Raw genomic sequence first — 57,671 nt, 5'->3', positions numbered from 1 at the left:
CGGCCTTCGGCCTGCGCCTTGTCCAGCTCCCGTATCTCGACCTGCGCGGCGAGCAGTGCGGCGGTGCGCTGCTCGAGCGCACTCTCGACGCGACCCAGTTCGTCCCGGGCCGCGACGACAGCCTGTCGCGCCTCCGCCCGCTGCGCTTCGATTTCAGTGCGCAGCGCGTCGAGTGCGGCCTGCGCCGCGGTGCTGGAGCGGGTCCACAGCGTCGCAACCAGTTCGCCTGCTGCCGCCTGCAGATCAGCCGGCAGGTCCGGATGATCGATCCGGACCCGGCTCTTCTCGCGCAGGTCCGTCCAGAACTCGCCGAGTACGGCGGTCGGGGTGCCCATGCTGCCGCGCCTGACGAGCTGATAGAGCCGGTTCGCGGTCGGCGTGATGCCGAAGCGGAAGAACAGCAGCGCGCAGACCTCGCGATACAGCTCACGCGTCTTCGGGAATGCCACTTTCAGGCGCTCGATCTCGGCGGCCAGCGCCGCGTCGGGGGACAGGAGGTCACTCATCAGATTCTCGCCGTTGAATTTCCTTGTATATTACTACGTAAACCATTTCATCTCTAACGCCCTTTTTCACAAATCTTGACATTAATCCTATAATGTTGAAATTTTATGTCGCTTGTGCGACGATCGCTGCGTGACACTCCGCACACCGTCCCCAGTCCGTCCATCGCCCATGAAAACCGCCCTGATTGCGCCACGTCCCCTCGACGTGCTCGAACTGCCCCTCGACCTTGATGGCCGCGACGGCACCAACCGGGCACATGGACACTCGCAGATCGCCGCCCGCGACGACCTCAATGCAGTGCGCGCGTGGCTTGCGCGCGTCGCGGACAAAAAGACGACGTTCGAAAACTACCGTAAGGAAGCTGAACGACTGCTGCTATGGGCGATCGTCCAGCTCGGCAAGCCGCTGTCCTCGCTCACACACGAAGACCTGCTGCTATTCCGGCAATTCCTCAAGGATCCACAGCCGCACGCGCGCTGGGTCGCCGACGATGGCCGCAAATTCCCGCGCCACGACACGCGCTGGCGTCCGTTCTACGGCGCGCTTGCTATCAGCAGCCAGCGTCAGGCGATGGTGATCATCAATGCGCTGTTCGCATGGCTGGTCGAAGCCGGCTATCTGGCCGGCAATCCGCTGTCGCTATCCCGCCAGCGCACCCGCCAGTCAAAACCGCGCATCACGCGCTATCTCGAGCGTGAATTGTGGCAGGAAGTGAAGCTCCATATCGACAGTTTGCCGAAGGACACGCCGCGCGAGCGGGAGCGCTACCTGCGCGCACGGTGGCTGTTCACCCTGTTCTATCTCGGCGGTCTGCGTATCTCGGAGGTCAGCAGCAACACGATGGGACGCTTCTTCTGCCGGCGCGACGCCGACGGCCACGAGCGCTGGTGGCTCGAGGTGCTGGGCAAGGGCGACAAGGAGGGGCTCGTGCCAGCCTCCACAGAAATGATGGTGGAGCTCGGGCGCTACCGGCGCGAGCGCGGCCTGTCCGCCCTCCCCGCCCGGCACGAGGACACGCCGCTCGTGCTGCCGCTGGGCAAATCGATGAAGCCGCTCACGCGTGCGGCGCTGCACACGATTGTCAAGGGCATCTTTGCCGGTGCGGCCGGGCGGCTCCGGCAGCGCGGCGACGGGTGCGCGGGGCAGGCCGATCTGCTGGAACAGGCCTCCGCGCACTGGCTGCGTCACACCGCGGGTTCACACATGGCCGATGGCGGCGCCGACCTGCGTACCGTGCGCGACAACCTGCGTCACGCCTCGCTGACGAGCACCAATCCGTACCTGCACACGCCCGACGAACAGCGTCACCGCGAAACCGAGGAAAAGCATCGCATCGACTGGTAGTCCTCCCTTCTAGCGTCAGTTACGGTAACCGCGGGTGGAAACATCGAATCGCGCATGAACCAGGGTCCTCCGACACTCGCTCGAGCGGAGCTCGGCAAATGTCGTTCCACCGGTTCGTTCACCACGCAACGCGAACTTTTGGGAAGCGCTTGCTGGAGTCTGACCACGGCACCCGGATGGGCGGATCATCCACCGCCGCGGGCACGAGGACCGCCTCCAGTCTGCCACTCCGCAAATCGTCGACCACGAACCGAGTACCCAGATAGGCGATCCCTGTGTGGCAGCGCCGCCGCTTCACGAAGTACATCACCATGATCGTGTGCGCCACTTTGATCCCGATACTCATCGGTCTGCTATCGGCACAAGCTTCGCGCGATAGCTCGATGATACGGCCGATACCCGCACCGGTGCGTTAACATCCCCAGCGGAGCATTGACATTGTGGATTGCTCAGGTGGAGAACGCAGACATCCAAGCTGGGTAAGCCGTTTCTCGTGAGAGCAACGGTCGAGCGGCGTTGAAGTGTTCGGGATGCGGCGGTTCGCCCTTGCGTTCAGCGCACAGTCATCGTGGTGTCCCCCACAGTGCATCAGGCGTGCCCGCCTTTGCTGACAGAAAGTCATTTATGAACCGACCAGTAACCCCCTTAATCCAGTCGCGTTTCCGGCCTAATATTGTTGCTCGACGGGGCCTTCGAGTGTGGAAGAAGGCCATTCCCTGCATCCGGCAACGGTCTGCGATGCCTAGCCCTAAGAGGACACGTCATGACCGCTTTTCGCTGTTTGCGGTGTGATCTTCGGTGATAAATGGCGGGTTTCTCCAGCGCTATTTGTCGGGCAAGCAGGCGCTACTTCGGCGAGAGGGTCGGGCCACTGCTGCGATCGCCCCTCAATTGGGAAAGAAGGAACAGCGACCACGAGCCTCCGTACCCCCTGCTTGCCGGTTGCGCCTGTACCCAGCAATAGTAGGATTCCCCTGTTATCCAGTGCGACGTTTTCGAGCCTGACGCCGTCCGCCAAACCGGCGACCAGCCCGAACGGTCTGCCTATTGGAGTAATGCCTTGACTACTGACAACCGTCTCACCGTAGTCTGCCAATCGCCAGCCTACTGGCGCATTGTCATCAACAATCCTCCGTTGAACCTCTTTGACCCGAAGATGTTCGCGGAATTGAATGTCCTCATGGATGACATTGAGAAAGCCGAAAATCTCAAGGTCGTCGTGTTCGAGAGCGGGAACGAAGAATTCTTCATGAACCACCACGATGTCGAGAACCGCACTACGGTTCCGGATCAGCTGGGTGCGGCGCCGTTTTTTGGTAACTGGCCGAAGTTCGTGACCCGCCTTGCACAGTCTTCCGTCATCAGCATCGCGAAGGTGCGGGGTCGTGCCAGAGCGCAGGGCTTCGAATTCGCTCTGGCGTGCGATATGCGTTTCGCGTCCAGGGAACGGGCAAAGTTCGCGCTGATCGAGGTCGGCGGCTCATCGATCCCGGGCGGCGGGAGCATTGAGTGGCTCGCCGCGCTGGTGGGACGCTCGCGGTCGCTCGAAATCGTCTGCGGCGCCGATGATTTTGATGCGGATATTGCGGAAAGGTACGGCTTCATCAACCGATCCATCCCCGACGCCGAACTCGACGCCTTCGTCGATGCCTTCGCCCAGCGCATAGGACGTTTCGAAAAGCGCGCGCTGGAGACCGGCAAGAAAATGGTCAACGCGCGTGCCGGCGTTCCGTCGGAAGGGGATCTCTGGTTGTCGAACCACATTCTCCATGGGGTAGACACATGGCCCGAAGCGCAGAAAGCGTTTACAAAGCTGACAGCCCTTGGCTTCGGACAGGTTGGCGATTTCGAGCTGAACATGGGCGAGCGCCTCGGAGCTCTTCCGTCCGCCTGAATGAGACTTGATCGCCGGATTGTCGCCACTCTGCAAAGGAAAAGCCATGAGCGCTTATGTTGTGTACGTCCGGGATCGGATCACTGATCCCGCGGAGTTTAAAAAATACGAGGAAAGTACCCCCGCAGCAGCAGTCGGGCATCCCATTACCCCGCTTGCGTTCTATGGTGCGGTCGAAACCCTAGAAGGAGACCCGGTGGACGGCGCGGTCATCCTTGAGTTCCCGACGGTCGCAGATGCCAAAGCATCGTATAACAGTCCTCTGTATCAGGAAGCCCTCAAGCACCGGCTAAAGGGAGCCGAGTATCGCGTGTTCATCATTGAGGGCGTAGCGGGCTAAAAGACGCTCCTGCCGCATTCGGGGCGCATAGCGTGGAAGGAACGGCCGGCCTCTGTCCGGCCGGCCAGCGATGGTTTGTTGAACAACGAGGGATTGCACCTCGTTGACTCAACGCGGCCCTTAGCGGCCGCGGCATACTCAAATGCTTTGTCCGTGATCCTCAGCGATAAATGGCGGGAAAATTCCAGCGCTATTTGGGGGATCAGCCAGAAATGGACTTCAAGTGCCTCGCGTGTGACTGCACACTCGGCGAAGCCAAGCCGTTCGGACAGCATCGCGTCGCCAAATGCACTTCCAAGCCGGTCAGTCAGAGACCCCTCCACATCCCGCCCAGCCTGCACGATCAGCCGTTTGAGCAACCGATCGTGGGCGATCAGATGGAGATGCTCGTAGAGCCAGCGTTTCAACTCGTACAGTAATTTTCCGCGCTCAGGCCGGCCTGCCAAGCGTTCCTTGAACCATCCGCACTACGTACCGGCTCGGTATTCGGCCATCGGCCGAATACCGAGCGCCTGATATGGAGGACCCGATGATCGATGAGCGTGCGGGCCCGGGTTTCATAGAGCGAGCGTAACGAGCCGAGATCGGGCGGATCGGCCCTTAATTGCGCGCCAAGGTGATACCAGTACATGGTTATAAGCGTCGAGCTTGCGGCCGCTCATCCGGATGAAACCAATGTGTAGCGCGAGGGCGTGCCGGTACAGGTCACTGCGACGTGCCTCGATCGGTGCGCCCTCCTTCGCTGAAAAGGTGAAGAATGTTGTCAGGGCGAACTCAGTGACCTCGCGAGGGACTTGCCGCATGCCAAGATAGGTGACTTGCCAGTGTTCCATCGCGCTAACCTCAAAGCGGAAGATAGACCGACAAGGCGGGCGATGACAAATTAGCGGAGTAACCGACTGTTGCCGGCGTTTCGCCTCGGCAAGCATGCCCAGTTTAGTCCACGGCGACGGAAGCGGGCACCCACAGCAAGCGATTGATTACGTTTGGGCTTTCAATGGGGACATTTCGCAAGTCCTCGTGAGGCCTGAACCACCCTACCGTCGCAAATAACACCGAAACTAAGGGGACGAATGGTAGCGTGCACCACTCGATAATACTCGACCGGCTCCCGGCACCGTACTTTCAGTCGTCTTCACCGTGCCCGAGCAAATTGCGGCGATCGCCTTCCAGAACAAGCGGCTCGCCTACGACATCCTGTTCCAGGCGACCGCCGAACGCTGCAGTCCATCGGTAAGCGCTCCATCATGGACGTCCTTGCTCTGAGCCGGTGATGCCGCCAGGACGGTGTCCACCTACGGGATAACCCATTTTCTGGTGCGACCAAAAGGTGTGAATCTTCTAGCGGACGATTTCCAGTAGTTCGCCGATGTCTGGGATGCGCTCAACCTCCGCGATCGCGGTAGCGAGTTGGGTAGCCCGCGAGCGGCCGAGCACTGGCTCCGCCAGCGCAACAAACTTCTGATTCAACCGGTCACCTTGCTCGGCGAGGTCGTTTGCGGGCGTTCCGGTGTCGTAACTCGCCTTGAGCAGACGGCCGTCGGTCAGTTCGATGTCGACTTCAGTCAGGGTCACTGGCCAACCGCTCGGCATCACACGCACGACGACCCGGTCGCGCAGCGAGCAAAGGTCCTTGCGCTGCGTCAGGGCATCGGTGTAGGTCGCCGGCAAGGCCGTGTCCTCACCAGCCAGCGCCAGCGCGGCGTTGAAGCGCAGGCTGAACTTGGCCTGTAGTCCCGTGCTCGGCGCCGCGACGTTGCACATTGAATCCGAGCTGGGCTCCACACGGAGCTCGATGCGCCGGATCTGTTCGGCAACAAGCTTGTGTTCGCGGCGAAGCTGGCGAGCCGCGATGATGGCGCCATGCGTGCCGTAGCATGAGGCGCTGAACTTGAACAGGTTGTCGGCGATGTGCGCACTGGCGCGCGCAGGAACGAGCGCGGCGTCAGCATCGCCCCCGGGGCTCTGCGTGGCTCCAAAGCCCTGGACGCATTCGAGGATGTCCAAGCGACCCGTGAAGCCGCGGCGCGCTAACTGCGCACCGAAGAGTCCGTTCTCGTTCGCTTTGCCTGCATGCAACGGCTTGCACATGGTGCCAAATTGCGCTTTGAGTCCTGCCGCCTGTGTCCCTGCAATACCGAGGGCTCTCGCGCATGTTTCGGAATCGAGGTCCATTAACAAGGCACTGGCTGACGCTGCCCCGTACACACCGATCGTCGCAGTGGCGTGAAATCCGTGGTCGTAGTGTTCCCGCCCCACAAAGCGCCCCACCATCACGGCCGCTTCGTAGCCTGCGACGAAGGCACTGAGCAACTGTGCGCCGCTCCTACCGTGCACCTCGGCCATGGCGATGGCCGCCGGCAGGACGGCCGCCGTCATGTGGCCGTGCCCGGCCACGTTCACGTCGTCGTAGTCCATCGCGTGCCCCATGGCACCATTGATCAATGCGGCCTGGCGCGCACTGAACTTGGCGCTGCTGCCCAGCACCGTAGCCACCGGGGTGCACCCCTCTTCTTCGGCCTGCCCGATCAGCATGCGGACCAGCGGTTCATGCGATCCTGCAAGTGCCACCGCGAACCAATCGAGCATGCATTGCCTGCCCACCGTCCGGACATTGTCAGGTAGCTCGCTCGCGGCCAGGCGCCGGGTTCTGTCGACGACCGCCGCAGTGACGCCGATGGGATCAAGCGCGACTGGCGAGGCGGGTCCGTTAGAAAGTAGTGTCAACGCTTTCTCCTAAGTTGCAAACAATTTAAATACGGCATATGTCTGGCCCGCTGGCCTCGGAACGCCGATCGCCAAAATATAATTTATATTGACTCAGAAAACTTGCCGGGTTTTCCCTGATCTCGTGACGAGACTGTTAAAAAGCGTGGGGTTTTCGGCAGCGCGAGCGTCGAATTTCGCCTGCGCCTACGTCGATGTCCGCGATGAAAATTGTCGTTTGCGTCGAACTGGTTACCGACTGAGGTGTTGTAAATAGAAGTCGGCGCTGCAAAAAATTCAGGTGCGTGACTAGCGAAGACAATGGCGCTGTCCGCCGGTGAGCGCGAGTAAGCCCGTCAGAAGTCGTCGCAATGAGAGAGGAGTGGATGCGGCGTGACATTGACGCGTCAATTCACCAACGTCAGGATAAAGAAAACGGACCTCAGGCCCGGACGGACGATTGCACACAGCAACGAGCGCAGGTTGTCGCCGGCAGCACACAGCACCGCGTGTAGCGCATCACCGGTTTGCGTTTAAGCCAGCGTGGGCATTGGCCCTCAGCCATACCCGACGACCTTGTTCAAGGCTTTGACATCGATCCGATGACCGTTTTTTCAAACCGGTCAGCACAACCAATATCGCCTTCACTTCGGCATACAGGCGCGAGCTGTGCAGCGAGCCACCCTTATGGCCGGGAATTAGCGCCGCATGCTCGTAGGGACTAGCTCGCGATGGCAGGCCGCGCAGTTGCTGGTACGCCTTCAGGATTGACACGCCGAGGCAGGCATTGGAATCGCACGGGCCTTGCGACCCTTGCGGAGCATTTGCTGATCAGTATCTCTAAGCATGTCTACTGCCACCGGAGTCGTTTTTGGCAACAATAGTTGCATGCGCCAGACACACGCGAAGCGTGGCCACTGGCCAAGTGTAGCCGCTGGCCGACCGGCACGAATCGGCCGTTGTTGGATCTTCAGCAGATCGCCAACCAGGTGAGGACTGCCGCCACGCGCACGGATTAGTCCCGCCTCTGTCCGGTTGCACTTGTCACGAGGTCCATCCCGAACCTTTCGACAACGAAGTCCACGAACTCTCTCACCTTCGGGGTCATGCGCTTACTGCTAGGCCACAGGATGTGAAAGACAACCGAGCGGGTCATGTACGAGTCCAGCACAGATTCAAGGCGTCCCTCGGCCAAGGCATCCTTGACGGCAAAGTCAGGCACGCAAGCGATACCGCGGCCGTCCTGCACAAGGTGAAGCAATGCGATCAGGCTGCTGGCGACCATCGTCATGGGTAGCGCCACAGTGGCGCCGCCCGAGCGCGACTGCCGCATGGGCCACTCCTCCAGCTTGCCAGATGTCGGGTACCGATAGTGGAGACAGGCGTGATTCGCCAAATCGCTCGGTTTGGCCGGAGTTCCCCGTGTGCTGAGATAGCGCGGCGTTGCCACCAGGCACACCCGGTAAGAGCCCAGCCGTTTCGACACCAGGCGTGAGTCGCTCAACTCGCCGCCCCGAATGACAACATCCAGACCCTCATGGATGACGTCCGCGACACGGTCGGTGAAGTCGAGGTCCAGCTCGATTTCCGGATAACGCTCCATGAAGCTGGAGATCACGGGCAGCGGAAGTCCAGCTGCGAGCGGGAGCCCAACTTTCAGCCGCCCGCGGGGCCGCTGGTTCATCGCCGTCAGTTCGTTCTCGGCCGCCTCGACTTCTTCCATGATGCGGTGGCACCGCTCCAGAAAGACCTGGCCCTCCGAAGTCAGGCGAACCGACCGCGTACTGCGCTGGAAGAGCCGTACGGCCACACGATCCTCAAGGCGGGAAATGCTTTTGCTTACTGCGGACGCCGAGATCCCTAATGCGCGGCCTGCGGCCACAAAACTCTCCCTCTCAGCCGTTTGCACGAACACTTCCAGCCCACTCAACCTGTCCATTCGATCACCTCTATTCAGGACAAATTGTCGCTGATGCCATGATCATCACCCATCTTAATCGGATGAGTCAATCGGCCTAGTATCCTTCGAATGGACGCACACAGCGATTTGCTGGAGAGTTCCATATCGCTGCCGCACACGCTCGCTCATAGAGCGGTCGCGACGCCGCCGGCGCATCCAATCCATTCACGAATTCAGTAAAAGGAATCACCATGCGTAGCAAAATTCGCGTCGGAATCATCGGCTCTGGTGGCTGGGCGAGGTACGGCCATATCCCCGCACTTCAATCATTGGATGGTTTTGAGGTCGTTGCGCTGTCAGGTCGCAACAAGGAAAAGGTGCAGAAGTATGCGGACGAATTCAACATCGGACATGCCTTCGATAACGCCGACGAGCTAGTGGCTCACCCGGATATCGACCTGGTTGTGGTCTTGGCTCCGACCCCCGAGCACGGTCGTCTCACCAAAGTGGCGATCGCCGCCGGCAAGGATGTCTACACCGAATGGCCACTCTCCACCACCACGGCAGAATCCGATGAGATTCTGGCCCTGGCCGAGGCGAAGGGCGTCAAGCACGTCGTCGGACTTCAGCGCCGGTTTTCGCCAAGCTCCAGGTACTGGCATGATCTGGTCCAACAGGGATATGTGGGGAAAATCAGGGCCGTCCGCATGTCGGTCGGCGTGGACGCCTTCGGTGAAGTCATGCCGGAATTCGCAAAGTGGGCTCTCGATGCTGCCAACTTCACCGACGTCCTCTCGATTTACGGCGGCCATTTTCAGGACATGCTTTTCCACGGCGTCGGCTTTCCCGCAAAGCTCACCGCCGCCATGGAAAATCAATTCCCGCTGACCACCATCGCAGAGACCGGCGAAAAGATCGGCTATACCAGTCCGAATGAGGTCATGGTGATTGGGACGTTGCCAGGCGGGGGACTTTTTTCCGTTCAACTTGAAGGCGGGCAAGTGCACCGTACGGGCCTCCAGATTGACATTACCGGTACTGAGGGCGCTTTGCGGATTACCAACGCGCGCGGCTTCCAGAACACAGAGGACAACGAGATTGCGGGCATGAATAAGGACGGTGACACCTTCGTGGCTTTGCCTATCCCTGCCAGATACGCGTCGCTGCCGGTTTCGCACCTCGATGCGAGCGCCCAGGACGTAGCCTACCTCTATGCCGCGTACGCCCGCGACAAGGAAACCGGCTCGGCCGACGCCACCAGCTTTGAGGACGCTCTTCGGCAGCATCGGCTGATCGACCAGATCGCTCAAACCTCCGAGAGTTTCTTCAAGTAAAAAGATCTCCCGCCGCGGCATCGATGAGTCGCTCGTGGAACCGCCTGACAGGGGCATCCGTCAACGCAACTGGATCAATGAGGCATGACAAGGTACGCCGTCCGCACCGTCCCGCTGCTGCAGGAAAGCAGAATCGCCGGGCACTGTTGACATGGCGCATCTCGCGGACGTTTTCGATCACGCTTCCGACGCGCGCATCGTTCGACATTGAATGGCTGGCGCGCGCCGCGCTCGGTGCCCCTTCGCCGTGGTTTCGCATGTTGCTGGCATGCCGCGATGCGTTGGTGGCACCATTCGGCGCCAAGTGGTCGACCTGATTACGCGAAGAGTACGTGGGAAGTCCGCAGCGCATGTCGATTTTTCGCTGTATTTTCTCTCGACGCCGCCGCACTGGTGATGGGGGACGATGACGGCTATCTCGACTTCAGGATTCCGGGACTGCGCAGCGTGGCGCGAGGACGGCAAAAGAAAGTCATCGTGACGTCGGTCGTGCAATGCCGCAATCGATTTGACCACAGCATCGCGTTGACACTTTGGCCGGCAACATCCGGGGCGTGTAGGCGACAGCTAATCCCGTCCTGGCGTTGGTTCGCTCTGCGCCGGTCCGCCCGGCTCGAACCATCTCGGGTAGTAGTTGCGCACGACGTCGCCGGTCGCAGCAAGGGCGTGGCAGCGGTTTAACTGGAACGGGCGAACGGTCGCTTGCATTTCGCGCGCGCGGCGATTCGCGATGGTCTGGAACGCGAGCGTCCCGAGAATCCCTACGAGGTCCGTCACGTGCGTGCAACCGCGTGTACCACCGAGCAGTTCTCTCGCCTTCGACGTGAACCCAGGCGCGATCATTAGCCCGACCAGACGCCCATAGTCCGGCGCGATACGCTCGCAGTGTCCCTCGTAGGGCACAGCGTCAAACGATGCTTCGGCGCCCATGATGGTCAGGCTCACGTCGACCGTGATGCGCAGCCACATCCCGTGGATCGGATCGCCCGCGCGTCTCGTGCCCGCGGGACCGACTTTATCGTGCGTCTTCACGTCAACTAATTGAGCTTCCAGGTCGTAGAGACCGTCATCTCTCGCATAGCCCTTCGCTTCGATGGTCCGCGTGTGAAGCAGCGTGCGGTTGGGTACAGGTGTCAGCGGCATGGTTGGTCGGCAGGGTTTTGCAATTTAGAAGCGCTCGCGGCGGGTGCAATACACCGTGCACGATCGCGCACAAAAGGGTCCGAAAATTCAATTTAGTATAAGCACGTACCGCCTCGGGCGTGAGAGCGAGCGCAAGTGGTCATCGGCATGCGAGCCGGGCGGGCGTTGCGGCGGACCTTCGAGCCACGGCGACGGCCAAGCTGCGCAGACCGCCGCCTGCAGGATGAGATCGGATCAACGCGCATTGTCCATACTCCAAGCGCCCGAAAAGCGAGCTTGACGTTATCGCACGGCGGATGCAATCGACTTGAGCTTAACCACTCTCGCAAAGAGCCGCCCGCCGGGCTCTAGCAACAGTACCTGCGAGCACACATGGTCCCGCGAGGTCGCCGCGCTTGCGGGCTTGGGACCGGAAGCGTCCGACATCGGGGAAATCACCCGCTTGCAACCCTCAACAATATAAATTATATTTTACATCAACCAGATCGTGGAGCACAAGCACATTGGCCGGACAGCGAGAGGCGCGCGCCCGCGTGATAGCCCTTTTCCCCTTCGAAGTTCTTGCGGTTCGAATACAACGAGGTGTTGAGTCGGCCGAGACCGCTCGCTCGTTGCGAAGCTGCAAGTGTCGAGTGCAGCGCGAGGATCGACTAAACGGCAACGGCCTTGATGGAGGCGACGATGAATATCGCGGAAAGTTCGTTACCTCTGCTGGTCGATAAATGGCTTGCGCCGACCCTTTCGACGCCGGTTCGCGTGACTCAATTCAGTCGCACGCGTTCGAATCAGGGACGCTATGTATTTGTCGAGGTGCTGCGAGCTGCCGGTCCGGTTGGACTTTTTTTCTTCCGTCACGATAACGGTAGGTGGTGCGTATTCCCACCTGAGACCGAGCGCTTGGCGATGCGCGCTTACGGGCGGGCGGCTTGATGTGGCTACCGATGGCGTGCGCATGGGCATGCGGATGCGCGCCGTCTTCGAGGGTGTAACGGCCGTTATATCGCGCGTGCGCTTCGCACCGGTGTAAAGCGCCGCACCTCGAGGCGGCCTCGACCCACGCATGTTGGCATCATCGATGGTGACTGGCGTCCTAGCGCTCTCCGACGTTACCGTCGCGAGCATCTGCACAGCGATCCCTGCCGACGAAAGCGAGGATCGTGCTTGCTTTAGGTCGCAAACCTGTGACGCCACCGTCAAGGCCTGGAAAGACGCGGTACATCGGTACGTGGAGAGCTTGTTTCATGGTCTGAAAGACCGACTCCGATACGGCAAGACGATTCGGGACCGCCCGTCCGGGCAGGAGATGAGGGCAAACCCGGATAGCTGCCCTATATATATAAATTATATTTTTTCATCGGTTCCGAAAGCATTGAGTCCGGTCTCAATGTCCGGCAGAACGGGAATAGTTGCGGTCCAGCATCGACCAGCCTCTCGGCCTGTCGGCTGATCGCCAAATCAGGGAGACAATTTTATGGGTGTTTTCGCAAGCCAGCGTCCGGAGGGACGTGCGCAATTCGGTCGCATCTTCCCCCCCAGCCCCGAGTGGCTGGGCAAGCAGCCCGTCGAGCCGGTGCTAGAACCGGAGTTGCCGATCGTGGATACGCACCACCATCTTTGGGACGTCCCCAACAACCGCTACCTGATTGACGACCTCGTTGCCGATCTAAGCGGCGGCCACAACGTCGTGGCGACGGTCTTCCTCGAATGTCTTGCGATGTACCGCGCGTCGGGCCCGACGGAGATGCGGCCCGTGGGGGAAACCGAGTTTGTCAGCGGTATTGCTGCGATGAGCGCGAGCGGCCTTTATGGACCGACGCGGATCGCTGCCGGGATTGTCGGGTTTGCCGATCTCACGCTGGGCGCCGGCGTCGAGCCGGTCCTCCAGGCCCACATTGCCGCCGGCGGCGGCCGCTTCCGCGGGATTCGGCATAGCGCGGCATGGGACGCCAACCCCATCATCGGCAACAGCGCCACGGTCCAGGGGCCCGGACTGTTTCGCGAGCCCACCTTCCGCGCCGGCATCTCCCGCCTGCAGGCCCTCGGCCTCTCGTTCGACGCGTGGGTGTTCCATCCGCAACTGGCGGACGTAGCCGACCTCGCACAGGCCTTTCCCGAGCTCAGCATCACGCTCGGACATGCGGGCGGCGTCCTGGGGTATGGCCCCTACACAGGCAAGCGCGATGAAGTCTTCTCGGCATGGAGGGCTTCGATGGCGGACATCGCGATGCATGCCAATGTATCGGTCAAACTCGGTGGCCTAGTCAAGCGGCTCGCTGCCTTCGACTATCTTGCGCTCGAGGCACCCCCCGACTCGGACGCACTGGCTACTTACTGGCGGCCGTATATTGAAACCTGCATTGAGCTCTTTGGCGTGGAGCGCTGCATGTTCGAGAGCAACTTTCCGGTCGACAAGCTGGGGACCGGCTACACCACCCTATGGAATGCCTTCAAGCGTATCACCGCAAGCGCCAGCGCCGGCGAGAAGGCGGCCCTCTACAGCGGAACGGCTCGGCGCGTCTATCGGCTAGGGCGGGACTGATGAAGCATTTCCTCCCCCGCGGCGACTCTATGGCAGTCGTCGAGATTCGTGAGCCCGGCAATGCTGACGTGCTGGTGCCCGGGCGCCGACCGATACCGATCCCGCAGGTCGGTGAAGTTCTTATCAAGGTCAGTGCCGCCGGAGTCAATCGCGCCGATGTGATGCAGCGTCAAGGCACGTATCCGATGCCACCAGGTGCGCCCGCCGAGGTACCAGGCCTGGAAGTATCGGGCACCGTCGTCGCCGTGGGCGAAGGGGTTCAACGCTGGAAGTCCGGCGATTTTGTCTGTGCACTACTAATCGGCGCGGGCTATGCGGAGTATGCTGTCGCTCCGGAAGCGCAGTGCATGGCCCTACCGCCCAGCGTATCGCTGATCGACGCAGCAGGCCTGCCCGAGACGTTCTGCACAGTGTGGACGAACGTCATTGAACGGGCGCATCTGGAGGCGGGGGAAGTGCTACTTGTGCAAGGTGGCTCCAGCGGCATCGGCGTCACGACGATCATGTTGGCCAAGGCCTTTGGCGCCACCGTGCTGGCGACGGCCGGCAGCGACGCCAAGTGCGCCGCGTGCCTGTCGCTGGGTGCGGACCGCGCGATCAACTACCGCACCGAGGACTTCCATGACGCCGCGCTTGCATTCACCGGTGGCCAGGGCGTCGACGTCATTCTCGATCTCGTCGGCCGGCCGTACGTCGAGCGCGAGCTCAAGCTGCTCAAACGGTCGGGACGTTTGGTGTTCGTCGGGCTGGTTGGCGGCAGCAATGCAGAGGTCGACCTTACGCAGGTTTTGCTTAAGCGCCTCACCGTCACCGGTTCCAGCCTGCGCTCGTCCTCCATCGAGGAGAAGGGGGGGCTGTGCCGGGCACTCGAGACCAAGGTGTGGCCACTGTTCGGAACCGGCCAGCTTCGCGCCGTGACCCACACTACCTTCACGTTTGCACAGGCGCCGCAAGCCCACGCGCTTCTAGAAAGCAGCGCGCACATCGGAAAGATCCTGCTGATACCTTGAGGACAGCGCGCGGACGGCAGGCTCGTGCCTCGTCGTTCGTCGCCATATTGACGCCTTCGCCGTGCGGTTTCGCGCATTTCAGCGACACTGTCGCTGCGCTTCACTTAGACTCAGTTCACCACCTTGGACGCCGACCGTGTCATCTGCTTTTTCATCGGTACTGTCGTGCGGCGTTGCTGCAAGTGGCGAATCGACTCGCTGATGCGTGCGTACACTCCGCGAACGGCGACGATTTGAGAAAGGGTGTTATCCAGCAACAGGGGCTTGTGAAACGAACAGACGATCCATACCAGGGCGACGATCTCGGGGTCGGCTCCGCACTGGGTTGGCGCGCCGAAGCGATCCGGGAGCGCGTCGAGCATCCGTTTGCGAGGCGTACCAGCAGCCATCCTCCTGAGTTGGCGGCGCCACATCGCCGCATGCGATTTTGCCGGGTGCGTCATCTCCTCGCGCTTTTGAGCCCACTGTTGCCCGCATCGCCGACGGCCGCTTCTTCATCACCGTGCAACAGCGCATGCGTCTGCGAGATATCCGACTCGCGCACCGGCTATCTCATCAGCCGTCGAACGTCGCAGGGACAGCAGGCCGTTTGCGGTAACCAGGGTAAGGGCGGTACGAGGGGCCTCCGTTGCGGATTCCGCTACGGGTCCGCGGCTAGTCGCTATTCTTCTCGCGCAGATAGTCGATCAGCTTGGCGAAGACAGAGCCGAACAGCAGCTCGTAGCCTTTCTTCTCGACATATCCGATATGCGGTGAACACACGCACCGCTCCGAGCTCAGCAGCGGATCATCTTGCGGCAGCGGCTCCGTGTCGTAGACGTCGAGCGCCGCCATCCCGGGACGACCCCGCTCCAGGGCACGAGCGAGCGCGCCGGGCGCGACCAAACCCGCACGACTGGTGTTCACAAAAAGACTCGTGGGCTTCATGCGGGAGAGGTCCTCGAAGGTCACGATGGCGAGCGTCGAATCGCGTTGTCGCAGGTTCACGGACAATACATCCGACCGCTCGAAAAATGCCTCACGCGAGTCCGCCGCTTCATACCGGTCGGCGAGGGCTGCCGCACGCGAGCGCTCGCTGCCCCACACCAGAACTTTCATGCCAAAAGCGGTACCATAGCGTGCGAGTATCGTGCCAATACGCCCGTATCCCCAGATGCCCAGCGTGTCGCCGTGCAGCGAAACGCCAATGCCGAAGTTCGCAGGGAAAGAGCCACCCTCAAGGCCGGTGCATTGCCAGCGGCCGTGTTGCAGATGTCGAACGTACTGAGGCAGCCGCCGACGCGCCGCGAGGACGAGCGCCCATGTCAGTTCGGCGGCTGAAATGGACTCGCCCTCGCCTTCGAGGATCGCGATGCCGCGCGCCTCACACGCCCCGACGTCAACATGCGCGGTGGAATCGCGGGCAACGAACCCCGTTTGCACGATCACGCGCAATCGCGGCAGGCGCTCGATCACTTCGCGCTCGATCCGCGAGCGCTCGCGGATCAACACGACGACGTCGGCATCCGCTAGACGCGCAACCAGCGCGTCCACGGATTGGGCCGAATCGCGGTATATGACAATGTCGGCGTCTGGCAAACTCTCCTGCAGCCTGGCGAACGCATCGAGATGACGCACCGCGTCCTGAAAGTCATCTAGTACAACTATTTTCATGGTGGTGTCCAAGGCAGTCATAGATTGGATCGAAAAAAGGTAGAGACGGCCGCTATATTCTGACGGCCGGGAGGCGAGCATGCGCAACGCGCGCGTGCTGTCTGTCGGGAACACGAACGTCGAGATAGTCTATTGCGTAGATCGCCGACGACGTTCGAACTCGAAATGTACCTTCGCAAGCAGGAGCTTCTTGCCCCGCTGCCCGCTGACGATTCGGGCGTGACGAACGTCGTTCCGGGGGACCTTTCCGGCGATTCTTCGGAGATCGCCGGTACCCGCGTGCTGCCCTCTCGCCCAACGGCGGCTGAGCGCGGAAGCGTGCGTAGTTAAACGCCTCAAAACACTTTGAGATTTGCTCGTCCATTCGATGATCCTTTGTCTCACTGGGCATCGGCAATTGACGTCCCTGCCTGTTATCAACCCCCCGGTTTCTCAACGGCGGGCTGCGTCGAGGCGACGCCTCTCACCTGAACTCTCGACCGCGTCCTATTAACGGGCCACGGCAAGGTCGAGACGCAAATGGCAGCGACCAGAGCAGCAAAGGCAATCGCAAACAAACCGTATATCGGGTCGCCCATCGCCTGGGATACTTGAGCGCGCAGGTTCGGTGCGATGAACGCACCAACAATCCCGAGAGAGCTTGCAAACCCCAGGCCGCGCGCAGCCGCTGCTCCCGTCAGATACCTGGGGAGGAAGCTCCAGTAGATCGGACCCACAGTCACGAGCGAAGCGACCGCGATACAAAGCAAGATCATGCGCATCAATGGACTGCCATACGCTGAGAGAGCAAGCGACAGGCCGGCCATTGAAAGCAGGGTCACTGACATGACACGATGGCGGTTGATCCTGTCCGCAAGGGCCGGCAACCAGATGCACGCGGCGCATCCGAGGGCCCAGGGAATAGCAGAAACCAGGCCGACCTCCAGCCCCATCTTTTTGCCAAGCAATGCAGAGACCTGGGACGGCAGATAGAACAAGGTGCCGAAGATGGCGATTACCGCAAAAAATTGGATGGCCGTTGCCCGCCACACCTTCGAGTCGCCAAGGATCTCCGTCCAGTTTCCTGCCGTACTCTCCCCTTTCTTTGAGGATGCCTCAAACGCGAGATGATTGACTAGCGCGGAGCGCTCTTCCTCGGACAGCCAGCGCGCCTCGGCCGGAGTGTCATCCATATACCAATATGCCCAGACCCCAACCACACAGGCTGCCAGACCTTCGATCAAGAACATCCATTGCCAGCCTGCGAGCGAAAGAAACCCGTCCAGACCTAGCAATAGCCCTGATAGTGGTCCCCCGACGACGAGGCCCAGAGGCCCGGCAATTCCCAGAAAATAGCCCAGCGCCTTTCCGCGGGACTCATCCGGAAACCAGCGGCCCATGTAATAGATCGCTGCAGGGAACAGTCCGGCTTCGGCCGCTCCCAGCAAAAGCCGGAAACCGTAGAAAGACAGCGGGCCTTTGGTGAACATCAGCGCGGCGCTTGCCAGTCCCCAGGTCACCATGATCCGCGAAATCCAGAATCGTGCTCCCATCTTGTGCATCATCATCGTGCTCGGCACTTCGAGCAGCGCGTAGGTAATAAAAAAGAGGCCCGCGCCGAGAGCAAACGCGCTCTCGGATATTCCTGCGTAGGTTTGCAGATCCACCTTTACAAATGCGACATTCGCCCTGTCCAGAAAGGCCACGAGGTAAATGAGCATGAGGAACGGTATGAGCCGGCGTTCGACCTTGGCAGTCGCGCGCGACAGCGCTGGGTTAGTCACGGTATGTCTCCAATAATTGTTGTCTGTCGATGCCGAATGGCTCCAGCGGGCAATGCGGTGTTGCCCCCTAGTGTCGGGTGACCGCGCTTATCTTCGCCAGATATGTCGCCCAAAGCGAATCGACGCAGCCGCTCCGCCATGGTCGGCCCTACCGGAAATCTGTCGTGATCGTTGCATATCGGAAATCCTTGAGATCGCCCTCGTTGGGACTACTGCGCAGCTTCGTGCTCTGCGGCAAAAGCCGTGTCCGGTCATATGCGCCTCATGGGCGGTCCGCAGTCAAAATATAATTTATATTTGCTGTGGCGACAATGACACATGCTATGGGACAAACCCTGTATCCCGCTTGCTCATACAGTTGCCACATTGTTGGCAGGTGCGGTTTGCTTCCAACCGACCAGCGTGAGCGATAGTCCGGGATGGAAGATATGGCGACGCACGTCGACGGCCCTGGTTACATGGACGGGAGGGTGGCGTTCACTACGAAAAATGTCCCTTACCCCGGCTACATCTTTGACATCCGCCTCGCGTTTCGATGACAATTAGGTGCAGGCACGGCTTCAGGCCTTCCAAGCAAATTGGGGAGACAAGCAGATGAATCGGCGACACGCCCTGGGCGTGCATAGAAAGCCAACCGTCGACGAGATCGGCCGCATTGCGTGGCTGCGGGCAGTGGAACCCCATCTCCTCGACAAAGCGACGAGCGCGCTTCAGTCTTTCGATATCGGGCCCAGTGGCCTGATTTGCGAATTGGGCGAGCCAGTAAGGCACTGGATCGGCGTGATCAACGGATTGGTTAAGATGTCCAATACAGATCGCAACGGACACACCGTGACGTTTGCCGGCTTGCCGCCGGGAGGGTGGTTCGGCGAAGGAACCGTACTGAAACGCGAAACCTATCGATACAGCGTGCGAGCACTGCGTCAAAGCGTTGTCGCAGCGTTGCCCATCGAAATATTTTTCGATCTCCTAAACAACTCAATTGGATTCAACCGTTTCGTGATGGACCAGTTGAACGAAAGGCTCTCGCAATTTATGGGCTCGCATGAAAGTGATCGCCTGAACGGTCCTGATGAGAACGTCGCGCGATGTCTGTCACAGCTTTTCAATCCGAGGCTGTTTCCCGGCAGCGGTGACGGACTGCGCATTACGCAGCAGGAGCTCGCTTATATAGTTGGTCTATCCAGGCAGCGTGTGAATCAGGCGCTCATTTTGCTCGAACAGGAAAAATTGATCTCGATCGAATATGGGGGTCTTAAAGTGTTAGACGTAAATGCGCTGGCCCGTTTTGAACGCACGTGCCCGGGTCCACGGTCACTCCGGTCTGTAAATACATCAGACTCCTAAGTGACGTAGGTCGGTAGATCGGCAAGGTTACGGGATTAGCGATGGCCAAAATGCGCTACAGTTGGCCCCTTCGAACCAATTCATCTCGCTCTCGTTGCGAACGTGCTCGAACGCAAAAGTCGCTTCAAATGTATAGTGATTACGCTCTGCTTGTTCTTCCGCGCGGCGTGTGAACGAACCCCGTTTGACGGACTCAGGCCTCATCAAATGCGGCAGTCGAACACGCGTTGAGCGACACCCACAGGCCTTCCAGAACATATTGTGCGAAATCGACATGCCGTCCGTCGCCGGTGCCAAGAAGCCCATGGGATCGTGTGCTCTCAGAATGTTCCGGGGTAGGCCCCGCCGTCGATCAACAAATTCTGACCGGTGATGTAGCCGGCGTGGGCGCTGACCAGAAATGCGCAGGCAGCGCCGAATTCCGCGGGGTCGCCAAAGCGCCCGGCCGGCGTCGCCTCCATTTCCGCCTGCCGCGTCTCCGCGGGCGACGCATGGCGCGCCCGAGCGCGCGCCTCGATGAACGCGGAGAAACGGTCGGTATCGAAGTAGCCGGGCAACAGGTTGTTGATGGTCACGTTGTGCCGCACGGTTTTGCGCGCCAGGCCGGCGACGAATCCCGTCAGACCCATGCGCGCCCCGTTGGATAGTCCAAGCACGTCGATGGGAGCCTTCACCGCCGCCGAGGTGATGTTTACGATCCGCCCGAAGCGCCGCTCGATCATCCCGTCCACCGTCGCGCGCATCAGCTCAATGGGCGATAGCATGTTGGCCTCAAGCGCCGCGATCCAGTCTTCGCGCGTCCACTGCCGGAAGTCACCCGGGGCCGGACCGCCTGCATTGGTGATCACGATGTCCGGCGCGGACAGCGCCGTCAGCGCCCGCTCGCGCCCTGCGGCCGTGGTGATGTCGCATGCCACCGCCTGCACCTTCGCGCCGGTGCACTCGGCAATATCCTCGGCCGTCGCGCGCAGGGCGGCCTCGCCGCGGGCGACCATCGTTACCTCCACGCCCGCCTCCGCCAGTGCCAACGCACAGGCACGGCCCAGACCTTTGCTGGCGCCGCAAACTAGCGCCCGGCGCCCCCTCAGACCAAGTTCCATTCAGCCTCCTCCTGATGCAATTGTCCGTCAAAGTTGTCCTGCCAGACCGAACGCAGCGGTGTCGATGCTTAAGCCAAGCGGAGTCTGCCGAGGGGCAGACATGGCATTTACGCGGCGAGGGCGTACACCCTCGCCCTGACATTTAGACGACCGGCATTTCGACGCGAATCATTGCGCACTGTCGTCAGGGCGTGGACGCGGCTCCCTGGTATCACTCGGGAGATACTAGTGGCCTACTCCATTGCGGCATGCCCGACCGTGTCGTCTTCCGTACTTTTCGCCGGTCGTATCAACAGCACTAGTGGAACGACCAGGAACGTCGCAGCAAACATTAACTTAAAGTCGTCCAGATAGGCGATCATCGAAGCTTGCTGCGTGATCGACTGATTGAGCAGTGCGAAGTCGTAGGTCGACCCGCTCGCGAGTATCGGTTGCATTGACGGGTTGAAGACGTTCACATTGGCGGCGAGATCAGCGTGCGCAACCTGCGTGTTGCGCGTGATCAACGTCTGCATAATCGAAATGCCAATACTGCTGCCCATATTGCGCATCAGGGCATAGGCTGCAGTGCCGTCAGCTCGCAATGCCGGGGCGAGAGTGGAGAATGTCAGGGCACTAAGCGGTACAAAGACAAGTCCAAGGCCGAAACCTTGGATCACGCCGGGCCATACGATATCCGACACTGACAGCGTGATCGTATAATGCATCATTTGCCAAAGCGCAAACGCTGAGGTCAGAAAGCCTGCAACGAGCAAAAATCGGGCGTCGATCCGGTTCAGCAACCGACCAGCGAACAGCAAGGCTACCATTGTGCCGACCCCGCTTGGCGCAGTTACAAGCCCGGTCGTCGCCACGGGATAACCCATCAGGTTCTGCAGCATCGGTGGAAGCAGCGCACGCGTCGCATACATCACCCCCCCGACAACGAATATGAAACACGCGCCGGTGGCGAAGTTCGCATTTTTGAACAATTGATATCGAAAGAACGACTTTGGCCCTGCGGTAGCGGTGTGCGCCAGGAAAAAAACGAAGCTCAGCACCGCAAGCAGCGCTTCGATACGAATTTCCAGCGAGTCGAACCAGTCCAGTTGCTCGCCGCGATCAAGCATTGCCTGGAACGCACCGATTGCAATGCTAAGCATCACGAATCCGAAGGCGTCAAAGCGAGTTTCGAGTTTGCGCGCCTGCCTTGGTAGAAAGGTCAACACACCAAAGAGCGCGAACGCGCCGATTGGCAAGTTGATAAAAAATACCCATCGCCAGTTGTAACTGTCGGTCAACCAGCCGCCAAGCGTCGGGCCTAGGATCGGACCCACCATCACCCCCATGCCCCATACCGCCATCGCCTGCCCCTGCTTTTCGCGTGGATTTATGTCGAGCAAAATTGATTGCGAAAGCGGCACGAGCGACGCGCCGAAGAGGCCCTGCAGCAAACGTGAGGCAACGATCTGACTCAAAGTTTCAGATAGTCCACAAAATGCTGAAGCCACCGTGAATCCCGTGATCGATATAGCGAGGACACGCTTGATACTCAGACGCTCAGAGAGCCAGCCCGTGAGAGGCATAGCAATCGCCGCAGCCACAATATAGGAGGTCAGCACCCATGTGATCTCATCTTGGGACGCCGACAAACTTCCCTGCATATGCGGCAACGCGACGTTCGCAATGGTGCTGTCGAGCGTCTGCATTAGCGTCGCAAGCATGATCGAAACGGTGAGCATGCCACGATTTACCGGAACCGCCGCGCGACAGGGCATTACCTCAACGGCCATAGATAGGAGCCTTTTATATCAAGCGTGCAAAGAGTAATCGCAAGACCGAAGGCCTGACCTTCGGCGCAATCAAGGAAAAGATTTCGGCGACGTTTTTGATCAATAGTCCTTTTAGATCGAAAATTCCTTCACGGCGTCTTCATTCCAGGCCATCCCCAGTCCCGGCCCCCGGGCCGTAACCATGCCATCAACGGGTAAGAGACGCTCCTGCAGTATTCCGCCTGCAAAGTCGAGGTATTCCAGCCAGTGGAACGTGGGGCTAACCGCAAGTACATGGGCGCTGGCTTCCACGAAGAGATGACTCGAAAGCGGCAATGAAGCAGCCTCTGCCAGTGCGGCCGCCTGCATCCAGCCGGTGACACCGCCGATTTTCATGATGTCGGGCATGGCGAAGTCAGATGCGCCGGCGCTGATGGCTTGCTGCATGCCGCGCGGGAACCACCAGTTCTCTCCAGTTTGAATCCTTGCGTGGCCGGCACGCCGCACCTCGGCATGACCGATGACATCCTCGGCTGGAACGGGTTCTTCCACCCAGTGCAAATCAAACTCTCGCAAACATTCGATTCGACGCTTCGCCTCTGCTGGGTCAAGACTCTGGTTGTAATCCACCATTAGCGCGACGTCCGCCCCAATCAGATCGCGGACACCTCGAACCACCTGATAGTCGCGGGCCAATTCCTCATAGCCGATCTTGATCTTGACGCCGCGAAATCCGCGTTTGCAGGAGTTCAGTAGCGCCTGCCCGTCCGCTTCCAGGTCGACCATCCCATAGCTGTCGTATGCACGGAGCGGTGTCGGCCTGCCCCCAAGCAGGTTGACTACTGGCATGTTCGCCGCTTTGCCTAGCGCGTCCCAGAACGCCATGTCTAGCCCCGAGATCACCATGCCGGCGAGCCCTTGACAACCCAGCAATCTGAGCTTGGCGTGGAACTCTCGCATGCGCTCATACGGAACGACAGCTTTCCCGACTAACTCGTTTCCAAATTGCTCGACAATTGTGACCAGTGGTTCGAGCGCGAAAGGGGTGTAGCCAAACAGATAGGAGCTGCCGACGATTCCCTCTCGGGTGTGCACGTCAATCAGGACCAGCGGCGCCGCCGGCACATCCCCGACGGCCGTTCGAACCGGTCGAGCAATTGGTACCACTACGGCTCGCGCTCGCACTCTTTCGATCGTTAGGTTAAATCCGCTCATGCTTGTCTCCAGTCGTCATTGATTGCGTGGCCAGCTAAGTTTTGACCGCGCTCCCTTGCGATCCGGAAGCGTGGGTGCAAGGAGTCGCAATTCGGCACTCCCGGCATGCCGTGACGCACCTGACATGCCTCCAAGGTGCTTCTAAGGCTGAGAGCCGACCTCGCTCCCCGGGCCACGTCAAAGTCTCAAAAATAGCGCTTCGCTTAGCGACTTTTCGTCAGTCCGGCGTTCCTCAAGTCTGCAATGGTTGGATAACCATCAATCGCCATAAGGAGGTCAGCCTCAGCGAGGATTGACTTAAGAAAGTGGACGACGCCCTCTGTACCTCCCACGGCTAGCGCATACGCGTACGGGCGGCCAATCCCGACGCTTGTAGCACCCATTGCTAGCGCTTTCACTACGTCGCTTCCGCTACGCACCCCCGAATCAAAGAGTACCGGTGTTCCTTGCGCAGCCTTGACAACGTCTTCCAGCATTCCAAGCGCTGACAGCCCGCCGTTCGCCTGCCGTCCACCATGGTTCGAACACTGAATTGCGTTGACACCATGATCGACGGCTCGGCGAGCGTCGTCCGGATGGCAGATTCCTTTGACAATCAGCGGAAGTCGCGTGTTTTCACGTAACCACCGAATGTCATCCCAAGTCAGATGAGCACCGAATACATTTATCCATTCATGGGCGGCTGCAACCAAGTCTTCCTCAGGTGGCTGCTTCAGTCGCCGGATAAAATGTTCATCCGTGAAGTAGTTGGCGAGACAATGCCCCCGCAACTGAGGGAAATTTGCGAAATTCAGATCCCGCGGTCGCCATCCGGTTACCCAGGTATCGAGCGTGACTGATATTGCGTCGAACCCCGCGCGCTCTGCACGTCGAATAAAGCTCAATGCCAACTCGCGATCCTTCGGGAAATACAATTGGAAGTACTTCGGAGTCGTCCCAAGCGTCCGTGCGATGTCTTCCATTGGATCCATCGTCAGGGTTGATACCATCATGGGGATATCGGTTTGCACGCAAGCTTCGGCAGTACGCAAGTCCCCATGGAAATCTTGAGAACAAATACCGAGCACACCAATCGGACAAAGAAATATAGGCGCTCGCAACTGACGGCCAAACAACGAAACACTCAAATCTCTGTTGGGTCCTCCGTTCAGCATTCGCGGAACCAATCCGAAATTTTGAAACGCCTCCACATTCTTGCGCTGGGTGAATTCGTCGCCGCAGCCGCCCGCAACGTAACTGTAGATCCATGGTGGCAAGATCACGCCGGCTTGACGTTCGAGGCTGGCGAAGTCAACTGGAAAACGAGGAACTATCCCCCGCAATCCGGCTTTATAGATGTCAACCTGAAAATCTCCGAAGTGTTGGTTTCCGTTGCCCATGTCTACTCCACTCAATGTTGAATTTTTTGCCACAGAAAATTTGGAATGCGGATATTCAACGCTTTCAAACCCCTGGCTAGTGAGACAAGCCCACCGGGTATCAGTGAATCGTTGAGCCGTACTTTCACACCAGAACGTCTCCGGCAAGCCCCATACCCGACCGCTGATGCCGTGCGATCCAGAAAACCTTTACTACGCCCTATCTCCCCAGGAGACCCATCAAACCGCGCGATTTGCCTTTCTTAACTGGACAGGAGGTGAGCCAAGTCATTCCTGCCTGGACCAATGCATGGCCCACCTCATCGACAGGATTGCGGCGACGGCACTTCCTTCGTGGTTTACCTGTTAGGCCTATTCTGGACGTTTCCATAATCACCGCGTTCCTAATGCCAATTCATCGCTTACCTTCTGCCATAAGCTTGCCTGAGCTCCTCACCGCGGTCCTTCCAGCCCCGGATACATGCGCCCTGCGGACGCCCCCTTAAAACTTGTGTCGCAGAGAGATGGTCGCTGCAACCTGGTTACTCGTCGAAGACGGCGACAAAGTGAAGACCTGGGCGACGGCCGCCTTGCCCGTTGAGTCACGTCCGGACGCGTGCTGTCCGAAGACAACGGCATAGACATCCGTACGCTTAGACAAGAAATAGTCAACACCAAGGTGCAATTGATGATAATTGACACCGCCAGCATTGCCGCTCGTCACGTCCGATCCCCGCGTGTAGGCGTATGACACACCCACCAGAATGTCCGGACGGGGAAGCACGTTAAAATTCGCTTCCCATGTGTTGAAGATTGCCTTCCCTCGCAGCCCCTGCGGATTTAGCGTGGCGCCAGGTTGGAAATTCTGGAACTGAACATTCGTGTATAAGATTTGGGCGGTCGCCGTGCCGAACGTATATCCGCCGGCTGCGCCGACGATCTGTAGCGTTTGGGCGGACGCATAGCCCGAAAAGGCGACAACAGATGACAGATTGTTTCCGGTAGCACTGGAACTCGGGTTGTTGCTGTAATACGAAAAGTTAGGGTTGCGCGCAACCAAGTAGGCCGCGCCAAGCTGGAGCGGTCCTTGTTTATATCCGGCACCCACCGAGTAAACACGATTTTGTGCGAAATTGCCGGCGACTCCGCCCGGGCTAAACACACCACTGAAACTCAGACCGTTAAAGCTGGGACTCACATACTTGACGGAGTTGTTGACGCGATAGTCGTTTCCTGTGTTGTCCAGGTCGCCCGGATGATTTGCGTATCCGCCTGCGGTCGTGCCTCCAGCTTTCATCGGGACCACGTAGTCGACTATTGAGTCATATTGCCGGCCCAGGGTTACCGTGCCCATAGGACTGGACAGACCGACAAAAGCCTGACGTCCGAATTCCGCGCCACCTTGCGCCAGCGCGCCGGTGTTTACAAAAAAACCATTCTCGAGAGTAAAGATGGCTTTGAGTCCGCCGCCCAAATCTTCGCTTCCCTTGAGTCCCCAACGGTTGCCTTGAAGGCCCGCCGGGGCCTCTGACCATTGCTTCCCTCCCTTAGCGTTGTTGACGTACAAAATCCCAACGTCAATGACACCGTAAAGGGTTACGGAATTTTGTGCTGCGGCGATACCAGAAAACGTCGCAAGACCAAGGGCGACAGCAAGCGATTTCTTCATCTTTATCTCCATGAAATTATTTTTTTGTAGTACTAAATGAACGTATACATATGCTCGAGTCCGACCAAGATCGCGTGTGCGATAACGCCTTCTACAAATCCCTACAGAAGCGTGCACCGAGGCCACGACCGAAACGCGATGCATAAGCACGATCGCTGCTGACGCAGTGTGATCCGTCGCTTTCTTCGTACGATATGCATCTGGTAACTTCCCAGCGCAACAAAAGCACGCCCAAAATATAATTTATATTTCTTCGCTTCGCAATACAGCGCCCTGTGGGAGAAACCCTCGGTTTGCTGCGGGTACCGGCGACAAGCTCCTCTGTGGCCGGAGCCAAGCTCGTGCTCGAACACCGAGCCGCGATGGTTCAGAAAGCCAAGTTTAGCTGGAGGACTGACGGATCAGTCGCGGAGGGTTGGAAGGCGCCTCGTTGCCGCCTCCGTTTGACGCCAAAGCTGCGCCTGGGCCAGACGAAGGTGCGAGCGCTATCGCGCCGAGTCACATTCAGGGCCGACAAAAATGCAGCCGCCTTCGACTTCGGCGCTGTTCCGATGCTCTCGAAAGCGTATGTGATAACGTTGGTGACCGAGTCTCGCGAAAGGCGCTGCATTATCGTGTTTTGGCCTTTCGAGTGGCCGGACAAGCCACTCTGGAATCGCGCTCGGCATTGCGCGGATCAACAGCCCTTTCGGGCGCAACGCAAAAAATCATGCCCAGAGGTACGGGGCTGCGCGTCAGGGTCGCGAAATTTGTCCACTTCGGCGTCACAGTCACCACGCGCGATGACTTGTGTTAGTAAGAAAGAATCAGGCCGGATTAACATGCAGCTCTAGCCGATCGGGATCGGTACGACATACAAAGCCTTTGTTGCGACACCCAATCAGTCGCCCTCGCGCAGAAACGCCGCCGACCCGGAATGCGACAGCCCGGTGGCCCCGATCGACCAGCTTGTTCACCGTTCAACGATCTTCAAACTGACCGTTTTCGTCCCGCCGTCGAGCTGAACCTAGCGACCGTCGCGCCCTGTGGTCACGAAAGCCCCCTGATCAACCGACAGGGTGGTAGGAGACTCCAGACGGTCCCCTTGATTCTAGCCGGCTTGAGCCCTCTCCCAGCCATGCTTGATATGGTCGCACATGGTAGCAACGGCGGAATCGATATCTCCTGCTTCTGCATGCGTTAAAAATTCGTCGTGTTCGCTCTTGATTTGCTTCAATCCGAGCGTCTGCTGCTCCTGATAGTTGAATGGATACTTCGCCCACAGTACACGTACGAATTGCAGCGTCTGGGGCCGCTGCGCCATCTCATAAAGTTTGAAATGGAATCGGACATTTCCTGCCCGAAGGGCGAAGATATTCTTCCCTTTCATCAGTCGGACGAGCTCTGCTTGAGCAGCCTTCAGCTCTTTCATGCCCTCTGGGGTCAGCTTGCGTAGCGCCTCCCGAGTTAGTTCGCTTTCGAGCAAAAGCCGTAACGAGAAAATCTCCGCCGCCTGATTGAAGTCAAGCTCCGGCACGCACAGGCCGCGATGAGGCTGGCTAACGATATACCCTTCCATCTCGAGTACTTTTAGCGCTTCACGAACGGGAGTTACTGATACGCCGAGCTGTTCAGCGATATCCACCTGCTTCAATTTTTCCCCGCGCGCATACTCGCCGGCAAGGATTTGCTCCCGGATTTTCTCCGCCACCTGGTCAAGCTTCGTCAGAAATGCCATTTCTTATATCCACCGTTGACCGCCCACTTCGCCCGGGCTTTTTTCGCCGATGCGCCCTTTTTCGAAAAGCAAAACGCCACCCCGCATCGACGGGATGGCGCTAATTATATAATGTATATGTCGCCTCGCGGGGGCTTGTTTTTTACCACATCGTGGTTTAGGCCTGCAGGTAGACGACGTGCGTGTGCATGAATTCGTAAAGCCCGTGTTTGCCATCTGCCCCACCGATACCTGATTTCCGAACTCCGGCGTGGAAGCCCTGCATCGCCTCGAAGTGTTCCCGGTTGATGTAGGTTTCCCCAAAATCAAGTTCGCGGCACGCTTTCATCGCGGCAGATAGGTCACGCGTGTAGAGTGAGGACGTCAAGCCATAGCTCGTGTTGTTTGCGAGGGCAATTCCTTCGTCGAGGTCGTCAATGATCTGGATAGGCAGGACCGGAGCGAACATCTCGTCTCGCATCACCGACATGTTGCCGTCGCAGTTTGCGATGACCGTCGGCAAATAGTGAAATCCAGGTCCATCAGAAAAAACTGCTCCACCGGTGATCACTTCTGCGCCCTGCTTGGCCGCCGATTGAACCATCGCGTCAACCCTGTTGACGCCTGCACGGTTGATAAGTGGCCCCATTTCAATGTTCTCATCGAGCAACGGATTGCCGAAGCGGGTGGCTTTCATCGCAGAGGCGATCTTGTCGGTAAATTCGGCCGCGACTGAGCGATGAACGTAAACCCGTTCCGCGCTGTTGCAAACTTGACCACTGTTGAGGATCCGCGAGCTGCGAATGGCCGACACAGCGACCTCGAGATCGGCGTCCGCCAGAACGATCGCCGGAGCTTTCCCACCCAGTTCCAGATTCACCTTTGTCACATTCGAGGCCGCTGCCGACATTATTCTGGAGCCTGTCGAGACACTGCCCGTGAAGCTGATGAAGTCGACATCCGGGTGACTCGACAACGCGGCACCCGTCTCGCCGCAGCCGCCTACCACGTTGAATACGCCTTCTGGGAGATCCGTCTCCGCGACAAGGCGCGCAAACTCAAAACAGTTGATCGGCGTCTCTTCGCTAGGCTTGATCACGATCGTGTTGCCCGTGACGAGTGCCGGCGCCATCTTTCTTGCGATCATGAACAATGGAAAATTCCAAGGCAAGATACCGGCCACAACGCCCAGAGGCTTCCGGAACATAAAGATCTGTTCACCGGGCCGGTCACTGGTGATGACTTCTCCTTCGATCCGGCGAGCCCATTCTGCCATATAGTCCATATAGTCTGCTGCGAAAGCCACTTCGACATTCGCAAGCCCGAGCGTCTTGCCCTGCTCCTCGCTGATAATTCGGGCGAGGCGGTCTCCATTCGAACGGATCTTGCCAGCGATTCTTCGCAGATAGCCAGCACGCTCGATTGCGGGCTTCTTCGCCCACGACGGCTGAGCAGCCTTCGCTGCAGCGACCGCCTCCTGAACGACGGCCGCAGATGCGACCGGCGACCGGGTTATAAACTCTTCGGAAGCCGGGTTAATGACATCAATGAAGCTTTCAGCATTGTGAAAACTTCCACCGATGTAGTGCTGGTAGGTGATAACTTTCGATTCCATTGTTGCTCCGATGCATACGATATGTGGAAGAGGATGCTGCCCTGCGGCTTACTGCCCTCACACAGTGCGGTTCCGTTCGGCGCCTTTTGGTGAGACAGGAGCTTCGCTGTCCAGGAACAATGCCTCTTCGGTGGACAGGCGTCGTTACGTTGCGGTAATACCGCGCGTGCCGGTAACTCCCTAGTAGCTGACCGCGCGAAACGCCTTTGGCATTGTTTTCTCGATTTGGATCGATCAAAACGTCTCACCGGATATCAGCGATTTGACGCCATTGCTGGCCGTTATCATTCTCCCAACTGCTCGAGGGCGGCCCGCGTCGAGGCACCGCCATTCACCTGAACTCTGGAGCGTTGCACGTTGACGGGCCACGGCAAAGTCGAGACGCAAATCGCACCCACCAGAGCGACAAGGGCAATCGCGAACAAACCGTACGTGGGGCCGCCCATTGCCTGGGAAACAAGCGCGCGCAGGTTCGGTGCGATGAAAGCACCAATGATGCCAAGAGAGCTCGCAAAGCCGATGCCGCGGGCAGCGGCTTCCCCCGTGAGATACCGTGGCAAAAAGGTCCAATAAATAGGACACACTGTTATGACCGCAGCGCACGAGATGCACATGAACAGCATGCGCATCACTGGACTGCCATACGCGGTAAGAGCAAGCGACAGGCCGCCCACTGTGAACAGGATTACCGACATGGCACGATGGCGGTTGATCCTGTCAGCAAGGGTGGGCAACCAGATGCACGCGGCGCCCGCGACGGCCCATGGAATAGCGGAAACCAGGCCCACCTCCAGCCCCATCTTTTTGCCAAGCAATGCAGAAACCTGGGCCGGCAGATAGAACACGACGCCATAGGACGCGACTTGCCCAAAAAAATGGACAGCCGTCGCCCGCCACACCTTCGAGTCAGCAAGAATCTGTCTCCAGCTTGGGGGGGCTTTTTCTCCCGCCTTGGAGGACGCCTCAAGCGCAAGGCGATCAACTAGCGCAGACCGCTCTTCATCGGACAGCCAGCGCGCCTTGGCAGGCGTGTCGTCCATATACCAGTACGCCCAGAACCCAACAACACAGGCTGCCAGACCTTCAATTAAAAACATCCATTGCCAACCCGCGAGCGAGAAAAAGCCGTTGAGTCCCAGCAATAGCCCGGAAACCGGTCCGCCGACGACAAGGGCGATAGGCGCCGCAACAAAGAAATATCCTATTGCCTTTCCGCGCGATTTATCCGGAAACCAGCAGCCCATGTAGTAGATCGCGGCAGGAAACAATCCCGCTTCCGCCGCTCCTAGAAGAAGCCGCAAGGCGTAGAAAGACAGTGGACCTTTGGTGAACATTAGCGCGGCGCTTGCCAGTCCCCAGGTCACCATAATCCGCGACATCCAGAATCTCGCCCCCATCTTGTGCATCATCATGGTGCTCGGTACTTCGAGCAGCGCGTAGGTAATAAAAAAGAGGCCCGCACCAAGTGCGAAGACGCTGTCCGAGATTCCTACGTATATTTGCAGATCCCCCTTCGCAAATCCGACGTTTGCCCTGTCGAGAAAGGCCACGAGGAAAATCAGCATGAGGAACGGTATGAGTCGGCGTTCGACTTTGGCAGTCGCGCGCGACAGCACTGGGTTGGTCACGGCATGTCTCCATTCTTTGTTGTCTGTCGGTTTCGAAGGGGTCCTGTACTACCCGTCGATCAGCTTGAACCGAGGCAACACCGTGTCGTCTCCCAGTGTCGTGTAGACCAGACTTACCTTCGCGCCGATTGCGCATGCGCTGTCGTCGATAGTGTCAAGATTTGAAATCATGATCGGACCTTCGGCTAATCTCACCGCGATCACTTTGTACGGCGCCGGATAATTATCGAGGTAGGTCCGTTCAAAGCGAATCCATGAAATGACTTCGCCTTGCCCTGAGATGGGTTTCCAGACCAGCGCACTGCTCAGGCAGCGCGGACACGCAGGGCCCGGCGGATAGTGAAAGTGGTTGCAGTCCGAACAGCACTGCAACGCCATCGCTCCCTTCTTGATGCTTGTCCACATCGGGACGTCATAGTGGCCTAGTACCGCGCCCGCGGGAAATTGATTGTGGTCGTCAACCATGGGATGACCTCCTAGATGCCATAGATGATGGAAACAGCCTTTCCTGCCACGTCGGAGGTGTAATGAGCGAATCTCGCGCCATCCACTTGTCGCTCACCACACTGCCCGCGCAATTGCCTGACGCATTCGATCTGATGTGCCCAGCCTTGCATGTAGCTCTCGGAGAGATGGCCCCCGCTGGTATTAGTTGGCAATGCCCCCCCGGGGCCAATACCCTTGTCACGAAGGAAGCCCGCTGCGTCGCCCACCGCGCAGTATCCGTAACCTTCCAGAGCAAGCGGAACGTGAACAGAAAAACTGTCGTAAACCTGAAACAGATCGACATCGGACGGCCCGATTCCAGCGACCTCAAAAGCCTGCCGGGCGCAGTCTTGCTGTGCAGGCAAATAGAACTCGGTCAATCGTGGCTCGAGGCTCGTTGCACCCGCATTCAGATCCCGGCGCCCGACCGCTTCGATAAATACAGGCTTTTGCTTGGCTGTGAGAGCCCTTTCTCGGCTCGTAATGATCAGCGCGACACCACCATCATTAATCATGCAGTAGTCGTACAGTCTGAGCGGTGCACAGATATGCCTCGCTGCCATATAGTCGTCCAGCGTGATGGGCTTACGCATGACGGCATTGGGATTGAGAGACGCCCATTGGCGCTGAGCAACCGCAACGCGCCCGAGGTCGGCGTCCGCGAATCCTCGCGCTTCTTTGTATGCCTGAAAGGTGAGCGCATAGAGCGCGCCCTGCGAGGTCATGCCCCACGGTGCGTGATACACGTAGGAGAGGATTGCATCGCCACCCATTGCTTGCGGACCGCCGTACTGGATCTTGGCCGTTCTCTGGTCGTTGCCATAGACCAGCGCGACAGTTTCGGCTAAACCGCATTCGATTGCAGAGACAGCCTGTGCGACGGAAAGCACCGCATCGGCCTGATCGCCCCAACGAGGGTCGATTCCCAGGACCTCCGACATGCGCTCGTAGGCGGTTGTGGGACCGACGATCAAGCCGTCGATATCGTCCTTCGAGATGCCGGCATCATCGAGCGCTGCGCGCAACGCGGTAACCGCGTATCCGTAACTGTCCGCAGGTTTCTCGCCTTGCCGCGACCGCTCCCAGTCGGACCGCCAGTCCGTGTGGCCGACACCAATCACGGCGGCAGCCCGCCGCATACGTGTCGCTCCAGCTGAAGTTCCTGCAGTCATTTCAACGCTCCCAGCTCTTCGAGCGTGCGGATCTGGTCCGCAGATAGTCCAAGGTCCTCCTGTAGAACGGAGTGCGTATGTTCGCCGAATAGCGGCGGCGGCTCGAGTGCAACGCGTGCGCCATCAAGAAGGAAGGGTGGCGAACTGATCAGCGTCGGACCGACCTCGGGGTGCGGTACGTACTGCCAGTAATTTCGGGCGAGAAGTTGCTTATCGGTCTCAATGAGATCACGTGAGCAGGCTACAGAGGCCACCGGCACTCCGGCGGCCCGGAGCGTATCTACGACCTCACCCGCTCGCTTGTGAGATGTCCACTGGGAAAGAGCGGATTCAATTCTTTCGATGTTCGCGCGTCGCCCTTTCGCCGTGCGCAGATCCGGGTCCTGGGCCAGATCCGCTTGATCGATAACGTTCGCGAGCGCGCGCCACTGCTCGTCCTCCAGGACGGTGATGGCGACCCACGCGTCCTCTCCCTCACAACGGAAAATGTTGTGAGGCGCATGCGCACGATGCCGGTTCCCGACCGTCGGTGGCTCCGCACCGGTATGAGCCGCCTCGACGAGCATCGGACCCATGAAATTCACCGTGGATTCGACTTGCGAGAGGTCAATCCTAGCGCCGAACCCGGTCTTGCGACGGTGGCGTAGCGCTGCGAGCACGGAGAAAGCGGCATGGTATGGGTTGGCAGCATGATCCGGGTAATGTGTTCCCGGGCCGACCGGATGGGATGCGTCGTACGCCGTGTGCATCATGATCCCGCTCACGGCACTAATGGTCATGCCAACACCGAGAAGTTGCGCACGAGGCCCATCCTGACCATACATAGGCATCGACAGGTAGATCAAGTCTGGCTTGATCTCCTTCAGCGCCTCATATCCGAGGCCTAGGCGGTCCATTACCCCGGGTCCGAAGTTGTTTGTCACGACATCCGACTTCGCGATCAGTTCGAGAACGATCTTCTTTCCGGCGTCCGTCTTCAGATCAATCGCGACGCTTTTCTTTCCGGTGTTGCGAGAAGCAAAATAGCCACTGCGGTTGGTACCGGCAATGCCATCCTTGAATGGACCAGCCGTGCGTACGGTGTCGGGCCGCGTCATGCTTTCAATTTTGATCACTTCAGCCCCAAAATCCGAAAATACTTTAGTGCCGAACGGACCTGCGCCTGCCCAAGTGAGGTCAGTGAAACGAATGCCTCGAAGAATATCCTGTCTCATTGTTGAATCTCCTCTGCACCGAACGACCGTTTATCGATAGCCGGCGCTGCGGCCACACTCCACATGTCTTGTGAGAACCGATACGGAGCGCCAGGCATCGTGATGCCGGTGCCCAGCAACGCACTTGTGTCAAGACGCTTGAAGTAACCGGTATATGCCAGTTGCGGGTCGTCCAGAACGTCTTGAAGGGTTGAAGCCGGAGCGAGCACGATTTTTCGCTTTAAGCCCTGCTGTGTGATCTCTGCTTTCGTAAAATTGATAAGGAACGGCTCAATGGTTTGTCGAAATAGGTCTTTTGCCTCACGGGTGAGACGCCACTTGCGATCCGCCCAGCGCTCCTGCTCGAACTCCTGCGACGCAGGGTGGCCCACCTCTGCGATCCAAGACATCAACGAGTTCCAGGAAACCCCCAAAGTGCGCGGCGCGGCGAGGAAGATATGCCCGTCCTTGCAGGCGAGCACGTTCTCGCTTGCATCGCGTGTTCCCTCACCACCTCTCATGGAAACACGCCGTTCAAAGTCGTAAACCTGTATCGAGTTTTGGAGCGAATGCGCGATTGCCTCTTGTGCCGACAAGTCGATCACGTGCCCAGAGCCGCTTGCTTCCGTATCTAGGAGGGCCACAGACATAGCGACGGCAAGGTAGACACCGGCAACCATCGTAGCCTGAGAACCTGGCAGCCGAAGCGGTGCATCCTCCACCCTACCGGACAGCCACGCGATACCCCCTGCCGCCTGCAGAACCAGATCACTCGCAGGCGCGTCCGCCAACGGACCCGTGCGCCCAAATGGCGATACTGACGCGACAACGGTCCGTGGCGAAGCATCCCTCAGCCATTCGATCTTGTCGTAAAGCGGGCCCCCTCGCTCGAGTACCACGGCGTCGGCGCCGACCGCGAGTTCACGAAAGGTTTCTAATCCCTCAGCCGTGCACAAATCGAGGGAGATTGCCGATTTGCTGGCGTTGAAAAACTCGAATTCGTACTTCGCGCCTGCGTCGTCATCGCTTATCGCAGCGATACGATCCATTGCGCCCTCCGGGGGTTCGACGCGCACAACCTTTGCGCCAAGGTCCGCAAAAAGCCGCGTTGCGTATCGCCCGAGATCGTACGTCAGGTCCAGAATGGTTACGCCGTCGTATGGTCCGGCCATAGATGCCTCACAAAGTAGTCAGTGAGAGAAATATAATTTATATTTTGTATGTAGGCAATGTGGCGGGCGGTGGGACTAACCCTGAGTTCTCGAAACATCAGGAATGCGGTATGGGCGACCCAGATGATTGAAAGTCGTCACTCTTCGAATCATCGTAAGAACCATCCGGTTCGTCGCGCACTACTTCGTGCGGATATCAGTCATGACGGCCGGCAAATTAGGCGGTTCGGATCTGGAGATGAAAATCATCCCGCAAGTGCCGATGCTTGCTGGGCAGGCGCCTCGAGCAAGTCGGTTGCGAACTCGGCGGCGTGCGCCCGCGTTTGTCGCCGAGCCGGCGACCTAGGACGCGTTGACGGCGGCGAAATCGACCAGAGTGTGCTGAGCATTGATGCGTGGATTTCTGGAATGGTGAAAACTCGGCTACGCGATCACCGGAACTCGAGCGGAATCGTGGGGACCAGCCCGACACCATCCTTTCGCAGCGCGTGGCGCACGCTGATGGAAGGCCTCGTCCCCGTGCCCCAAGTGGGGTCTAGCCTTATCTGCAACGCACTTCGAACATGCAGACCGCCGCGCAGGTCGCCATGCCCATCGCTTTTCACGCCGCCGACTATGTCTTTGATCGGTCCGAGGCGGTGGTCTTTCCGATTGCACCGCGCGGCGGCCATTCAGAAACGCGTCGCACCGCTCGACTTCGCGATTCGCGCGCGCTTGACACCTGATCAAATGGCCATCAGCTTGTCGGCAGTCGGCCCAGTGTGGTACGCACCGATCGCGCACAACACCCGCACTTCGCAGTCGCCCGGCTTGATCGAGCGGGCATCGAGAGCTGTACGGGGTTCGAATCGAAGTGTTCGCGATCCACGGTCTGCGCGCGATGCAGCAGATAGCTAAACGGCAACGCGTATAGCGCGACCACGTCCGAGACGCGCCAGCGCACGGTCGTTTGAGTCTGCGTTTGCGCGCGCTCGGCGGCCAGCATGAGTTCTTCATCGTCGGGGATATACGGCTACATCATGTAACGGCCGTACCGATCGGCGCGAGGAAAGCTCCTGTTTCAGGGATGTTTCGAAGAAGCTCATCCGCAATGTGAGGGCCTGGGCGGAATCTTCGATCAGCGCATCGAACGCATGATCGGTCCGCGCCCGCGCCGACTGCACGACCCGATGAGAGACCAAAGGCTTTCAACGCTGCGGGTAGCGCGGACGATGTTCGTTGGTTCTCGTCGAACACATCCACGCTCTCAAACAGATCCAGCGTGGCAAGTGGCGCGCGGGACGCGAGCGGATTGCCGGTCTACAAATGGGAGTGCAGGGAACCGGGGGTCATGTCGTCGTCGTAGCGGGCGGCGTCGATTTCTTCGCACGTGATCACGATGGACGGCAGAGATATCCGGCCCTGATTACCTTCGACAAGCACACGAGGTCCGGCCGCATACGAAGAAAGTGGTGGTGTGCGTCCGCGGTCGACGGAGATTTCATCGGCAATCGGATGCCGTCGAATTCGCCGAATAGCGCTCGAAGTCTCGCCAGTACAACGCGTCGTGAATCGACGTGCCGGCCGCGCATTGCACGAGCCGACACGGCACAGTATTGTTTTGACGCTCGGTGTCATTAGCGAACCTGCCGCGCGGAGCTTCGTCAGGAAGGCATTAATTCGGACACGGGTCACTACCTCCGGCACCAACGAAGCCCTCCTGCCTGCAAGATGCCTCTAAGTAAAGCCGGCGCTATCAGACGTGACGAATACGTAGCGTATCGATTCGGTGGACGAGTGCAGTTTTTCGTTCGACGCCCGTCGAGGTCTGTTGAAATCTTGGCGCGTTTACGCAATTGAACAGTTGGTGGACAATGCTGCCGTAGAAAGTCTCCGCTTCGCGCACGAATATCAGATCTACTTGGCGCTGCACGCGTTACAAATCGAGCTTGTGCAGGTCTCGCCTGAGAACTTTTCCGGTACTTGTCTTTGGCAGATCATCGACAATCTGGTACAGACGCGGCACCTTGTAAGCCGCTAGCCGCTCACGACAATGACGATCCAGCTCATCGACAGTTAGCGCGACTCCTGCTCTCGGCACCACATAGGCTTTGGCCAGTTCGCCCTTGGTTTCATCGGCGACCCGGCCTACCGCGACCATCGCGACGCCCGGATGCTCGGCAAGCACCCGCTCGAGTTCCGCCGGATAGATATTGAATCCGCCGGTGATGATCAGGTCTTTCGAGCGGTCGACGATGAACACGAAGCCATCCTCATCCATCCAGCCCAGGTCGCCCGAGCGCAGCCATCCACCCGCGAGCAGGGTCTCGGCCGTCGCGTCCGGATTGCCGACATAGCCCTGCATGGTGATGGGACCGCGAAGCTGCAATTCCCCCACCTCTCCGACAGGCAATTGCGTTTCGCCATCTTCGTTACTGACAATACGAATCTGTTGGTGTGGCAACGCCACACCAATCGAACCATGCTTCCGGGGACCATAAAGCGTATGAGTGGCGCCCAGACCACCAAGCTCCGTCATGCCCCACAGTTCTAGCAGCGGGCAGCCGAACATCTCCTCGACCGCGCGCATCTTCGCTTCCGGCATGGTTTGGCCGCCGACGGTCGCGCGCGTGAGCGTCGAGATATTGAAATTACCCAGGTGAGGTGAATTCAGCAGATACATGTACATCGTCGGCACACCTTCGAGCAGGGTCGCCCGATGCGCTTCGATGCTTCGCAGCACCCTTTCGGCATCGAAACTCCGGTGGAGGACCAGGGTGCCGCCATAGGCGATCATCGTATGCATCACGATGTTGCCGTACACATGCGTGCACGGCAGCGCGCTGACGACGACGTCCGCCGCGGTGCGCACGTGCATGACGGCTGTCATGGCGGTATTCATCACGATCGCACGGTGTGTGAGTAACGCGCCCTTCGGGTGGCCCGTCGTGCCCGATGTATAGCCGATACTGCAAGGGTCGTCGAGGCCGATTGTCTCATCGGGGAAACAGTCTGTTTCAGATGGGGAAGCCGCCAGCAGGTCATCGAACGCGAATGCGCCATCTGGTAACCCAGCACCGAATGCAATGCGCCATTCCAGCGGCGCCTTATGCAGAACGCCTGCCATCGCAGCAATTTTCTCCGACGAGCCTATCACCGCGCGTGCCTTGCAATCGTTCATCGCATAAGCGGCTTCCTCGGAGGTAAGCATCGAATTCAGTGGATTGACGATAGCTCCAAGGTTCACTACCGCGTAGTACGCAATGATCCATTCCGGGCAGTTATGTGAATAGAGCGATACGCAGTCTCCCCGGACAATGCCCAGCCTTTTGAGACTCGCCGCAAGCGCCGAGGAACGCTGATGCAGGTCCGCGAACGACCAGCGCTGGTCCTCGAAAATCACCGCAATCTTCTCGGGATGTTGCCGGGCCTGCTGGGCGATAAATTCGCCAACCGAGTTGTGCATGGAAGCTCCTGGTGCGGCATCAGTGACAGACAATTGACCTTCACTCTAATCACACGTTTGAGATCCATTTGTCGCTTCAATGACAATCAAGGGAACTCCCGACGTCGGACTTTCCCTGGTAGGAAGAAAGGGAATATCTATGCTCACGCCCCATAAGGAGCGCGGCAATATGGGTATCGTTGCTCTTTTCTCTCTCCATCGGGAAACCGCGGCGGCACCGGTAGCGCAGTCTGCGGATCGTGCGCCGGTGCCGCGCGGTGGACAATCGAACGCGCTAGCCCCGCGCGGGTTCCCGCACGATCGGATTACGCAGCGGGACGAAGCCTTCCACCGTGACTTCGCAGACATCCCCCGGCTTCATCAGCAGCTTCGGCTCGCGCGCCCAGCCGACGCCGGACGGCGTGCCCGTCACGATGACGTCGCCAGCTTCGAGCGTGATCGCCTCGCTGATGGTCGATATCAGCGTTTCGATATCGAACACCATGGTGTCGGTGGAGGCGGACTGCACGATCTCGCCATTCAGGCGCGTTTCGAGTAGCAAGCCGCGCGCGCCGTGCGGGACTTCATCCGGCGTGACGAGTTCAGGACCAAACGCGCCCGTGCCGTCGAAGTTTTTGCCGATGGTCCATTGTGGTGTCTTGAACTGATAGTCGCGCACGGAGCCATCATTGAAGAGTGCGTAGCCCGCCACATGCGAGAGCGCGTCGGCCTTCGCGATGTACCGGCCGCCGCTCTTCAGCACCACCGCCAGTTCACCTTCGAAATCGAGCGCATTCGATACAAGCGGATGAACGATCGGTTCGTTGTGCGCGACGAGGCTGGTGTTTACGCGCATGAACAGCGTCGGATAGTCTGGCTGTTCGAAGTTGCTTTCTTGCGTATGGGCGTTGTAGTTCAGACCGACGCAGATCACCTTGCCAGAGCGCGTAAGCGGCGGCAAAAACTTCAAGTCGCCCATAGACCGCTCGCCGCTAACTTCCGCACCGGCTGCGTAGGATACGAGATCGACGTTCCTCGCAAGCAGGTCGTCGAGCGATGCTGGACCGAGTACCTTGACCTTGCCGTCTTTCGCCAAACCCAGCGTGCGCTGGCCGCCTTCTTCAAACTGCACGAATCGCATGTCATCCTCCTCAAGTGTTGCGTTGAATATTGCCTGGTTTTTGGTGTTGCGCTGCACGCGTTACAAATCGAGCTTGTGCAGGTCTCGCCTGAGAACTTTTCCGGTACTTGTCTTTGGCAGATCATCGACAATCTGGTACAGACGCGGCACCTTGTAAGCCGCTAGCCGCTCACGACAATGACGATCCAGCTCATCGACAGTTAGCGCGACTCCTGCTCTCGGCACCACATAGGCTTTGGCCAGTTCGCCCTTGGTTTCATCGGCGACCCGGCCTACCGCGACCATCGCGACGCCCGGATGCTCGGCAAGCACCCGCTCGAGTTCCGCCGGATAGATATTGAATCCGCCGGTGATGATCAGGTCTTTCGAGCGGTCGACGATGAACACGAAGCCATCCTCATCCATCCAGCCCAGGTCGCCCGAGCGCAGCCATCCACCCGCGAGCAGGGTCTCGGCCGTCGCGTCCGGATTGCCGACATAGCCCTGCATGGTGATGGGACCGCGAAGCTGCAATTCCCCCACCTCTCCGACAGGCAATTGCGTTTCGCCATCTTCGTTACTGACAATACGAATCTGTTGGTGTGGCAACGCCACACCAATCGAACCATGCTTCCGGGGACCATAAAGCGTATGAGTGGCGCCCAGACCACCAAGCTCCGTCATGCCCCACAGTTCTAGCAGCGGGCAGCCGAACATCTCCTCGACCGCGCGCATCTTCGCTTCCGGCATGGTTTGGCCGCCGACGGTCGCGCGCGTGAGCGTCGAGATATTGAAATTACCCAGGTGAGGTGAATTCAGCAGATACATGTACATCGTCGGCACACCTTCGAGCAGGGTCGCCCGATGCGCTTCGATGCTTCGCAGCACCCTTTCGGCATCGAAACTCCGGTGGAGGACCAGGGTGCCGCCATAGGCGATCATCGTATGCATCACGATGTTGCCGTACACATGCGTGCACGGCAGCGCGCTGACGACGACGTCCGCCGCGGTGCGCACGTGCATGACGGCTGTCATGGCGGTATTCATCACGATCGCACGGTGTGTGAGTAACGCGCCCTTCGGGTGGCCCGTCGTGCCCGATGTATAGCCGATACTGCAAGGGTCGTCGAGGCCGATTGTCTCATCGGGGAAACAGTCTGTTTCAGATGGGGAAGCCGCCAGCAGGTCATCGAACGCGAATGCGCCATCTGGTAACCCAGCACCGAATGCAATGCGCCATTCCAGCGGCGCCTTATGCAGAACGCCTGCCATCGCAGCAATTTTCTCCGACGAGCCTATCACCGCGCGTGCCTTGCAATCGTTCATCGCATAAGCGGCTTCCTCGGAGGTAAGCATCGAATTCAGTGGATTGACGATAGCTCCAAGGTTCACTACCGCGTAGTACGCAATGATCCATTCCGGGCAGTTATGTGAATAGAGCGATACGCAGTCTCCCCGGACAATGCCCAGCCTTTTGAGACTCGCCGCAAGCGCCGAGGAACGCTGATGCAGGTCCGCGAACGACCAGCGCTGATCCTCGAAAATAACCGCAACCTTGTCGGGATTTCGCCGGGCCTGCTGTGAGATAAATTCGCCAACTGAGTTGTGCATGGAAGCTCCTGGTGCGGCATCTGTGACAAATATGTACTGCAAGGCCGACTGTCGAATGGGGGCCACCGCTTATGCGCCGGCGGATGTGGAACGTCTTGCCGCGCCCGCTCCTTCCCTTTTGCCCCGGACCGGCGTGCTGACAGAGGTCGGCCAAAACGGCACCTGATCAACCGGAGGCAAAAATCTTCAGTGATGTCGTATGGGCGGCCTTCCTTCAACTCGACATTGGCGGGCGCCGAAATTGGTGCGCAATCATGCTGGGTGGACCGCGACGCTTCGTTGTGGGGGTGCGTTTTTCACTGTTACTCACATGCCGCCCGTGCGGCCCGTATGGCTTTGTCGAAGGATTGTTCGGTCGCCACATGCTTGTGGTCAACGCTGACGAGCCAGCGTGTTCCAGTGAAACACCACCGTATCCTCCTTTCCTCGAGGAGTTCCGAAAACCATCGCCAGTTGGAAGCATCTTCTGCATTCGCAGCGTCGGCTGCCTGACGTCTGGCTCGCTGCATCTCGTACGCCATTGTCATCCCCGACGTTTCGACCATTCGCCACTCAACCCGCGTGGTTCAAGTCGGCGACCAACTCCGGGACCACGGCGAACAGGTCACCCACCAGACCATAATCGGCGACGCTGAAAATCGGCGCTTCCGCATCCTTATTGATCGCAACGATCACCTTCGAGTCCTTCATGCCGGCCAGATGCTGGATCGCGCCCGAGATGCCGACAGCGATGTACAGTTGCGGCGCGACGATCTTGCCGGTCTGGCCGACCTGATAGTCGTTCGGCACGAACCCCGCATCGACGGCTGCGCGCGAGGCGCCCAGCGCCGCGTTCAGCCTGTCGGCCAGCGGTTCCAGAACCTTCGTGTAGTTCTCGCCGTTGCCCAGACCGCGGCCACCCGAGACGATGATCTTCGCCGAGGTCAGTTCCGGACGGTCCAGCTTCGTCACTTCACGGCTCACGAATTGCGAGAGACCCGTGTCGGCTGCGGCTTCGATCTTCTCGACCGTTGCGCTGCCGCCTTCTGCTGCGACCGGGTCGAAACCCGTCGTGCGGACCGTGATGACCTTGATCGGATCCTGAGACTGAACCGTTGCAATAGCATTGCCTGCGTAGATCGGACGCTCGAACGTGTCAGCGCTGTCTACAGCCGTGATGTCGCTGATCTGCGCGACATCGAGCTTCGCGGCGATGCGCGGCGCGATGTTCTTGCCGTAAGCAGTCGCCGGCGTGAGGATGTGCGAATAGTCCTTCGCGATGTTCAGCACCGTCGCTTCGATGTTTTCTGCGATGCCCGCTTCGAGTTGCGGCGCGTCGGCCAGCAACACCTTGCTCACGCCTGCGATCTTCGCTGCAGCATCGGCCGCGGCTTGCGCGTTGTGACCTGCCACCAGCACGTGAATATCACCACCGATCTTTTGCGCGGCTGCAATCGTGTTCAGCGTCGCGGCCTTGATCGATGCGTTATCGTGTTCTGCTATTACAAGATTCACCAGATTCGTCATTTCGTCCGTCTCCGCGTTTTACTTAAAGCACCTTGGCTTCGGCCTTAAGCTTCTCGACCAGCGTTTTCACGTCCGGCACCTTCACACCGGCTGAGCGCTTCGGCGGCTCGACAACCTTCAGCGTCTTCAGGCGTGGTGTCACATCAACGCCGAGGTCTTCCGGCCTGATGACTTCCAACGGCTTCTTCTTCGCCTTCATGATGTTCGGCAGCGTCACATAGCGCGGCTCGTTCAGGCGCAGGTCGGTCGTGATCACACCCGGCAGGCTCAGCGACAGCGTTTCCGCACCGCCGTCGACTTCGCGCGACACCGTAGCCTTGCCGTCAGCGACCACAACCTTCGACGCGAACGTTGCTTGCGGCAGATTCGCCAGCGCAGCCAGCATCTGGCCGGTCTGGTTCGAATCGTCGTCGATGGCCTGCTTGCCCAGAATGACCAACCCAGGCTGTTCCTTGTCGACCAACGCCTTCAGGATCTTCGCGACTGCAAGTGGCTCCAGGCTGTCTTTCGACTCGACGAGAATTGCGCGGTCCGCGCCGATCGCGAGCGCCGTGCGCAGCGTTTCCTGCGCTTGTGCCACGCCGACCGACACGGCGATCACTTCGGTTGCCACGCCTGCTTCGCGCAGACGAACGGCTTCCTCAACCGCGATTTCGTCGAATGGATTCATCGACATCTTCACGCTGGCGAGCTCGACACCCGATTGATCGGATTTCACGCTGACCTTCACGTTTGCGTCGACCACTCTCTTGACTGGCACCAGGATCTTCACATCCACTCCTTATCTCATCACGCTTACAGGGAACCACGGGTCTTGACGGCCTTCATGTCCAACATGGCTTTCGACGCGGCGCCTGTCTGCGCTTCGCCGATGCTTTCCAGCGAGAGCCCGGTCGACTTCGGACCAAAAACTGCCACGATCGCCCCCCCGATCAGAAAGCAGGTCACGATATACATGAACACGCTGTAGTAGCCGAACGCACCGTAGAGGCCACTTACAATGAACGGACCAATGATGTTGGCCATGCGCCCGACGCCGTAGATTAGACCGGTGGCTCCGGAGCGGATGTCGGTCGGAAAGCTCTCGGACTCAAAGGTCCAGAAGGCGACGGTAATGGCTTGCAGCCCGATCATCACGGCCGCCCCGAAGGCGACGATCAGGACAGGATTCGTGGTCCATCCGTACATCGACACCAGCACCGCAATAAACAGCGCGGCCCCCGCGATCATGTATTTGCGTTCTACCTTTTCGATCATTGTCATTGCGATCAGGGCGCCGAGCGGATTGCAGATCGCCATCAGGCTTGAGTAGCTGAGGGATTTCACCACGGAGAAACCGTGCTCGACCAGCAGGGACGGCACCCATGCAATGAAACCGTAAAAGCCCAGCGTACTAAAGATCGAGGTCAGCATGAAGACGATCAGTCTTGGGCGATACTCGCTGCCGAAGATCTGTGCGTGAGATACCTTCGGCGGGACGTAGAGCTGCTGATCCGCACGAAATGGCGGCAGTTCCCCATGACGTGCGATGGCGGCTGTCTCCAATCGCGCCACGATGCGTTGCGCGCGCTCGGTCTCGCCCCGGCGCTCAAGCCATCGTGGTGATTCGTTTAACTTCACGATTGCTGCTGGCACGACCAGTATGCCCAGTGCGCCCCAGATGAAGATGTAACGCCAGCCCTCCGGGCCGGTAGTCACAAGTCCACGGGCAACCCATGCGGTGATCGGGATACCCACAAGCGAGAATGCGATGATCAGGGAGAGTATTCGCCCACGCGTCTGAGCCGGAAAAAACTCGATGGTATAAGTGCTCGCGACAACAGTCATTGCAGACAAGCCCAGCCCGGTTATCAGTCGGAACGCGGCAAGCGACCAGATATCCCAGGCAAACCCGTTGAGGAAGGAAGCGACGGTGTAGACGAGTACGGACAGGACAAACACCGTCTTGCGCCCAAACCGGTCGCCAAGCACTCCGCCCACCAGCGCGCCCACAAACATGCCCCCGAAGCTCGCCGAGGTGATAAGCGCGATAGCGTGCAGATGAATGCCCCAGTTCTTGATGAGCTGGGGAGCGGCATAGGCGAAGGTGCTGAGATCAGATAGCTCGAAGAAATAGGCGAACATGAAAATGCCGATCACCCACTTGTGGGACCCGACAATCGGCAGACGGTCCAATCTCTGGTTTATGTCGTTCACGCGCTCCTCCATCTCATTGTAGATATGTGCCTTGCTCAAGGCATCGGACTATCGCCGGCGTGACTGACATCGATGCATCACGGTTGCGCGCGCCGGTTACTGCATTCGCGCGGCCAGATTGAAACCCGCCAGCTCCTGCTAACCGGTGGCCTGGGTCTCTTCGACTGTCCTTGCAGCGGTGATCTCTTCATTCGAAGGCGCCACGAAGGGATAGGGGACGGCTGGACCGCCGCGGTACGGCAGCGCGATGGTCGCCGAGCCTGGCGTAGATTCCTGGCCGTCCTGGTTGCGGATGCCAAGTTTCACTTCCACCAGCCCGTAACGCTCCAGCTTCAACAGGCCAGTTACTTCGCCCCAGACGACTAACGTACTGCCCACCACGTCCATGGCGCGAAACTGGAAGTTCACCTTCCATGGCCAACCGTGGTGGGTCGCCCACTCCTTGACAATCTGCACGAGGAAGTTCTGTTTGAGCGAGCCGTTCACGAGCAGATCGGGCAGCCTGTCGTGCTCCTGAGTGAAGGTTCTGTCATAGTGGATCTTGTGCCAGTTCTCGATGGCGGAGGACCAGCGCATCAGGTGCGTAGTTGTAAGCGGGCCTTTCGTTAATTCCGGAAGACGGTCGGCAATTCGAACGTCGTCGAAATAGCGCGGCTCGATGCGTGTCTCGGCGAGAAAAGCGGACGAGTTCATATATGTCATCTCCGGATCGTGGTCAGCTTGACACGCGCCACGAGGTTGCTTTGTTCGTCGAGGTAGTCCGTAGTCGTCACGACGAAAACCATCAATCCCTTCGAGGTTCGCCGCTCGAAGATGTCCGCGTAGCGACTCGTCGAATACAGCGTCTCTCCGTGTCGCATGTAGCGATACAGTTCGATTTCCGATCCGCCATTGAGCAACGCCAGTGAGTCGAGCGGCAGCGGCGGGAGCGAAGTGGGCCTGGCGTCTGCATCGGACGTTCGCGCCAGCGCAATCTCGTTTCGCGTGCCGTCGTAGTCGGGATCCGAGGCATGCTGCGATACGACATCGGGGACGCCAAACGGCAAACGGTGCTGGGTCAACGGAAACAGGGGCGGCGCAACAGGACCGCCGTATCGCGGTTGCGCGTCCGCGTCCATGAAGACAGGATCGGCATCCATGATGGCCTGCGCGAAACGTCGTACCGCGCCCCGTTCCACCGGATCAAACGCAGGCACCGGTTGCGTCTCCATGCCGATATACGAACGGACTTCGGCCGTGAGATAGGTTTCTGGTTCACTCATTGGCTTTCACCTTGCGTCGGCTCGGGCCCGCCATGCGCCGCCCGGCTGTTAGTCGATATGCGCGCACTCCTGCTCGCGCGATTGCTGTGACTCGCGAGCTTCATGAGCGCACGCTCGTGAGTTGTCGCGCCGAGATGGTTTCGAGGGACATCAATCTGTCGAAGAGCAACGCCGCATCGGTCTTCGCACCCACCGAATCGAGACACAGTTCGAACTTTTCGTAGAGGTCGTCGTTGGAGAACGGCAAGTCGGCATGGCCTCGCGCCCGGCGAACCTGTGAACCCTCCAACACCCTGCCGTTTTTCAGCTGCACGCGGACCTGGTCGTAGGGCGCACCGTCGGGGTTGCTGCTGTCGTACTCGCTGCCCGTCTCGATCCGCACACGCCGCATGAGCGACTGGACGTCGGCGCGGTTGACGAAGTCGTCGGTCAGTTCACCGAGCCCTACGCGCCCCGCTGTCAGCGTGGCGGCCATCGCAAACTCCATGCTGAACTTGGCCTCAAGTCCGGTCTTTGGCCGATGATTGCGCAGGATCGTCGCGTAGCGATCGCTGATGACAGCGGTAATGCTTTCGACATCCTGCGCTGTGCATCCGCTCTCTCTGACGAGCGCGAGAAGACCGTCGATGCACCGATGCGTGCAGTAGCAAAGCGGATACTGCTTGATGTTCAGGCCTTCGCGCACGATGTGCCAGCGCGTGCCCGTATCAGGCGCCGCCTCGCGGTCCGTGTTGCCGTGCTGAGAGACTGCGCACAACAGGCCCTGCGGATGCTCGAGCGCGTCGGTTGATGCAGTGAACCCCGCCTCGGCAAGCCGGGCCGCGACGACGCCTGCATGAGCCGAGCGCCCCGCGTGAAACGGTTTGGTCATGGTGCCGAAATTGGCAAGAAGCCCGGCGCTTTGCGACGCGCCGAGCGCGAGCGCGACGCTCGTGCTTTCGGCGCTCAGCCGTCGCAACGAGGAACACGCCGCTGCCGCCGCTACTGCGCCCCAGATGCCGGTAGGATGCCAGCCCTTCGAATGCACCGAGTCTTTTTCGCGAAGCGCCAGTTCGGCCCATGTCTCGTAGCCGGCCACATACGCTGTCAGCATGCTGGCGCCGCTCGCGTCCAGGTGTTCGGCCTCGGCGAGGATAGCGGGCACGAGCACCGTGCTGGGGTGGCCACGCACCGCCATATCGTCGAAATCTAGCGCATGCGCGGCGGTCCCGTTGATCCATGCCGCCTCAGGTGCGCTCACCTGCGACTGCGTAAAACCCAGCGTCGCCGCGCCCCGTCCGGGTGCCAGTACGCGCTGCAGGATACGCGGCGCGTCGGATTCGCGACCGGCGATCATGACGCCAATGCAGTCGACAAAGCCCGCCCGCGCGGTCTGCGTGGCCTTTTCCGGTATCGCCGCGAAGTCAAGGGCGGCCACGAATGCGCCGATTTTCTTCGTAAGTGACTGGGTCATGGCTCAGGCCGCCCGTAGACGATCGCGCAACACTTTCAGGCTGCCGCCAGTCTTTACAGTTCCCGGCAATGGGTGCCCGACGATATCTTCCGCAAGCCGTCCGACTTCAAGCAGTTTGTCCAGATCGATGCCCGTCTGAATGCCCATTTCATTCAGCATAAAGACCAGATCTTCGGTACACACATTGCCTGCCCCGCCGGCATGCGCCGCGAAAGGACAACCGCCCAGGCCTGCGACAGTGCTGTCGAAAGAGTCCACGCCCATCTGCAGTCCAGCGAAAGCGTTGGCGATGCCCATACCGCGTGTATCGTGCAGATGCAGCGAAAGCCGCAGGTCAGGGAATCGCTCGCGGACCGCTCCTACCACCCTGTAGATGCTCTGTGGCGTCGCCCATGCCATCGTGTCGGCAAGCGATACCACCTTGATTTCGACGCCAGTCTGCTTACCGAGATCAATGATCTGGGCCACCATCTCGACGATAGTTCCAACCGGAATGTCGCCCTGGAAGTTGCACCCGAATGCCGCCATGATGCTGCCGCGTTCAACCGGAATGTTGTGCTGCTTGAAGACAGTGATCATATGGCGCTGCTCGTCGAGATTTTCCGCGAGCGTGCGTTGCTGATTGCGCTGCAGAAATTTCTCCGACGCAGTTAGCGATATCAACCCCTTCATGAACAGCTTTTCGGTCGCGATCGCTCGCATCAAGCCCTTTTCGTTAAGCCACAGCCCTGTGTAGCGGATGCCCGGCTTTGCATGAAAGCGCTTGACCACTTCCTCGGCGTCGGCCCAGCCCGGCACGCGGGCAGGATTCACGAAGGACACCGTCTGGATCTCGCTAAGTCCTGTCTCTGACAAGGCGTCGATCAATTCGACCTTCCGATCGGTGGGGATCGTGCCCTTCTCGATCTGGAAACCTTCGCGAGGGCCTTCCTCGTTGATCTGAACTCTTTTAGGCAAATCGGGCATTGTCTTTCCTTTATCCGTGAATGCGGCCATCCGGGCTGGCCCGGTCAAAGCTTAGTAGAACCACCTATCGTCGCTGACGCGGCTTGAGATTGCGGCGTGGTTTGTTTGAACCGGCCCATCCCGGCCTACGATTCTTACTATTCGCTGTGCGAATTGTCATTTCGCACTTTCAGAATAGCAGCCTGTTTGCAAAGAGGTCAAGGGATCGCGGGAAAGCACCAGGTAGCGCGCCATTTTCGTCAGCACGAACAGGGTTTGCACTATGGTGGAATCGTTTGACGACGACAGATGAAGCTCGTAGCATCCCCACTAAAGAATTGATAATTCGCACCGCGAATATTGCCAGCTTCCGGCGCCGAGCCAAGCAACCGTCGGATTTCGCTTAGCCACGAGCGGGAAACGACGCAAACTCAATGTTTCCGTGTTCATTGCGCGACCTCGTGCCGGATGTACTGATCGAAGACAAGATTGAAGTGGCTTGCGAGCACGACGTGCTGCGCCCGGCGAGAAAGACCGGACCGCTGACGAGGGAGCTCTATTGGCAGATCGGCGAGTGTGGCTGGCTCGGCAGCGCCTATCCGAAGGAGTATGGCGGCCAGCTCTCGAAGTTCATTGCGGAGGAGGAATTCATACGCGCCGGCGTCAGCATCGATTTGGGGGTTAGCGGCGCCCGCCATTCTTGCGGCGGGGACAGACGAGCAGAGGCAATGCTTCGTCCCCAGACTGGTCAACCGCGACGTCTGGTTATGCCCGGATTTTCTGAGCCTCATGCGGGGACGGGTCTCTCCAGCCTGCATGGCCGGGCCATACCGACCGCGGAGGGCTACGTCATCAACGGGCAAGATTTACGCCAAACGCGCATTGGCCCACGCACATCTATTTGATGGCGCGACCTGACCCGCCGTGCCGAAGCACGAGGGCATCGCCATCTGCCTGATCTGAGCAGAGACATCGGTTAGCGGGCGGGGTCAGGCGAGCTTGCGATTTCAAGCCGCATCGGTGGCCGGTTTTCGGTCTTCATTTTCCGCCTGCAGCGGCGAACGCACCCGTTTCTTCGATCACGGCTGCGACGCATCGCGCCAGACACGCCGAGGATCAGGCGAGCAGCGGCATCTGCCCGGTCGCCCTGGTGGCGATGCCACCCCGGAAGAAGGGTGGTGCCGCAATGCGTCCATGGATCAGTTCACACAGGGATGGGCTGCCGAAGACGTCGATGCTGTCGATGGCTGGCTCGCTTTGGGGGCGATCGCCATGTTGGGGGACGCGGCCCCAGCACTGTCAAATGCAAGGGACTTGCCTGGTGCTCTCTTTGGTTGCGATCAGGGCCAGGTGGCCAACGGTAGGCATAGGCCGGCCGCGGCCGATTCGCGCCCCGACGCCGGACGGGAGGCTCCCCGTCCCATCCCAAAACTGTTACCGAAAGGCCATCCGTCAGCAGGGCTCACGCTAGACGGAGGCCGCGCGCTCGCCCCTCCCTAGTTGAGGTATTCCGTGCCCAAGGCCTCGACGAAGGCGACCTGCGACTGTGTCGTTTCCTTCCGCAGCCTCAGCAGCGGCGCGTACTCTTTGCTTTCATAGAACCGCCGCGCCGCATCCATGGAGGCAAACTCGAGCATGATCATACGCTGGAGGGCGAGCTCGCCCTCCAGGGGATGCACCGCACCGGCACGAACCACATATTGCCCGTTGTACTGTGCAATGACCGCCGGCACCTTTTCGCGGTATTCGGCGAACCGCCCCGGGTCGGTGACGATAACGTTCGCAACCAGATAGCACTTCATCATCTACCTCACTTGCATGGATTGAAAATCGGATCGTAGGGACCGACGCAAAGGCAGGCTCGGCCGCGAACTTTGGTTCAGGTCTGCCGTCAACCGCCGGCCTACCCAGCTCGCTGCGACCTCGCGTCGACATGGCTGCACGTCCTGCAACCGTCGCAGACCACATGAGACCGGATCAGAGCGTGTGGGCCCAGGGCTCCGGGAGGAGGCGGTACGAACCGTCTGTGCGGGACAGTCGGGCGAAGCCTGGGAAATGCAGATGCGCCCCGGCCACCACCAGGTTGTCACGCAGCAAGATGTCGAAAATGGCCTGGCGTGAAAATGCCGCCCGGGCCTGATCGACGTCGTACCGCACAGTAATGTCCGGCCGCGGCACCTGCAATTCCGGCACGTGCACTGTGTCGCCCCAGAACAGCATGTCCTCTCCAGCCGAAGAGATGCGATAGGCGACATGGCCCGGGGTATGGCCATGACTGGGCAAGCCGACGATGCCCGGTAGCACCTCGCCCGCAGTGAACGTGCGGATGCGGTCACGATAGGGTGCCAGGCAAAAGCGCGCGGCGGCAAAATAGCGCGAGCGCGCACGCTCGTCTGCCAGGGCCATGACGGCGTCGTCGAGCCAATAGGCGATTTCTGCTTCATGGACGATCACCTCGGCGTTCGCGAAAACCGCTTCGCCGTCGGCGGTCGTCAGACCGTTGGAGTGGTCGGGATGGATATGAGTGAGCAGGACAGCATGCACACTATCCAACGCAATACCGGCTTTGGCGAGGTTGTCGCATAGCCTGCCGCAGGTTGTTCCCAACGTGCTGCCACATCCGGCATCCACTAGCACAGTCCGATCTTCTGAGCGGATGGCAAATACGTTAATAGAAGCCCGAATGGTTGGATAACCTTGCCCAGCGACCATCATCTGGACAGTCTCGGCCTCGCTGATCCCCTGCACAATATCGACAGGGGGGTACAGGTAGCCGTCACAGACGGCAGTCACTGTCAGGTCGCCAACCCGGCGATGGTAGACACCCGGGATTTGCTCGGACGGAAGACGGAACATTGCATATTCCTCACGCTGTAAGTGATGGGTGGAAAGCATTGGCCAGGGAGACTGTCGCCCCTTGCCAGTTCGAATGGCATCTGGGGAAATGCGGTTGCGCCTGCTTTTCCAGCCAGTTGCCTTAGGAGGGCGGAGTCAGGCATCGCGTTATCGAGCCCGATGCGCTCGCGGGCCATAGCGTGCGACGGACGCCAGGTCGTTTGCTGGCTGGGCGCGGCGCACCAACGCGGACTTAACATTGCACAATCGCGTGACCCGTCCTGCCCGTTTCGCCGGATGGTTCGCTTGTGCGCAGGCAACATTCGGCGTTTCACCCGCGTCGGCGGTCTATGCGCCGGTCCGACGCCTGCGGGAGTGCGGGCGACAATGATGTCACCCGGCTTCAGCGCGACCGCTTCGCTGAGCGTCGACGCAGGAATAGCGATGCCGACGACCCGGCCATGGGTCGCGGCGCTCCGCTCCACGTTGCGGTTTGGCGGGATCTGCGGCCGCAATCCTCGGCGGCCACGCGGTATCTCTTCAGCAGCGACAGGAAAGGCCCCGAGGGCGCCGGTGTGGTCGGCGTCCTTGCCGACCGTCCACTGTTGAGGCTCGGGTTGGCAGTCTCGAATCGATGGGTCGCTAAAAAAGGAATAAGCGATGACTTGCTCGCGCGGCCGCACCTTTCCGATTTCGCGATCGCCGCATCCGATGAATGCTGAGAACTCACCTTCGAATTCCAAACGCTGGGGGACGCGAGCCCGAACGACGGCCGCACCCTCTCCGACGAAACTCAAGCCGGTGTGGCTGAAAGCGGCGGAATAACCAGGCACGGCGAACGCCCTTTCGGGGCAGCGTTCTGCGTAAGCAAGACCAATGCAGAAAATCCCGGGCGGCGCCCGCAACGGCACGACCGGGTCGAAGTCAATTTCCTCGCCCTCCTGCAGGGCGCGGCCGGCTGCTAACCCACGTTCATTGTCCCCGGAGCATAGGTGACCCAGATAGCTGGCATACCTAACGTTCCTGATGGCGCATACACGGAAGGAAGATTCGGCTCTGGCGGCCGCAGAACTCCCGATCCCATTCTCCCGGTATGCCGCAAAACACATGCACTCTCCTCAGGGGCTGATTCAAACCTATTATTCGCTGTGCGAATTTGCATTTCGTTGACCTAGAATATCAACCAGTTAGCCGACAGGTCAATGGATCAGGGGAAAACACCAGGTTTCTGGCTCAACATGAAAAACCGTCGAGGGTTTGTACTACGACGGAATCGTTTGACGACCGCAAACGAAGGCCGTAGCATCGTAATTATGAATTGTTAATTTGCATAGCGAATTACGCCGAGATTTTGACCAGGAGACGCACAGACAATGGACTTCGCTTATACCCCCGAGCAGGAAGCGCTCCGACGCGACGTTCGCGCGTTCATCGAGCACAACGTGACGCCCGCCGTACTTGCCGACGACAACATCAAGGTGGCCGCCGAGGATGGCGAGATGCGCCCGACCGGCAGGACCGGGCCGTTGATGAAAGAGCTCTACAGGAGGATCGGCGAACGTGGCTGGCTCGGCATCGCCTACCCGAAGGAATATGGCGGCCAGGGCGGCGATCAGCTCTCGCAGTTCATCGTTGAAGAGGAATTCATGCGTGCCGGCGTCAGCATCGATTTGGGCGGTAGCGGCGCCCCGGCCATTCTTGCGGCCGGGACAGAGGAACAGAAGCAGTACTTCATCCCCAGACTGATCAACCGCGAAGTCTCGTTCTGCCTCGGATTCTCTGAGCCTCATGCGGGTGCGGATCTCGCCAACCTGCGCTGCCGGGCCGTACCGACCGCGGATGGCTACGTCATCAACGGCCAGAAGATTTACACCACAGCAGCGCACTGGGCGACCCACATCTACCTGATGGCGCGAACTGACCCATCCGCACCGAAGCACGACGGCATCTCCATCTTCCTCATCCCCATGGATACGCCCGGTATTACGGTGCGCCCGCTATGGACCATACAGAATTCACCGGGCGCACCGCACGGCACAACCTACGGCGAAGCCCGCACCAACGAAACCTTTTTCGACGATCTGCGCGTGCCGAAGACAGCGTTGCTCGGCGAAGAGAACAAGGGCTGGGGTATCGGCGCCGCAGCGCTGAACCTCGACCGGGTGGGCGCATGGCGGTACCTGATGTCGATCCGGCGCGACGAGGACATCGTCAACTGGCTCAAGGAGAACCGGCACGGACCCGAAGCACTTGCCAACAACGCAGCGATTCGCGACAAGGTGGCGGAGTTGTGGACCGAGGCGCAGGTCTGCCGGCTCATGACAATGCGCAGCATGTCGATCGTGCAGCGCGGCGGCAAGTTTACCTACGAAGGTTCAGCCGAGAAGGTGTGGGCGCCCGAGCATGGCGTCAAGACGACGGAAGCCATCACCCAGATGCTTGGGCCCTATGCCCAGCTGCTCAGTACTTCCCCGCATGCGATTGAGGAAGGGGTCTTCGCACATAACGTGATGGGCGCTTTCCAGTCGGGAGTGAATCACGGCAGCGTGCAGATCATGCGTGACCAGATCGCCCGGCGTGGCCTGAACCTGCCTTCGTCACGGAAATCTCGCAAACCTCAGTGAAGAACCATTGGCTCGCCGGCTATCGGCATGCACGGCGTGAGCAATCAACGGAGATCGATGTGCAAGTCCTACTAGATGATGAACAAGAGATGATCCGCGACGCGGCCCGCGCTTTCCTCCAAGGAGAATGCTCGACCAAGCTCGTGAGAGAAATGGAGCGCGATCCCAAGGGCTATCCGCCGGCGCTCTGGCACAAGGCCGCCGAGCTCGGCTGGCAGGGCTTGTGCCTGCCCGAAACCTATGGCGGCTCGGCCATGCCTTTGGTCTATCTCGGGCTCGTGCTTCAGGAAATCGGCCGTGCCGTGGCGCCGTTGCCGCTGCTGAGCACGGTAGTCGCGGCACTGACCATCGCGCGCGACGGATCAGACTCGCAGCGCGACGCGATACTGCCCGCCGTAGCTCGCGGCGAGAAGCTTTTGACGTGGGCTGTCGTGGAAAACGGAGCGTACTGCTCCCCCACTGCCGTGCATACCACGGCGCGTCGCGAGGGCGATGACTTCGTGATCAACGGCAGCAAGCTCTTTGTGGACAACTTCGTAAGCGCCGATGCATGTCTCGTTGCGTGCCGCACTTCCGGCGACGCGTCGCGCGGCGCAGAAGGTCTTTCCCTCTTTCTGGTCGACACTGCCAGCGCGGGCATTACGCACCGTGCGCTCGTCACTACCGCGAAGGACCAGCAGAGCGAAGTCGTATTCAAGGACGTGCGCGTTCCGGTCGGCCAATGCATTGGAGCGCTAGACCAGGGCTGGCCAGTCGTCGAAGCGATGCTCGATGTCGCAACGGCGCTGCTGTGCGCCCAGATGCTCGGCGCGGCCCGCAAGGACGCCGAAATGGCCATCGAATACGCAAAGATGCGCGAGGCCTTCGGCCAGCCGATCGGCGCGTTTCAGTCTGTGCAACACATGTGCGCGGACATGATCATCTGGATCGACGGGGGCGAACTGTTAACGTACGAAGCCCTGTGGAAGATGGATCAGGGCCTGCCACATACCGTCGAGGTATCGCAAGCGAAGGCCTTCTGCAATGAGAAATGCGAGGCCGTCGTCCGTAACGCTCAGGTGATTCACGGCGGCATCGGCTTCATGATGGAATTCGATCTGCACCTCTGGTTCCGACGCGTGTCGGCGTGGACCATGCGTCTTGGAACGACGCATGAGCATCGCGCCAGAATCGCCCACGCGCTGCTCGACCTCCCTGGCCACGTGGTGCTCGGACGGCCGGTACCCGTCCTTACGGACGAGCACCCGTCCGACGCGCACCGGCAGCCTGCCGAGTTCGCGCACTGAGCAGTCACAGCAGAAACCATGCGATGACGGCTCTCCGGCGCCCCTATCGCAGCAACACTGCAGGAGACACATAACATGGCTGGTCCATTGGACGGAATGAAGGTGGTAGAGATCGGCGTCGCTATGGCGGGGCCGTTCTGCTCCATGACACTCGGTGACTACGGCGCGCAGGTTATCAAGGTGGAACGCATCGGAGTGGGAGACGACAGCCGATATTGGGGCGAGGGCTTCCACGGCGTTCTCGCCGGCTACTACGCATGTACCAACCGCAACAAACGCGGCATTGCGGTTGACCTGAAAAATCCCGAGGGAGCGGCTCTTGTGCGACGCCTCGTGGACCAGGCCGACGTGCTGGTCGACAATTACCGGGTCGGCGCGCTGGCGCGCGCCGGCCTCGACTACGAGCAACTTCGCGAAACAAATCCCCGGCTCATCTACTGCTCCATCAGCGGCTTCGGCGCGACCGGTCCGCTGAGCAAGCGGCCCGCCAATGATCTTTTCATGCAGGCGTATACGGGCGGCATGAGCTTGACCGGCGAGCCTGATGGTGGGCCGGTCAAGATGGGGCCATCGGTATGCGACGTCACAGCGGGCATGATGGCCACGATCGGTGTCCTGCTCGCGGTGGAGGCGCGTCACCGCACCGGGCGCGGCCAGCGTGTCGACACGTCGCTGCTTGAAGGGCAAATCTCGATGCTAGGCCAGCATCTCACGCGTTTATTCGCTACCGGCGAGCCGCCGACGCGGACCGGCAGCGCGGGACTCGGCGGCAACCCTACCTATCGGGCGTTCGAGGCATGCGACGGCTGGCTCGTCATTGCATGCTTCAACGACCGCATGTTCAGGGATCTGTGCACGGTGCTCGACCAACAATCCTGGGTCACGGACGAGCGCTTTCAGAGCAACAGCAGCCGCACCGAGCACAGGGACTTCCTCGCCGCAGCGATCGCGCAGATCATCGCGAAGCAACCAACCGCGCATTGGCTTGAGCATTTCGAAGCCGCAGGCGTACCGTGCTCACCGATCAACACCCTGGATCGCCTCGTTCGGGAAGAACAGTTGCAGGCACGCGAATGTCTCGTCGATATCGACCTGCCAGGGCTTGGTTCCATGCGCATGGGCGGCTTACCGGTGAAATTAAGCGAAACACCCGGCAGCGTCGCTCTGCATCCGCCACGCCTCGGCCAGCACACTGAAGTCGTATTGCGAGAGATTGGACTATCCGCGAGCGACATTGCCAACCTTGCCGAGCGCGGCGTGGTCGCGACAGACGCCGGCTGGTCAGCCCCGAATGTACCCGCTAACGCCTCCCATTGAAAGTCTGTCCACGCTGGCAAGTGCGCACCGGAAGCGCAACTCACCACGCGGCGGGGCAGCAGGCCATTGATCACAACACAGACAGCGGCACGCCATGAAACTCATCTACTTCGACGACTTCCAGCTCGGCGTACTCAAGGGCGAGCGGGTCGTCAACATCACGTCCGTGCTGAGTGATATCGCACATCGCGATCGGCAGGATTTGATGACCGGGCTCATTGCAGGATTCGACGCCTACCGCCCGCGCATCGAATCGCAGCTGGCAACGGAACAAGGAATGCCGCTCGCCTCCGTGACGCTGCGCGCGCCGCTGCCGCGGCCGCGGCAGATCAGTTGCATGGCGGTGAACTACATGGAGAACGGAACGCTCGATGCGCGGCCGCCCATTAACGCGTTTCACAAGTCTCCTGGCGCAATCATCGGACCGGGCGAGACCATGCTCCTGCCCGATGTGCCCGCGAGCGTATTCGAGGGCGAGGCAGAACTCGGCGTCGTGATCGGTAGGCGCGCGTCCAACGTACCCGCGGCGCAAGCGCTGTCCTACGTCTTCGGCTACG

48 protein-coding genes and 2 pseudogenes (2 of these 50 cut by a window edge) are annotated in these 57,671 nt (G+C 59.5%); 14 read left to right on the top strand and 36 right to left on the bottom strand.

Going from position 1 to position 57,671, the window contains the following annotated elements:
• On the bottom strand, window positions 1–506 hold the start of the coding sequence (locus PQQ86_RS38675; protein WP_408279543.1) for a DNA-binding protein. The gene continues 529 nt to the left of window position 1, outside the view; the window shows 506 of its 1,035 coding nt (coding positions 1–506); its start codon is at window positions 504–506; its stop codon lies off the left edge, out of view.
• A 169-nt stretch (window positions 507–675) separates the two neighbouring features.
• Between PQQ86_RS38675 and PQQ86_RS38670 the strand changes: the two genes are divergently transcribed.
• Entirely contained in the window at window positions 676–1,851 is a 1,176-nt protein-coding gene (locus tag PQQ86_RS38670) for a tyrosine-type recombinase/integrase (protein WP_408279542.1), read from the top strand.
• 118 nt (window positions 1,852–1,969) lie between these two features.
• Here PQQ86_RS38670 and PQQ86_RS38665 read toward each other — a convergent pair whose 3' ends face one another.
• Window positions 1,970–2,197, bottom strand: a complete 228-nt coding sequence (locus tag PQQ86_RS38665) for a type 2 periplasmic-binding domain-containing protein (RefSeq protein ID WP_408279541.1) — start codon at window positions 2,195–2,197, stop codon at window positions 1,970–1,972.
• 714 nt (window positions 2,198–2,911) lie between these two features.
• On the opposite strand from PQQ86_RS38665, the gene PQQ86_RS38660 reads away from it, so the two are divergent.
• Together PQQ86_RS38660 and PQQ86_RS38655 are read left to right on the top strand one after the other, a co-directional pair.
• Entirely contained in the window at window positions 2,912–3,745 is an 834-nt protein-coding gene (locus tag PQQ86_RS38660; RefSeq protein ID WP_408279540.1) for an enoyl-CoA hydratase/isomerase family protein, read from the top strand.
• A 46-nt stretch (window positions 3,746–3,791) separates the two neighbouring features.
• Complete coding sequence (locus tag PQQ86_RS38655; RefSeq protein ID WP_408250363.1) at window positions 3,792–4,085, top strand: DUF1330 domain-containing protein; 294 nt, start codon at window positions 3,792–3,794, stop codon at window positions 4,083–4,085.
• A 263-nt stretch (window positions 4,086–4,348) separates the two neighbouring features.
• Here the strand turns inward: PQQ86_RS38655 and PQQ86_RS39760 are convergent.
• The 3 genes and pseudogenes from PQQ86_RS39760 to PQQ86_RS38640 form a co-directional block, all read right to left on the bottom strand.
• Window positions 4,349–4,918: pseudogene (locus tag PQQ86_RS39760) on the bottom strand (DUF4158 domain-containing protein); the annotation flags it as partial.
• Between the two features lie 508 nt (window positions 4,919–5,426).
• Window positions 5,427–6,812, bottom strand: a complete 1,386-nt coding sequence (locus PQQ86_RS38645) for an MmgE/PrpD family protein (RefSeq protein WP_408279538.1) — start codon at window positions 6,810–6,812, stop codon at window positions 5,427–5,429.
• Between the two features lie 994 nt (window positions 6,813–7,806).
• Window positions 7,807–8,730: a LysR family transcriptional regulator gene (locus PQQ86_RS38640; protein ID WP_408279537.1), complete on the bottom strand. Its 924-nt coding sequence runs from the start codon at window positions 8,728–8,730 to the stop codon at window positions 7,807–7,809.
• Between the two features lie 212 nt (window positions 8,731–8,942).
• On the opposite strand from PQQ86_RS38640, the gene PQQ86_RS38635 reads away from it, so the two are divergent.
• Window positions 8,943–10,025: a Gfo/Idh/MocA family protein gene (locus PQQ86_RS38635; protein WP_408279536.1), complete on the top strand. Its 1,083-nt coding sequence runs from the start codon at window positions 8,943–8,945 to the stop codon at window positions 10,023–10,025.
• Between the two features lie 567 nt (window positions 10,026–10,592).
• On the opposite strand, the gene PQQ86_RS38630 is transcribed toward PQQ86_RS38635, so the two are convergent.
• The gene (locus PQQ86_RS38630; protein WP_408279535.1) at window positions 10,593–11,168 is read right to left on the bottom strand and encodes a DUF2889 domain-containing protein; all 576 of its coding nucleotides are present in this window, start codon (window positions 11,166–11,168) and stop codon (window positions 10,593–10,595) included.
• Between the two features lie 681 nt (window positions 11,169–11,849).
• Here PQQ86_RS38630 and PQQ86_RS38625 point away from each other — a divergent pair.
• From PQQ86_RS38625 to PQQ86_RS38615, 3 genes are all read left to right on the top strand, one after another.
• The gene (locus PQQ86_RS38625) at window positions 11,850–12,098 is read left to right on the top strand and encodes a hypothetical protein (protein ID WP_408279534.1); all 249 of its coding nucleotides are present in this window, start codon (window positions 11,850–11,852) and stop codon (window positions 12,096–12,098) included.
• 541 nt (window positions 12,099–12,639) lie between these two features.
• The gene (locus tag PQQ86_RS38620; protein ID WP_408279533.1) at window positions 12,640–13,707 is read left to right on the top strand and encodes an amidohydrolase family protein; all 1,068 of its coding nucleotides are present in this window, start codon (window positions 12,640–12,642) and stop codon (window positions 13,705–13,707) included.
• 29 nt (window positions 13,708–13,736) lie between these two features.
• Window positions 13,737–14,717 (top strand): NAD(P)H-quinone oxidoreductase, encoded by a 981-nt coding sequence (locus PQQ86_RS38615; protein ID WP_408279532.1) that lies wholly within the window; start codon window positions 13,737–13,739, stop codon window positions 14,715–14,717.
• Between the two features lie 110 nt (window positions 14,718–14,827).
• On the opposite strand, the gene PQQ86_RS38610 is transcribed toward PQQ86_RS38615, so the two are convergent.
• The 4 genes and pseudogenes from PQQ86_RS38610 to PQQ86_RS38595 all read right to left on the bottom strand — a co-directional run bounded on the left by PQQ86_RS38610 (window position 14,828) and on the right by PQQ86_RS38595 (window position 18,133).
• Window positions 14,828–15,160 carry a hypothetical protein gene (locus PQQ86_RS38610; RefSeq protein ID WP_408279744.1) on the bottom strand — a complete coding sequence of 111 codons (333 nt, stop codon included), beginning with the start codon at window positions 15,158–15,160 and terminating at the stop codon, window positions 14,828–14,830.
• Window positions 15,157–15,255: pseudogene (locus tag PQQ86_RS38605) on the bottom strand (IS5/IS1182 family transposase); the annotation flags it as partial. The pseudogene PQQ86_RS38605 and the gene PQQ86_RS38610, both read right to left, overlap by 4 nt.
• Before the next feature lie 116 nt (window positions 15,256–15,371).
• On the bottom strand, window positions 15,372–16,370 hold the full coding sequence (locus PQQ86_RS38600; protein ID WP_408250381.1) for a D-2-hydroxyacid dehydrogenase family protein: 999 nt from the start codon (window positions 16,368–16,370) through the stop codon (window positions 15,372–15,374).
• 416 nt (window positions 16,371–16,786) lie between these two features.
• Complete coding sequence (locus PQQ86_RS38595; RefSeq protein WP_408279531.1) at window positions 16,787–18,133, bottom strand: MFS transporter; 1,347 nt, start codon at window positions 18,131–18,133, stop codon at window positions 16,787–16,789.
• A gap of 594 nt (window positions 18,134–18,727) precedes the next feature.
• On the opposite strand from PQQ86_RS38595, the gene PQQ86_RS38590 reads away from it, so the two are divergent.
• Window positions 18,728–19,480, top strand: coding sequence for a Crp/Fnr family transcriptional regulator (locus tag PQQ86_RS38590; protein ID WP_408279530.1), 753 nt, complete (start codon window positions 18,728–18,730; stop codon window positions 19,478–19,480).
• 320 nt (window positions 19,481–19,800) lie between these two features.
• Here the strand turns inward: PQQ86_RS38590 and PQQ86_RS38585 are convergent, their stop codons facing one another.
• The 12 genes from PQQ86_RS38585 to PQQ86_RS38530 form a co-directional block, all read right to left on the bottom strand.
• On the bottom strand, window positions 19,801–20,580 hold the full coding sequence (locus PQQ86_RS38585) for an SDR family oxidoreductase (RefSeq protein ID WP_408279529.1): 780 nt from the start codon (window positions 20,578–20,580) through the stop codon (window positions 19,801–19,803).
• 233 nt (window positions 20,581–20,813) lie between these two features.
• The gene (locus PQQ86_RS38580) at window positions 20,814–22,301 is read right to left on the bottom strand and encodes a DHA2 family efflux MFS transporter permease subunit (protein ID WP_408279528.1); all 1,488 of its coding nucleotides are present in this window, start codon (window positions 22,299–22,301) and stop codon (window positions 20,814–20,816) included.
• Window positions 22,302–22,463: 162 nt separating this feature from the next.
• Window positions 22,464–23,546 carry an enolase C-terminal domain-like protein gene (locus PQQ86_RS38575; protein WP_408279527.1) on the bottom strand — a complete coding sequence of 361 codons (1,083 nt, stop codon included), beginning with the start codon at window positions 23,544–23,546 and terminating at the stop codon, window positions 22,464–22,466.
• A 203-nt stretch (window positions 23,547–23,749) separates the two neighbouring features.
• Entirely contained in the window at window positions 23,750–24,925 is a 1,176-nt protein-coding gene (locus tag PQQ86_RS38570; RefSeq protein WP_408279526.1) for an alpha-hydroxy-acid oxidizing protein, read from the bottom strand.
• Window positions 24,926–25,406: 481 nt separating this feature from the next.
• Window positions 25,407–26,573 (bottom strand): porin, encoded by a 1,167-nt coding sequence (locus PQQ86_RS38565; protein ID WP_408250395.1) that lies wholly within the window; start codon window positions 26,571–26,573, stop codon window positions 25,407–25,409.
• A gap of 1,090 nt (window positions 26,574–27,663) precedes the next feature.
• Window positions 27,664–28,290, bottom strand: coding sequence for a GntR family transcriptional regulator (locus PQQ86_RS38560; RefSeq protein WP_408250397.1), 627 nt, complete (start codon window positions 28,288–28,290; stop codon window positions 27,664–27,666).
• A gap of 157 nt (window positions 28,291–28,447) precedes the next feature.
• A complete protein-coding gene (gene aldA / locus PQQ86_RS38555) occupies window positions 28,448–29,884 on the bottom strand; it encodes an aldehyde dehydrogenase (protein ID WP_408279525.1) in 1,437 nt (478 codons plus the stop codon).
• Window positions 29,885–30,168: 284 nt separating this feature from the next.
• Window positions 30,169–31,512 (bottom strand): MFS transporter, encoded by a 1,344-nt coding sequence (locus PQQ86_RS38550; protein WP_408279524.1) that lies wholly within the window; start codon window positions 31,510–31,512, stop codon window positions 30,169–30,171.
• 48 nt (window positions 31,513–31,560) lie between these two features.
• A complete protein-coding gene (locus PQQ86_RS38545; RefSeq protein ID WP_408250403.1) occupies window positions 31,561–31,977 on the bottom strand; it encodes a Zn-ribbon domain-containing OB-fold protein in 417 nt (138 codons plus the stop codon).
• 11 nt (window positions 31,978–31,988) lie between these two features.
• Entirely contained in the window at window positions 31,989–33,170 is a 1,182-nt protein-coding gene (locus tag PQQ86_RS38540; protein ID WP_408250405.1) for a thiolase family protein, read from the bottom strand.
• The gene (locus PQQ86_RS38535) at window positions 33,167–34,384 is read right to left on the bottom strand and encodes a CaiB/BaiF CoA transferase family protein (protein WP_408250407.1); all 1,218 of its coding nucleotides are present in this window, start codon (window positions 34,382–34,384) and stop codon (window positions 33,167–33,169) included. Before PQQ86_RS38535 ends, PQQ86_RS38540 begins: the two co-directional genes overlap by 4 nt.
• Complete coding sequence (locus tag PQQ86_RS38530) at window positions 34,381–35,535, bottom strand: CoA transferase (RefSeq protein WP_408250409.1); 1,155 nt, start codon at window positions 35,533–35,535, stop codon at window positions 34,381–34,383. Before PQQ86_RS38530 ends, PQQ86_RS38535 begins: the two co-directional genes overlap by 4 nt.
• 563 nt (window positions 35,536–36,098) lie before the next feature.
• Between PQQ86_RS38530 and PQQ86_RS38525 the strand changes: the two genes are divergently transcribed.
• Window positions 36,099–36,260, top strand: coding sequence for a hypothetical protein (locus PQQ86_RS38525; RefSeq protein ID WP_408279523.1), 162 nt, complete (start codon window positions 36,099–36,101; stop codon window positions 36,258–36,260).
• A gap of 11 nt (window positions 36,261–36,271) precedes the next feature.
• Here the strand turns inward: PQQ86_RS38525 and PQQ86_RS38520 are convergent, their stop codons facing one another.
• The 11 genes from PQQ86_RS38520 to PQQ86_RS38470 form a co-directional block, all read right to left on the bottom strand.
• The gene (locus PQQ86_RS38520) at window positions 36,272–36,520 is read right to left on the bottom strand and encodes a hypothetical protein (RefSeq protein ID WP_408279522.1); all 249 of its coding nucleotides are present in this window, start codon (window positions 36,518–36,520) and stop codon (window positions 36,272–36,274) included.
• 930 nt (window positions 36,521–37,450) lie between these two features.
• Window positions 37,451–38,980 (bottom strand): class I adenylate-forming enzyme family protein, encoded by a 1,530-nt coding sequence (locus PQQ86_RS38515; protein ID WP_408279521.1) that lies wholly within the window; start codon window positions 38,978–38,980, stop codon window positions 37,451–37,453.
• A gap of 274 nt (window positions 38,981–39,254) precedes the next feature.
• Window positions 39,255–40,100 (bottom strand): fumarylacetoacetate hydrolase family protein, encoded by an 846-nt coding sequence (locus tag PQQ86_RS38510; protein WP_408279520.1) that lies wholly within the window; start codon window positions 40,098–40,100, stop codon window positions 39,255–39,257.
• Window positions 40,101–40,160: 60 nt separating this feature from the next.
• Window positions 40,161–41,732, bottom strand: coding sequence for a class I adenylate-forming enzyme family protein (locus PQQ86_RS38505; protein ID WP_408279519.1), 1,572 nt, complete (start codon window positions 41,730–41,732; stop codon window positions 40,161–40,163).
• Between the two features lie 510 nt (window positions 41,733–42,242).
• Window positions 42,243–43,187 carry an electron transfer flavoprotein subunit alpha/FixB family protein gene (locus tag PQQ86_RS38500; RefSeq protein ID WP_408250538.1) on the bottom strand — a complete coding sequence of 315 codons (945 nt, stop codon included), beginning with the start codon at window positions 43,185–43,187 and terminating at the stop codon, window positions 42,243–42,245.
• A gap of 31 nt (window positions 43,188–43,218) precedes the next feature.
• Entirely contained in the window at window positions 43,219–43,968 is a 750-nt protein-coding gene (locus tag PQQ86_RS38495; RefSeq protein WP_408279735.1) for an electron transfer flavoprotein subunit beta/FixA family protein, read from the bottom strand.
• A 23-nt stretch (window positions 43,969–43,991) separates the two neighbouring features.
• Entirely contained in the window at window positions 43,992–45,392 is a 1,401-nt protein-coding gene (locus tag PQQ86_RS38490; RefSeq protein WP_177205251.1) for an MFS transporter, read from the bottom strand.
• A gap of 138 nt (window positions 45,393–45,530) precedes the next feature.
• The gene (locus PQQ86_RS38485) at window positions 45,531–46,085 is read right to left on the bottom strand and encodes a hotdog family protein (protein ID WP_408279518.1); all 555 of its coding nucleotides are present in this window, start codon (window positions 46,083–46,085) and stop codon (window positions 45,531–45,533) included.
• A gap of 5 nt (window positions 46,086–46,090) precedes the next feature.
• Complete coding sequence (locus tag PQQ86_RS38480) at window positions 46,091–46,654, bottom strand: FAS1-like dehydratase domain-containing protein (RefSeq protein WP_408250423.1); 564 nt, start codon at window positions 46,652–46,654, stop codon at window positions 46,091–46,093.
• A 100-nt stretch (window positions 46,655–46,754) separates the two neighbouring features.
• Window positions 46,755–48,107: an MmgE/PrpD family protein gene (locus PQQ86_RS38475; RefSeq protein WP_091810450.1), complete on the bottom strand. Its 1,353-nt coding sequence runs from the start codon at window positions 48,105–48,107 to the stop codon at window positions 46,755–46,757.
• 3 nt (window positions 48,108–48,110) lie between these two features.
• The gene (locus PQQ86_RS38470; protein WP_408279517.1) at window positions 48,111–49,103 is read right to left on the bottom strand and encodes a hydroxymethylglutaryl-CoA lyase; all 993 of its coding nucleotides are present in this window, start codon (window positions 49,101–49,103) and stop codon (window positions 48,111–48,113) included.
• A 383-nt stretch (window positions 49,104–49,486) separates the two neighbouring features.
• Between PQQ86_RS38470 and PQQ86_RS38465 the strand changes: the two genes are divergently transcribed.
• Complete coding sequence (locus PQQ86_RS38465; RefSeq protein ID WP_408279516.1) at window positions 49,487–49,957, top strand: acyl-CoA dehydrogenase family protein; 471 nt, start codon at window positions 49,487–49,489, stop codon at window positions 49,955–49,957.
• A gap of 591 nt (window positions 49,958–50,548) precedes the next feature.
• On the opposite strand, the gene PQQ86_RS38460 is transcribed toward PQQ86_RS38465, so the two are convergent.
• The 3 genes from PQQ86_RS38460 to PQQ86_RS38450 all read right to left on the bottom strand — a co-directional run bounded on the left by PQQ86_RS38460 (window position 50,549) and on the right by PQQ86_RS38450 (window position 52,996).
• On the bottom strand, window positions 50,549–50,857 hold the full coding sequence (locus tag PQQ86_RS38460; RefSeq protein ID WP_408250429.1) for a DUF1330 domain-containing protein: 309 nt from the start codon (window positions 50,855–50,857) through the stop codon (window positions 50,549–50,551).
• A 172-nt stretch (window positions 50,858–51,029) separates the two neighbouring features.
• The gene (locus tag PQQ86_RS38455) at window positions 51,030–51,908 is read right to left on the bottom strand and encodes an MBL fold metallo-hydrolase (protein ID WP_091810460.1); all 879 of its coding nucleotides are present in this window, start codon (window positions 51,906–51,908) and stop codon (window positions 51,030–51,032) included.
• Window positions 51,848–52,996 (bottom strand): fumarylacetoacetate hydrolase family protein, encoded by a 1,149-nt coding sequence (locus PQQ86_RS38450; protein ID WP_408279515.1) that lies wholly within the window; start codon window positions 52,994–52,996, stop codon window positions 51,848–51,850. The genes PQQ86_RS38455 and PQQ86_RS38450 overlap by 61 nt, the downstream gene beginning before the upstream one ends.
• A gap of 264 nt (window positions 52,997–53,260) precedes the next feature.
• On the opposite strand from PQQ86_RS38450, the gene PQQ86_RS38445 reads away from it, so the two are divergent.
• From PQQ86_RS38445 to PQQ86_RS38430, 4 genes are all read left to right on the top strand, one after another.
• Window positions 53,261–54,511, top strand: a complete 1,251-nt coding sequence (locus PQQ86_RS38445; RefSeq protein ID WP_408279514.1) for an acyl-CoA dehydrogenase family protein — start codon at window positions 53,261–53,263, stop codon at window positions 54,509–54,511.
• A 59-nt stretch (window positions 54,512–54,570) separates the two neighbouring features.
• Window positions 54,571–55,797, top strand: a complete 1,227-nt coding sequence (locus PQQ86_RS38440) for an acyl-CoA dehydrogenase family protein (RefSeq protein ID WP_408279513.1) — start codon at window positions 54,571–54,573, stop codon at window positions 55,795–55,797.
• Window positions 55,798–55,872: 75 nt separating this feature from the next.
• Window positions 55,873–57,114, top strand: coding sequence for a CaiB/BaiF CoA transferase family protein (locus tag PQQ86_RS38435; RefSeq protein ID WP_408279512.1), 1,242 nt, complete (start codon window positions 55,873–55,875; stop codon window positions 57,112–57,114).
• A gap of 94 nt (window positions 57,115–57,208) precedes the next feature.
• A protein-coding gene (locus PQQ86_RS38430; RefSeq protein WP_408279511.1) for a fumarylacetoacetate hydrolase family protein crosses the window boundary here: on the top strand, window positions 57,209–57,671 show its 5' portion. It continues 497 nt past the right edge of the window; the window shows 463 of its 960 coding nt (coding positions 1–463); the start codon lies at window positions 57,209–57,211; its stop codon lies beyond the right edge, outside the window.

The sequence above is a fragment of the Paraburkholderia sediminicola genome (genome assembly GCF_046026675.1).
GTDB lineage: Bacteria > Pseudomonadota > Gammaproteobacteria > Burkholderiales > Burkholderiaceae > Paraburkholderia > Paraburkholderia sediminicola_F.
This window is presented reverse-complemented; position numbering and strand designations above follow the sequence as displayed.

Bases quoted from the DNA above. Each gene is read 5' to 3' on its own strand.
- PQQ86_RS38475 (WP_091810450.1), bottom strand. From the start codon at position 48,107: ATGACCCAGTCACTTACGAAGAAAATCGGCGCATTCGTGGCCGCCCTT.
- aldA (WP_408279525.1), bottom strand. From the start codon at position 29,884: ATGGAATCGAAAGTTATCACCTACCAGCACTACATCGGTGGAAGTTTT.
- PQQ86_RS38470 (WP_408279517.1), bottom strand. From the start codon at position 49,103: ATGGCCGCATTCACGGATAAAGGAAAGACAATGCCCGATTTGCCTAAA.
- PQQ86_RS38610 (WP_408279744.1), bottom strand. From the start codon at position 15,160: ATGACGCACCCGGCAAAATCGCATGCGGCGATGTGGCGCCGCCAACTC.
- PQQ86_RS38620 (WP_408279533.1), top strand. From the start codon at position 12,640: ATGGGTGTTTTCGCAAGCCAGCGTCCGGAGGGACGTGCGCAATTCGGT.
- PQQ86_RS38625 (WP_408279534.1), top strand. From the start codon at position 11,850: ATGAATATCGCGGAAAGTTCGTTACCTCTGCTGGTCGATAAATGGCTT.
- PQQ86_RS38635 (WP_408279536.1), top strand. From the start codon at position 8,943: ATGCGTAGCAAAATTCGCGTCGGAATCATCGGCTCTGGTGGCTGGGCG.
- PQQ86_RS38640 (WP_408279537.1), bottom strand. From the start codon at position 8,730: ATGGACAGGTTGAGTGGGCTGGAAGTGTTCGTGCAAACGGCTGAGAGG.
- PQQ86_RS38445 (WP_408279514.1), top strand. From the start codon at position 53,261: ATGGACTTCGCTTATACCCCCGAGCAGGAAGCGCTCCGACGCGACGTT.
- PQQ86_RS38670 (WP_408279542.1), top strand. From the start codon at position 676: ATGAAAACCGCCCTGATTGCGCCACGTCCCCTCGACGTGCTCGAACTG.
- PQQ86_RS38570 (WP_408279526.1), bottom strand. From the start codon at position 24,925: ATGGGCAACGGAAACCAACACTTCGGAGATTTTCAGGTTGACATCTAT.
- PQQ86_RS38465 (WP_408279516.1), top strand. From the start codon at position 49,487: ATGTTTCCGTGTTCATTGCGCGACCTCGTGCCGGATGTACTGATCGAA.
- PQQ86_RS38435 (WP_408279512.1), top strand. From the start codon at position 55,873: ATGGCTGGTCCATTGGACGGAATGAAGGTGGTAGAGATCGGCGTCGCT.
- PQQ86_RS38590 (WP_408279530.1), top strand. From the start codon at position 18,728: ATGAATCGGCGACACGCCCTGGGCGTGCATAGAAAGCCAACCGTCGAC.
- PQQ86_RS38540 (WP_408250405.1), bottom strand. From the start codon at position 33,170: ATGACTGCAGGAACTTCAGCTGGAGCGACACGTATGCGGCGGGCTGCC.
- PQQ86_RS38460 (WP_408250429.1), bottom strand. From the start codon at position 50,857: ATGATGAAGTGCTATCTGGTTGCGAACGTTATCGTCACCGACCCGGGG.
- PQQ86_RS38600 (WP_408250381.1), bottom strand. From the start codon at position 16,370: ATGAAAATAGTTGTACTAGATGACTTTCAGGACGCGGTGCGTCATCTC.
- PQQ86_RS38585 (WP_408279529.1), bottom strand. From the start codon at position 20,580: ATGGAACTTGGTCTGAGGGGGCGCCGGGCGCTAGTTTGCGGCGCCAGC.
- PQQ86_RS38450 (WP_408279515.1), bottom strand. From the start codon at position 52,996: ATGTGTTTTGCGGCATACCGGGAGAATGGGATCGGGAGTTCTGCGGCC.
- PQQ86_RS38515 (WP_408279521.1), bottom strand. From the start codon at position 38,980: ATGCACAACTCGGTTGGCGAATTTATCGCCCAGCAGGCCCGGCAACAT.
- PQQ86_RS38510 (WP_408279520.1), bottom strand. From the start codon at position 40,100: ATGCGATTCGTGCAGTTTGAAGAAGGCGGCCAGCGCACGCTGGGTTTG.
- PQQ86_RS38485 (WP_408279518.1), bottom strand. From the start codon at position 46,085: ATGAACTCGTCCGCTTTTCTCGCCGAGACACGCATCGAGCCGCGCTAT.
- PQQ86_RS38630 (WP_408279535.1), bottom strand. From the start codon at position 11,168: ATGCCGCTGACACCTGTACCCAACCGCACGCTGCTTCACACGCGGACC.
- PQQ86_RS38615 (WP_408279532.1), top strand. From the start codon at position 13,737: ATGGCAGTCGTCGAGATTCGTGAGCCCGGCAATGCTGACGTGCTGGTG.
- PQQ86_RS38655 (WP_408250363.1), top strand. From the start codon at position 3,792: ATGAGCGCTTATGTTGTGTACGTCCGGGATCGGATCACTGATCCCGCG.
- PQQ86_RS38665 (WP_408279541.1), bottom strand. From the start codon at position 2,197: ATGAGTATCGGGATCAAAGTGGCGCACACGATCATGGTGATGTACTTC.
- PQQ86_RS38580 (WP_408279528.1), bottom strand. From the start codon at position 22,301: ATGCTCACCGTTTCGATCATGCTTGCGACGCTAATGCAGACGCTCGAC.
- PQQ86_RS38455 (WP_091810460.1), bottom strand. From the start codon at position 51,908: ATGTTCCGTCTTCCGTCCGAGCAAATCCCGGGTGTCTACCATCGCCGG.
- PQQ86_RS38545 (WP_408250403.1), bottom strand. From the start codon at position 31,977: ATGGTTGACGACCACAATCAATTTCCCGCGGGCGCGGTACTAGGCCAC.
- PQQ86_RS38480 (WP_408250423.1), bottom strand. From the start codon at position 46,654: ATGAGTGAACCAGAAACCTATCTCACGGCCGAAGTCCGTTCGTATATC.
- PQQ86_RS38560 (WP_408250397.1), bottom strand. From the start codon at position 28,290: ATGGCATTTCTGACGAAGCTTGACCAGGTGGCGGAGAAAATCCGGGAG.
- PQQ86_RS38525 (WP_408279523.1), top strand. From the start codon at position 36,099: ATGCAGACCGCCGCGCAGGTCGCCATGCCCATCGCTTTTCACGCCGCC.
- PQQ86_RS38535 (WP_408250407.1), bottom strand. From the start codon at position 34,384: ATGAGACAGGATATTCTTCGAGGCATTCGTTTCACTGACCTCACTTGG.
- PQQ86_RS38530 (WP_408250409.1), bottom strand. From the start codon at position 35,535: ATGGCCGGACCATACGACGGCGTAACCATTCTGGACCTGACGTACGAT.
- PQQ86_RS38520 (WP_408279522.1), bottom strand. From the start codon at position 36,520: ATGCTGGCCGCCGAGCGCGCGCAAACGCAGACTCAAACGACCGTGCGC.
- PQQ86_RS38575 (WP_408279527.1), bottom strand. From the start codon at position 23,546: ATGAGCGGATTTAACCTAACGATCGAAAGAGTGCGAGCGCGAGCCGTA.
- PQQ86_RS38565 (WP_408250395.1), bottom strand. From the start codon at position 26,573: ATGAAGAAATCGCTTGCTGTCGCCCTTGGTCTTGCGACGTTTTCTGGT.